At 59.5% G+C, this 57,671-nt stretch carries 39 protein-coding genes and 1 pseudogene; 18 read left to right on the top strand and 22 right to left on the bottom strand.

Annotated elements, in window-relative coordinates:
- Window positions 1-143 precede the first annotated feature (143 nt).
- Complete coding sequence (locus AC1ATL_RS09785) at window positions 144-1,868, bottom strand: acetolactate synthase large subunit (protein WP_476570073.1); 1,725 nt, start codon at window positions 1,866-1,868, stop codon at window positions 144-146.
- A 308-nt stretch (window positions 1,869-2,176) separates the two neighbouring features.
- Between AC1ATL_RS09785 and AC1ATL_RS09790 the strand changes: the two genes are divergently transcribed.
- The 5 genes from AC1ATL_RS09790 (at window position 2,177) to AC1ATL_RS09810 (ending at window position 10,285) form a co-directional block, all read left to right on the top strand.
- Window positions 2,177-2,506 (top strand): hypothetical protein, encoded by a 330-nt coding sequence (locus tag AC1ATL_RS09790; RefSeq protein WP_476570074.1) that lies wholly within the window; start codon window positions 2,177-2,179, stop codon window positions 2,504-2,506.
- A gap of 209 nt (window positions 2,507-2,715) precedes the next feature.
- Window positions 2,716-3,393, top strand: coding sequence for a phosphatase PAP2 family protein (locus AC1ATL_RS09795; protein ID WP_476570075.1), 678 nt, complete (start codon window positions 2,716-2,718; stop codon window positions 3,391-3,393).
- Window positions 3,394-4,017: 624 nt separating this feature from the next.
- A complete protein-coding gene (locus AC1ATL_RS09800; RefSeq protein WP_476570076.1) occupies window positions 4,018-6,909 on the top strand; it encodes a glycoside hydrolase family 3 N-terminal domain-containing protein in 2,892 nt (963 codons plus the stop codon).
- 357 nt (window positions 6,910-7,266) lie between these two features.
- Window positions 7,267-9,702, top strand: a complete 2,436-nt coding sequence (gene gluB / locus AC1ATL_RS09805) for a beta-glucosidase GluB (protein WP_476570077.1) — start codon at window positions 7,267-7,269, stop codon at window positions 9,700-9,702.
- Complete coding sequence (locus AC1ATL_RS09810) at window positions 9,695-10,285, top strand: GtrA family protein (protein WP_476570078.1); 591 nt, start codon at window positions 9,695-9,697, stop codon at window positions 10,283-10,285. The genes gluB and AC1ATL_RS09810 overlap by 8 nt, the downstream gene beginning before the upstream one ends.
- Before the next feature lie 829 nt (window positions 10,286-11,114).
- Here the strand turns inward: AC1ATL_RS09810 and AC1ATL_RS09815 are convergent.
- Window positions 11,115-11,840 (bottom strand): FadR/GntR family transcriptional regulator, encoded by a 726-nt coding sequence (locus AC1ATL_RS09815; RefSeq protein WP_476570079.1) that lies wholly within the window; start codon window positions 11,838-11,840, stop codon window positions 11,115-11,117.
- 264 nt (window positions 11,841-12,104) lie between these two features.
- Here AC1ATL_RS09815 and AC1ATL_RS09820 point away from each other — a divergent pair, with 264 nt between their 5' ends.
- On the top strand, window positions 12,105-13,289 hold the full coding sequence (locus AC1ATL_RS09820) for an acetamidase/formamidase family protein (RefSeq protein WP_476570080.1): 1,185 nt from the start codon (window positions 12,105-12,107) through the stop codon (window positions 13,287-13,289).
- Window positions 13,290-13,425: 136 nt separating this feature from the next.
- A complete protein-coding gene (locus AC1ATL_RS09825; RefSeq protein ID WP_476570081.1) occupies window positions 13,426-14,736 on the top strand; it encodes a chloride channel protein in 1,311 nt (436 codons plus the stop codon).
- Window positions 14,737-14,758: 22 nt separating this feature from the next.
- Here AC1ATL_RS09825 and AC1ATL_RS09830 read toward each other — a convergent pair whose 3' ends face one another.
- Window positions 14,759-16,105, bottom strand: a complete 1,347-nt coding sequence (locus AC1ATL_RS09830; protein ID WP_476570109.1) for a GHKL domain-containing protein — start codon at window positions 16,103-16,105, stop codon at window positions 14,759-14,761.
- 53 nt (window positions 16,106-16,158) lie between these two features.
- The gene (locus tag AC1ATL_RS09835) at window positions 16,159-16,878 is read right to left on the bottom strand and encodes a LytR/AlgR family response regulator transcription factor (RefSeq protein WP_476570082.1); all 720 of its coding nucleotides are present in this window, start codon (window positions 16,876-16,878) and stop codon (window positions 16,159-16,161) included.
- 410 nt (window positions 16,879-17,288) lie between these two features.
- On the opposite strand from AC1ATL_RS09835, the gene AC1ATL_RS09840 reads away from it, so the two are divergent.
- Window positions 17,289-18,416 (top strand): ABC transporter ATP-binding protein, encoded by a 1,128-nt coding sequence (locus tag AC1ATL_RS09840; RefSeq protein WP_432624208.1) that lies wholly within the window; start codon window positions 17,289-17,291, stop codon window positions 18,414-18,416.
- 287 nt (window positions 18,417-18,703) lie between these two features.
- Window positions 18,704-20,116, top strand: coding sequence for a DUF4032 domain-containing protein (locus AC1ATL_RS09845; protein ID WP_476570083.1), 1,413 nt, complete (start codon window positions 18,704-18,706; stop codon window positions 20,114-20,116).
- 207 nt (window positions 20,117-20,323) lie between these two features.
- Here the strand turns inward: AC1ATL_RS09845 and rlmB are convergent, their stop codons facing one another.
- A complete protein-coding gene (rlmB, locus tag AC1ATL_RS09850; protein ID WP_026646773.1) occupies window positions 20,324-21,319 on the bottom strand; it encodes a 23S rRNA (guanosine(2251)-2'-O)-methyltransferase RlmB in 996 nt (331 codons plus the stop codon).
- A 78-nt stretch (window positions 21,320-21,397) separates the two neighbouring features.
- Between rlmB and AC1ATL_RS09855 the strand changes: the two genes are divergently transcribed.
- The gene (locus AC1ATL_RS09855) at window positions 21,398-22,684 is read left to right on the top strand and encodes an MDR family MFS transporter (protein ID WP_476570084.1); all 1,287 of its coding nucleotides are present in this window, start codon (window positions 21,398-21,400) and stop codon (window positions 22,682-22,684) included.
- A 384-nt stretch (window positions 22,685-23,068) separates the two neighbouring features.
- Here the strand turns inward: AC1ATL_RS09855 and AC1ATL_RS09860 are convergent, their stop codons facing one another.
- The 8 genes and pseudogenes from AC1ATL_RS09860 to AC1ATL_RS09895 all read right to left on the bottom strand — a co-directional run bounded on the left by AC1ATL_RS09860 (window position 23,069) and on the right by AC1ATL_RS09895 (window position 31,614).
- Window positions 23,069-23,194 (bottom strand): hypothetical protein, encoded by a 126-nt coding sequence (locus AC1ATL_RS09860; RefSeq protein ID WP_256134736.1) that lies wholly within the window; start codon window positions 23,192-23,194, stop codon window positions 23,069-23,071.
- A gap of 333 nt (window positions 23,195-23,527) precedes the next feature.
- Window positions 23,528-24,658 carry a glycoside hydrolase family 172 protein gene (locus AC1ATL_RS09865; RefSeq protein WP_117565701.1) on the bottom strand — a complete coding sequence of 377 codons (1,131 nt, stop codon included), beginning with the start codon at window positions 24,656-24,658 and terminating at the stop codon, window positions 23,528-23,530.
- A gap of 186 nt (window positions 24,659-24,844) precedes the next feature.
- Window positions 24,845-25,723, bottom strand: coding sequence for a carbohydrate ABC transporter permease (locus AC1ATL_RS09870; protein ID WP_003806530.1), 879 nt, complete (start codon window positions 25,721-25,723; stop codon window positions 24,845-24,847).
- Between the two features lie 62 nt (window positions 25,724-25,785).
- Complete coding sequence (locus tag AC1ATL_RS09875; RefSeq protein ID WP_117565699.1) at window positions 25,786-26,721, bottom strand: carbohydrate ABC transporter permease; 936 nt, start codon at window positions 26,719-26,721, stop codon at window positions 25,786-25,788.
- Window positions 26,722-26,901: 180 nt separating this feature from the next.
- The gene (locus tag AC1ATL_RS09880; protein WP_476570085.1) at window positions 26,902-28,209 is read right to left on the bottom strand and encodes an ABC transporter substrate-binding protein; all 1,308 of its coding nucleotides are present in this window, start codon (window positions 28,207-28,209) and stop codon (window positions 26,902-26,904) included.
- 254 nt (window positions 28,210-28,463) lie between these two features.
- Complete coding sequence (locus tag AC1ATL_RS09885; protein WP_476570086.1) at window positions 28,464-29,495, bottom strand: LacI family DNA-binding transcriptional regulator; 1,032 nt, start codon at window positions 29,493-29,495, stop codon at window positions 28,464-28,466.
- Between the two features lie 160 nt (window positions 29,496-29,655).
- Window positions 29,656-30,015: pseudogene (locus tag AC1ATL_RS09890) on the bottom strand (DUF308 domain-containing protein); the annotation flags it as partial.
- Between the two features lie 120 nt (window positions 30,016-30,135).
- A complete protein-coding gene (locus AC1ATL_RS09895; protein WP_432624211.1) occupies window positions 30,136-31,614 on the bottom strand; it encodes an ATP-binding protein in 1,479 nt (492 codons plus the stop codon).
- Window positions 31,615-32,131: 517 nt separating this feature from the next.
- On the opposite strand from AC1ATL_RS09895, the gene AC1ATL_RS09900 reads away from it, so the two are divergent.
- Entirely contained in the window at window positions 32,132-33,463 is a 1,332-nt protein-coding gene (locus AC1ATL_RS09900; RefSeq protein ID WP_476570087.1) for an ABC transporter substrate-binding protein, read from the top strand.
- A 272-nt stretch (window positions 33,464-33,735) separates the two neighbouring features.
- Here the strand turns inward: AC1ATL_RS09900 and AC1ATL_RS09905 are convergent, their stop codons facing one another.
- The 4 genes from AC1ATL_RS09905 to lacZ all read right to left on the bottom strand — a co-directional run bounded on the left by AC1ATL_RS09905 (window position 33,736) and on the right by lacZ (window position 39,575).
- Window positions 33,736-33,858 carry a hypothetical protein gene (locus AC1ATL_RS09905; protein WP_432624213.1) on the bottom strand — a complete coding sequence of 41 codons (123 nt, stop codon included), beginning with the start codon at window positions 33,856-33,858 and terminating at the stop codon, window positions 33,736-33,738.
- A 334-nt stretch (window positions 33,859-34,192) separates the two neighbouring features.
- Window positions 34,193-34,816 carry a DivIVA domain-containing protein gene (locus tag AC1ATL_RS09910; RefSeq protein WP_476570088.1) on the bottom strand — a complete coding sequence of 208 codons (624 nt, stop codon included), beginning with the start codon at window positions 34,814-34,816 and terminating at the stop codon, window positions 34,193-34,195.
- A 118-nt stretch (window positions 34,817-34,934) separates the two neighbouring features.
- Window positions 34,935-35,747, bottom strand: coding sequence for an HdeD family acid-resistance protein (locus tag AC1ATL_RS09915; protein ID WP_476570089.1), 813 nt, complete (start codon window positions 35,745-35,747; stop codon window positions 34,935-34,937).
- A 630-nt stretch (window positions 35,748-36,377) separates the two neighbouring features.
- Window positions 36,378-39,575, bottom strand: coding sequence for a beta-galactosidase, LacZ type (lacZ, locus tag AC1ATL_RS09920; protein ID WP_476570090.1), 3,198 nt, complete (start codon window positions 39,573-39,575; stop codon window positions 36,378-36,380).
- Between the two features lie 344 nt (window positions 39,576-39,919).
- On the opposite strand from lacZ, the gene AC1ATL_RS09925 reads away from it, so the two are divergent.
- Both AC1ATL_RS09925 and dcd read left to right on the top strand, forming a co-directional pair.
- The gene (locus tag AC1ATL_RS09925; protein WP_476570091.1) at window positions 39,920-43,009 is read left to right on the top strand and encodes a cation-translocating P-type ATPase; all 3,090 of its coding nucleotides are present in this window, start codon (window positions 39,920-39,922) and stop codon (window positions 43,007-43,009) included.
- Window positions 43,010-43,122: 113 nt separating this feature from the next.
- Window positions 43,123-43,704, top strand: a complete 582-nt coding sequence (dcd, locus tag AC1ATL_RS09930; protein ID WP_432624597.1) for a dCTP deaminase — start codon at window positions 43,123-43,125, stop codon at window positions 43,702-43,704.
- A gap of 24 nt (window positions 43,705-43,728) precedes the next feature.
- Here the strand turns inward: dcd and AC1ATL_RS09935 are convergent, their stop codons facing one another.
- The gene (locus AC1ATL_RS09935; RefSeq protein WP_476570092.1) at window positions 43,729-44,520 is read right to left on the bottom strand and encodes an alpha/beta hydrolase; all 792 of its coding nucleotides are present in this window, start codon (window positions 44,518-44,520) and stop codon (window positions 43,729-43,731) included.
- 307 nt (window positions 44,521-44,827) lie between these two features.
- On the bottom strand, window positions 44,828-46,912 hold the full coding sequence (locus tag AC1ATL_RS09940) for a cation:proton antiporter (RefSeq protein WP_476570094.1): 2,085 nt from the start codon (window positions 46,910-46,912) through the stop codon (window positions 44,828-44,830).
- Window positions 46,913-47,071: 159 nt separating this feature from the next.
- Here AC1ATL_RS09940 and AC1ATL_RS09945 point away from each other — a divergent pair, with 159 nt between their 5' ends.
- Both AC1ATL_RS09945 and AC1ATL_RS09950 read left to right on the top strand, forming a co-directional pair.
- Entirely contained in the window at window positions 47,072-47,521 is a 450-nt protein-coding gene (locus AC1ATL_RS09945; protein ID WP_476570095.1) for a nucleoside deaminase, read from the top strand.
- A gap of 103 nt (window positions 47,522-47,624) precedes the next feature.
- Entirely contained in the window at window positions 47,625-49,919 is a 2,295-nt protein-coding gene (locus AC1ATL_RS09950; RefSeq protein ID WP_476570096.1) for an alpha-galactosidase, read from the top strand.
- A gap of 321 nt (window positions 49,920-50,240) precedes the next feature.
- On the opposite strand, the gene AC1ATL_RS09955 is transcribed toward AC1ATL_RS09950, so the two are convergent.
- A complete protein-coding gene (locus AC1ATL_RS09955; protein ID WP_476570097.1) occupies window positions 50,241-51,464 on the bottom strand; it encodes an ROK family protein in 1,224 nt (407 codons plus the stop codon).
- Window positions 51,465-51,661: 197 nt separating this feature from the next.
- Between AC1ATL_RS09955 and AC1ATL_RS09960 the strand changes: the two genes are divergently transcribed.
- Genes AC1ATL_RS09960 through AC1ATL_RS09970 form a run of 3 tightly spaced genes read left to right on the top strand, consistent with a single transcriptional unit; the run spans window position 51,662 to window position 54,820 of the window.
- Window positions 51,662-52,954, top strand: coding sequence for an ABC transporter substrate-binding protein (locus tag AC1ATL_RS09960; RefSeq protein WP_476570098.1), 1,293 nt, complete (start codon window positions 51,662-51,664; stop codon window positions 52,952-52,954).
- A gap of 14 nt (window positions 52,955-52,968) precedes the next feature.
- Window positions 52,969-53,892, top strand: coding sequence for a carbohydrate ABC transporter permease (locus AC1ATL_RS09965; RefSeq protein ID WP_476570099.1), 924 nt, complete (start codon window positions 52,969-52,971; stop codon window positions 53,890-53,892).
- 40 nt (window positions 53,893-53,932) lie between these two features.
- Window positions 53,933-54,820: a carbohydrate ABC transporter permease gene (locus AC1ATL_RS09970; RefSeq protein WP_476570100.1), complete on the top strand. Its 888-nt coding sequence runs from the start codon at window positions 53,933-53,935 to the stop codon at window positions 54,818-54,820.
- A gap of 408 nt (window positions 54,821-55,228) precedes the next feature.
- Here the strand turns inward: AC1ATL_RS09970 and AC1ATL_RS09975 are convergent, their stop codons facing one another.
- The gene (locus tag AC1ATL_RS09975; protein ID WP_476570101.1) at window positions 55,229-56,176 is read right to left on the bottom strand and encodes an Abi family protein; all 948 of its coding nucleotides are present in this window, start codon (window positions 56,174-56,176) and stop codon (window positions 55,229-55,231) included.
- 147 nt (window positions 56,177-56,323) lie between these two features.
- Window positions 56,324-57,343, bottom strand: a complete 1,020-nt coding sequence (locus tag AC1ATL_RS09980) for a LacI family DNA-binding transcriptional regulator (protein WP_476570102.1) — start codon at window positions 57,341-57,343, stop codon at window positions 56,324-56,326.
- Between the last annotated feature and the right edge of the window lie 328 nt (window positions 57,344-57,671).

The following is a 57,671-nucleotide window of genomic DNA, read 5'->3' on the forward strand; positions in this document are numbered from 1 at the left end:
CGCCAGATACGACTCGAGGGACGCACCCCGGAGGAGTTCCGGGGCATGTCCCTCGCGGTCTAGGGCTGTATCCTAATTAACAGCGTCCAACAATCGGGGCGCAGTTCAAAATGAGTCATGCCCCTCATTTATGCATAAGCTCATCAGTCGCTGAAATCGACCTCGCCAAGCTTTTCGATGAGCTTCATATTCTCGCCGTAATCGACCGGGCAGGCGATGATGTCCACGCCGCTGCCAGCGTGCAGCGCCTCGCACAGCGTCGGATACAACTCGTCCGCGGATTCGATCATATGGCCGCGCGCGCCGAAACTGCGCGCCAGCTCGCACACGTCGGGATTGTCGAAATCGACGTTCTCGTACGAGCCGTTGTGTATGTTCATCTTCCATTTGATCAGGCCATACGCCTTGTCGACCCAGACAAGCGCGACCATGCGTGCGCCGACGCGCACCGCGGTCTCGATCTCCTGCACGTTCATCAGGAAGCTGCCGTCGCCCATCGCGGCCAATACCGGTCGTCCGGGATTCTCCAGGGACGCGGCGACGGCGCCCGGCAGCGTCCACGCCATCGTCGACAGGGAATTGTCGATTACGCACGTGTTGGAATAGTACGTGGGGTACAGTCGCGCCATCCACATCTTCAGCGCTCCGGTGTCCACGAGCGTGATGTCGCCGTCGGCCATGGCCCTTCGGGTGTCGTAGACGATGCGCTGCGGTTTCATCGGGAAGGAGTCGTCTTCAGCGTACGAACGGAATTCGCCGTCGAGCAGCTCGTGGATCATCGGATGCGATTCGTCGAACCGGATGCCCTTCACGCGCAGCCGGTCGATCAGCGCTTCCAGCGTCTGGTCAATGTCGCCCATGATGTTGAGCGCGGTCGAATAATGCGCGTCGGTGTCCTCCACGAACGTGTTGATGTGGATAATCGTCTTGTCGTCGTTCGGGTTGATTTTCTTCGGGTCGAACTGCTGGATCGAGAAGCCGACGGCGATGATCAGGTCGGCCTCGTCGAACGCGAAGTTCTCATAATCGTGCTTCATGAAGCCGACCACGCCGAGCGCGTTGGGAATATGGTCCGAGATCACGCCCTTGCCTTCGAATGTGGTGGCGACCGGCACGTTGAGCTGCTCGGCCAATGCCAGCAGCCGGTTTTCGGCGTGCGCGCGGGCCACGCCGTTGCCTGCGAGGATGATTGGATGGCGTGCCCTGCCGATGATGTCGGCCGCACGGGCGATGGTGTCGTCGGTCGGGCGGATGTGCATGGTGTGGGGGAGCGGCAACGGTCCGATTCCGGCCGGCACGGGCATTTCCGCAACGTCTTCGGGGAGGATGAGGCAGGTCGCTCCGGGACGTTTGCGTTGCGCTATGGAGAAGGCTTTGCGCACGATTTCCGGCACGGCGCTGGGGATGGTTATCATGCTGGTCCATTGCGTGAGCGGGCGGAACACGGAGACCAGGTCCACGATCTGATGCGATTCCTTGTACAGGCGGGTCACGTTGCCTTGGGCGCAGATGGCCACCATGGGCGTGGTGCTTGCGTTGGCCTGCGCGACCGGCAGGGTGAGGTTCAGCGCGCCGGGGCCGAGCGTGGCGAGGCACACGCCCGGTTCGCCGGTCAGATGGCCTTGCGTGGATGCCATGAATCCGGCGCCCTGCTCATGCCGGGTCAGGACGAAGCGGATGCGTCCGTCGCGCTCCAAAGCTTCCATAAGGGGGATGTTTTCCTCGCCGGGAATGCCGTAGATGACGTGCACGCCTTCGTTGACGAGGCATTCGACGAACAGGTCGGCGACGTTGCGCTCATGCGTGGCGGAAACCGTTTCGACAGGTTTCTCGGTGGTTGTTTCGCTTGCTGTTTCGGTGCTGCTCATGGGGTCACATGCTAACGATTGATTTGTAACGTTTCCGATAACGTTTCGCACGGTTATGTAAACGACGGGACATGGTCCGAGTGCCGGAACGTCGATGGAAAGTGGTTCGAATCGGCTGAAAACCGCGGTTTTACGTATGTTTGTCGTGGCATCTCATATTTCCGATGCATGAAACGGGTTCGACACCTTTCGGCGGTAGGGTTGCCGCGTACATGGGGTATGGCGGATTTTTGCGCTGCTCCGCGACGCGGATACGGACCTGTTCGGCATGCAACGTGCGATACGTAGGCCAATACGGAAGAAGAAATATGATGGGCGAAAACGACAAGGCAGACGAGACAGTGGAACGGGCCATCGAATCGTCCGCCGACAAGGCTGCGGAAGCGGAGATCCGCGAGCTGACGGACTTTGAAAACGCCATCGACGAGACACTGGCCACCGGTTATCTGGATGACACCCTGACCGTCACCGATTCCGACGGGGTCGCCCAGGTGCTGCCGGTATTGGATTCCGAGCCGATTTCCCATCTTGTCGAAGGGTTGGAGGACATCGGCGGCAAGGCGAACGTGTACGTGCACACCGCGGATGGCGTGGTCGCGCTCAGCGTGGTGGAATACGATCCGGATGCCGTGGAATAGCCTTCGCCTGGTATCGGATGTTCACTGCGGTTGATGAGTGGAATGGCTGCATCGTATTTATTTATATTTAAATATATTTAGCCATTTAGCCATCGTTTCGAGAATCGGCATGTGTGTGACGGACGATGGTCGTATGAAACGTGCGGATATTGGCAAAAGCCGTCTCAGGCGGTGAACTGGCGGTGAATGCGCGGCTACGATATCGTGCCATGCATACGAAAAACGGGAACATCGCAAAAACCGTCGCTGTCGTCACCGCGACCGCCATATTGTGCTGCATCGTGCCGATGGTCGGTGTCGCACTGCGCGATTCGACGGTCGCGACCACGCGCGAGACCAACGTATTGCAGGCGCTTGCCGCATGGCCGGAATATCTGCACGACTGCTCGGCGGTGCTGGCGTACCTGTTCTCCACGGTCGGCTGCATTGCGTTGGTCGCGGTTTTGGCCGCGATCGACCTGCGCATCACCGGCAGCAGACGGACGGTTTTCCGTGACGTCGTCGTTTCGGCGGCGCCGATTGTGTATGTGACCGGCGTGAAATGGCTGGTGGAAAGGCCACGGCCGATCACCGCCCTCGGCAGCGGCCTGCTGCCGGGCGATCCCAGTTTTCCCAGCGGACACACGGCGGCCGCGGTGATCGTATCGGTCATGATGATCCTCACCGTGCGCAACCTGGCGCGCAAACGCTTTCCCGACGGCGAGACCAGCCAAAGGCGGGTGCTTCTCCGCAGGGCGGTGCTCGGTGCCGTCGCGCTCGTGTTCGCGGTCGCCTGCTCGCGTCTGCTGCTCGGCCTGCACTATCCGACCGACGTGATGGTCTCGGCCACCATCTGCCCGCTGATCTCCTACGCCGTATGGTGCGTCTGGCAGCTCAACGCACGCTGAAATGCGTGCCGAGCGTTCGTTGAATTTGGCGTAAAATGTAAGATGGAACCGGCGTAAAATGTAAGATGACGGTTCCTAATCGTTGAAAATAGGCGGAAACATGGCATTGCAACCACAGGGTTACATTCCAAGGCTCATTGAACCGCGAATCCTTATGCCCGGCAGCGGGATCCATCGTTCCTTATGGTATTAGTAGGCAACGGCGCGTATTCCTATACCACTCCCGAGGGCATCCATGTGGTGCCGCTGACCTTGCTCGGAGCGTGAGCGTCCGAAAAGGTAGGCAAACGGATACTGGTGTTTTCGTATGGCCGGGATATGTGCGCACTATTCGACACACCTGAATGTGTAGGGGGTGGATGGGCGGACAGGTTATGCTCCGATGGTGACAGGTTGTCCGGGGTTTCCTTGGGCAACCGGCTTTGATTCCGATTGGATGAACTGCAGTAAACCCTTGTCAATATTGGTATTTCAAGTTTAGTCATGCAATATATGCATAAAATGCATATTAATAGGTATTGCTTTTCAATTAGATAATCGATTTCCTTTTCCCGACAATGATGCCGTCAAGCGTTCCGCGTTGAGGCGGAGACGAATAGCAGAGAAACCGAGGAAGGAATCGTCATGCTTGAGATCAACATGGATGACGTCATCGCGGTAATCCAATCGATACGGCCGCAGCTGATCGCCATCGTCGTGGCATTGCTGCTGGGCATCATCGTGACCATCGCGGTCAATAAGAAAACGGTGGCCAACCAGGCCACACGCAAGCTTGTGCATTCGACCAGCTGGGTGGTTGTGGCAATCGCCGCGATCGTGTCGATCTCCCTGGCGCTCACCGGCCCGCTGAGCAGCATGCTGACCATGGCCACCGCCACCAAGCATGAGCTGACGCAGAAGACCATCGACAAAACCAACAAGCTTGCGGTGGACATCGAGCGCGAAGGCATCACGCTGCTGCAGAACAACGACGATACGTTGCCGATGCAGAGCGCCGGCAACATCAACGTGTTCGGCTGGGCCTCCACCAACCCGATCTACGGTGGCACCGGTTCCGGCGCGCTGTCCGACGCATACGACACCACGTCCCTGCTGGACGGTCTGCACGATGCCGGTTTCAAAACCAACGAGGAGCTCACCAAGTTCTACACCGACTACTCCACGTCACGCGGCGAAATCGGCGTGACCTCCGCTGACTGGACCTTGCCGGAACCCGCTGCGAACACTTACGGCGACAAGCTCATCGATGACGCCAAGGACTTCTCCGACACCGCGATGGTCGTGATTGGCCGCCTCGGCGGCGAAGGTCTCGACCTGCCCACCGACATGCAGGCCAAGGACGTCACCTACCATGACAATTCCAAGTCGTACAAGGATTTCCCGAAGGGAACCCACTATCTTGAGCTGAGCCAGTCCGAGAAGAACATGATCGACCTGGTGGCGAAGAACTTCAAGAAGATCGTGCTGGTCTACAACGGCGCCAACGCGTTCGAACTGAACTTCGTGAAGGACTATCCGCAAATCAAGTCCGTGCTGTGGGCACCGCATCCCGGCCAGGCCGGCTTCGAAGCGCTCGGCGAAGTGCTTACCGGCAAGACCGACCCGTCCGGCAAGACCTCCGACACCTTCCTCACCGATCTGACCAAGAACCCGACCTGGAACAACTTCGGCAATTTCGAATACGACAATGTCAAGGAATTCGAAGTGAACTCCGCCCGTGGCGTCCGCTTCCCGCATTTCGTGAACTATAACGAGGGCATTTATGTCGGCTACCGTTACTATGAGACGGCTTCGGATGAGGGTCTGATCGATTACGATTCGACCGTGCAGTATCCGTTCGGCTATGGCCTGTCCTACACGTCGTTCGACCAGAAGATGGGCGATGTGAAGTACGATGCGAAGTCCGGCAAGGTCAGCTTCGACGTGACCGTGACCAACACTGGCAGCAAGTCCGGCAAGGACGTGGTCGAGGTCTACTACAACCCGCCGTACACCAATGGCGGCATCGAGAAGGCCACGGCGAACCTGGTCGATTTCGAGAAGACCAAGGAGCTGAAGCCGGGCGAGTCCCAGACCGTGAAGGTCGAGTTCGATGACGACGACATGGCGTCCTACGACTATAAGAACGCGAAGGCGTACGTGCTGGAGAAGGGCGACTATGCGGTCTCCATCCGTTCCGACTCGCATCATGTGATCGATTCGAAGGATGTGACGGTGAAGGACACCATCACGTACGACTCCAAGAGCAACACCCACAACGGCGACAAGACCGTGGCCACGAACGTCTTCGACGACGCCAACGGCGGACTCAACTACCTGAGCCGCAAGGACCACTTCGCCAACGCGAAGGCCGCGCTCGCCGGCCCGACCGACTATTCCATGTCCGATAAGGACAAGTCCACGTTCTACAACACCGGCAATTACGATCCGACCAAGTTCGACAAAGCTTCCGACAAGATGCCGACCACCGGTGCCAAGAACGGCCTGCGTCTGGCGGACCTGCGCGGCGTCGACTACAACGATGCCAAGTGGAGCAAGCTGCTCGACGAGCTCACCTTCGACGACATGGACAACCTCATCGCCAATGCCGGCTACCAGAACGCGGCCATCAAATCGATCGGCAAAGTGCGTCTGTCCGACGTGGACGGTCCCGCCGCGCTGAAGGACAACTTCACCGGCGTCAGCTCCATCGGCCTGCCGTCGAACATCGTGCTCGCCTGCTCCTGGAACAAGGACCTGGCACGCGAATACGGCGAAACCATCGGCGAAATGGCTCACGAAATGCAGGTGTCCGGCTGGTATGCGCCGTCCGTGAACCTGCACCGGTCCCCGTTCGCCGGACGTAACTTCGAGTACTTCTCCGAAGATCCGGTCCTGACCGGCGACCTGTCCAGCCAGCAGGTGCTCGGCGCTGCGGAACACGGCGTGTACGCGTTCATCAAGCACTTCGCCTTGAACGAGCAGGAGACCCAGCGCAACGGCCAGCTGTGCACCTGGGCCAACGAGCAGTCCATCCGCGAACTGTACCTAAAGCCGTTCGAAACCGTGATCAAGGCCGACGGCGACGCGCAGGCCGTGATGGGATCGTTCAACTACATCGGCAACACGTACTCCAGCGCCCACACCGGGCTCAACCAGACCGTGCTGCGCGGCGAATGGGGATTCAAGGGCTTCGTGGAAACGGACTACTTCTCCGGCACCAACTACGCCTACCAGACCGCCGATCAAGCCATCCGCGGCGGCACCGACGCGATGCTCGCCACCACCGAAACCACCAACCATGTGACCGACCACAGCGCCACCTCGGTGAAGGCCATGCGCGAAGCCGCCCACCATATCCTGTACACCGCGGCGAACAGCTGGCGTTACGCGGATGGTGAGCCGGCCGATCCGATGCCGGTGTGGAAGGTCGCCATGATCGCGGCCGACGCGGTGCTGGGCGTGCTGCTGGCGGTCCTCGAAATCATCGCCATCAAGCGATTCATCGATCGGCGGAAGAAGGTGTTCGCCAAGTAACTGAATATGCGAAACCAATCGCAATATCTTTGATTCCATAATCAAACACTGCCCCGGACGGCGCTCGCAATAACAGCGGGCGCCGTCCTTTTTTTCTGCAGTTTGCCGACAGCGGTGTCTGTTTTCCGATGCGTTTCCCTGCCGTGTGCCGATTGTGTCCACAAAACGACAGGTTGTGTAACGCGGCGGCGATGGCGACGCAAAAGCTGGTTCAATCAAACTAGCGGCGAAATCCCACGTGCGTGGCGGCGCGATGCGGCGCGGTGCGACAGCGGGAAATCGCAGGAAAAACAGCGCAGGCCAGGCAGGGCAGGCTTGGTGAAGCGGGTTGCGAAAATCTAGTGCGAGGGAGAACCAATGGAACTTGAAGACCTTTCGATCGTTGAGAAGGCGGCGATGCTGTCCGGCGGATCCGAATGGGATTCGCGTGGCAACGATCGCGCCGACATCCCCAGCTTCGTCATGAGCGATGGCCCGCACGGCGTGCGTCGCCAGCTCGGCGAGGGCGACCATCTCGGCCTCGGCGCATCCAAGCCGGCCACCTGCTTCCCGACCGCGGGAACCGTGGCCAACTCCTGGGATCCGGCGCTCGCCGAGGAAATGGGCAAGGCGCTGGGCAAGGAAGCGCACGACCTCGACGTGAACGTGCTGCTCGGCCCGGGCATGAACATCAAGCGCAACCCGCTGTGCGGACGCAACTTCGAGTACTACTCGGAAGATCCGATCGTCGCCGGCCGCATGGCCGCCGGCCTGATCCGTGGCATCCAAAGCAACGGCATCTCCGCATGTCCGAAGCATTTCGCGGTCAACAGCCAGGAGCTGCGCCGCCAGGCCAGCAACTCCGTCGTGGACGAACGCACCATGCGCGAACTGTACCTGACCGGCTTCGAAATCGCCGTGCGCGAAGCCAAGCCGATGACCATCATGACCTCCTACAACGAGATCAACGGCGTCTACGCCCACGAAAACAAGCATCTGCTGCAGGAAATCCTGCGCGACGAATGGGGCTTCGACGGCATGGTCGTCTCCGATTGGGGCGGCTCCAACTCCGCCGTCGCGGCCGTCAAGGCGGGCGGCTCGCTGGAAATGCCGTCGCCGGGCTTCACCTCCGTGCGCGAGCTGGAAGGCGCCGTCAAGGCGGGAACGCTGTCCGAAGCGGACATCAACAAGCGCGCCGCCGAAGTCGCCAAAATCGCCGCCGCAACCAAACTCGTCGGCGTCGGACGCGATGACCTGCTCAAGGACGACATCGCGAAATCGCACCACAATATCGCCAGAACGGTCGCCGAACATTCCAGCGTGCTGCTGAAGAACGACGCCTCCACGCTGCCGCTCAAGCCGGGCACCCGTGTGGCCGTCATCGGCGACATGGCCGCGACCGCGCGTTACCAGGGCTCCGGCTCGTCCAAGGTGAACGCCACCAAGGAGGAGAACATCCTCGACGAGGTCAAGCACACCGAAGGCCTCGTGCTGGCTGGCTACGAGCAGGGCTACGACCGCCAGGGCCAGCCGGACCAGGTGCTGTTGAACGACGCCGTGGCGCTCGCCAAGAAGGACACCGTGGACGTGGTGCTGGCCGTTGTCGGCCTCGACGAGCGCAGCGAATCCGAGGGTCTCGACCGCTCCACCATGGCGATTCCGCAGGTGCAGAACGAGCTTGTCAAGGCATTGGCGAAGACCGGCAAGCCGGTGGTGATCGTGCTCGTCGCGGGCTCCCCGGTGGAATTGCCGTGGTTCGACGACGTTGCCGCCATGCTGTACGTGGGACTGTCCGGCCAGGCCGGCGCCTCCGCCACCGTGCGCGCGCTGACCGGCGAGGTCAACCCGTCCGGCCATCTGGCCGAAACCTGGCCGATGCGGTACGAGGATTGCCCGAGCTCCGGCTGGTATCCGGCCATCGGACGCGATGCGATCTACCGTGAAGGCCCGTTCGTCGGCTACCGCTACTACGAGACCGCCGGCGTGCCCGTGCGCTTCCCGTTCGGATACGGCCTGAGCTACTCCACGTTCACGTACAGCGCGATCACCGCCACCGCGACCGGCGTCGATTTCGTCGTCACCAACGATTCCGACGTCGCCGGCGCCACCGTGGCCCAGCTGTATGTGCGCGCGCCGCAGGGCGGTGTGCTGCACCCCGACCGCGAGCTGAAGGGCTTCGCCAAGATTGAGCTGGCCGCGCACGAAAGCAAGAGCGTGCATATCGATTTCGACCGTTACACCTTCCGTCACTTCGATGTCGCCGCCAATGCGTGGAAGACGGAAAGCGGCGAATGGACGCTGCTGGTCGGCGACAGCGCCGAGCATCTGCCGCTGGAGATCCCGCACACCGTCGCCGGCGATTGCGCGGCCGCCGACTGCGCCGCCGATCCGGCGCTCGGCCACTACCTGACCGGACGGGTCAAGGACGTGACCGATGCCGAAATGGCCGTGCTGTTCGGCCATGAAGTGATCGCCCCCGGCAAGCCGACGACGTTCGGCGTCAACGATCCGATCATGTCGTGGGTGGATTCCAAGGGATTCGCGGCGCGCACCGTCGCCAAGACGCTGACCAAGCGAGAAGCGAAGATCCTTGAGAAGACCGGCTCTCCGGATCTGAACACCCTGTTCATCCTCAACATGCCGCCTCGCGCCATGAGCAAGATGACCCAAGGCATGGTCGATTCGGCGATGGTCGATGCCATCGTGAAGATCGCCAATGGCCATACCTTCCGCGGATTGGGCGGCGTGATCGCCGGCTTCTTCCGCAACCAATCCGCAAACAAGCGCACCGCAAAGGAGCTGAACCATGACTGACAACAACGCTGCGAAGCCGGCTGGAACCGCCGGCGAGAAGAAGGTCGGGCCGATCCGCCAGTGGATCAAGGACCATCCGAACATCTGGGAGTTCATCCTGTTCAACGTGCTGTCGAACATCTCCACCATCACCCGCTTCGTGGTGACGTGGATCGGCACCGCCATCTTCATTTCCGGCATGGGCCTCACCCAGCCGTTCCACTTCCTGATCTTCAACTACGACACCAAGGGCAACGGTCTGGGCGGATTCCTCACCTTCCTGCTGGCCGAGGTGCTCGCGCAGGTGGTGAACTTCTTCGTGCAGATGAAGTGGGTGTTCAAGTCCGACTCCAGCTTCAAGGACGCCGCTTGGAAGTACGTGATCCTCGCCGTGATTATCGTGGTGGTGAACCTCGTGCTGCCGGGCTACGTGACCGGCCTGTGCCAGGGCTGGGGCATGAACGCTGGCATCGCCGGCACGATCGCCTCCATCGTCAACACTCTGCTCGCCGTGGTCGTCAGCTATCCGCTGCTCAAGTTCTGGGTCATGCCGAAGAACGGCGACAAGTCCGCTGACGGCAAGAAGAAGGAGGCCGCCAAGTAAGTCTTTTTTGAATCCTTCTCTTCCTTTCCAGCCCACCCGGGTTCCCTTTTCCCCGGGTGGGTTTTTTCATGCTTTCCTTCGCGTCTTTCCGTGCCTTTTGTGCTTTCCGTCTTCCTGTCTTCTCGGCGGCTGTGGCAGGCGGTGGAAGCTGCAAAATACGGCAACGAAATCGTCTGTTTTGTGCAAAAACCCCATTTTGAAATTGTCCGTTTTGTGCATCGCATGTCTGTAATGCTTGATTTTCCAGAGATTTGCCCATGCTCATCGATGAAGTGAGGCGCCGTACATTACGCCGATGGACGGATTTCTCACGCCGAAAGGTGCGGCGAACCGTCGATAGTGCGTCGGGGACGGAGGAAAATGCGTCGTGCATGCAAAAACAGGTTGCGACCTGTCGTCGATCGCCGCTGATCGTCGCAATTCGACGCAATTTGTGTCACGATCCCAAATTTCGGCTGTTTTTTCGAATCGTGACACATCTGGCATTCCTTCTTTACCCCCTAACCATATTTTTTGGTGCGATTTGTCCAGAAAAAGCCATTTCGGGGGTATCTGTCCGCTGAGATTTGTGTCACGATTCCAATTTTTGCCCGTTTTTTCGGATCGTGACACAAAATCGTTCACAACACGATACCGAAATCGCTTTTCGGGGGAGTGCGGAAGCGTTGCGGGGAAAGTTTGGAAACGTTCGAGAGTTTTTGGAAGTACTCCGGAAGCTTTTCGCAGCCAATTCGAATAGCGGATGTCATACGGCGGTTTGCAAAGAGGAGGGAATGCGAGTCTGCCGTTTTTTAGGATAGGGGAGAGGACATAGGGAGAGACGCACGGCCTAACCCACCAGTGCGCTGACGTCATGGACGTCGGCGAGGTGCTGTTTCATCGCTTGTTCTGCGGCCTGCGCGTCGCCGGAACTGACGGCCTCGAAAATGGCCTGATGCCCCATGTGCGAGATTCTGCGGCCGGTAGGGGTCTGATGGGACAGTTCCCTCACATGCTCGGTGCATTTGAACGTGAACTGCAGAATGGTGAGCAGCAGCTTGTTGCCGGTGGCGTGCGCGAGCAGCAGATGGAATTGGATGTCGAGTTTCATCGATTGCGCTTGGCTGAGGTTTTCGTCCGCTTCCTTGTTGAGGATGCCCTGCAATGCGGCGATATGGGTCGGAAGGGCCCGTTGCGCCGCGAAGGCCGCGATTCGAGGTTCGAGTGATTCGCGCAATTCCGTGGCGTTCTGTAGCTCGACGTCGGTCGATTCGAGCATGGCCGCCAGTTTTCGGGTGTTCGACATGGGGTCGAGCACGGTGCTGCCCCGTCCTTGGACCCGTTCGATGAGTTGTTTGGATTCCAGTTCGGACAGCGCCTCGCGTATGGAGGTCCGCGAGACCTTGAACCGTTCAGCCAGAACGCGTTCCGCAGGAAGACGTTCACTGGGCTTGAGCACGCCCGTCATGATGAGTTTTTCGAGATGGTCGGTGATCTGTCCGCTGATATTGCGATTGACGAATTCGATTGGTGGTATGACGGTCTCGTCATGGGATGGGTTCGTCGTGGAAGCCATGCTGATCCTCACTTTGCCGATGTTTTCGCCGTCGCCTTGCCTGCGATGCGGATTGGTCTAATGGTCATACCAATTCAGCATAAAACAACATGATTGGTCTGCTCGCCGTTTCCGTTCTGTAACAAGTGCGTGACCGCCTATTTCAGTGCTGGAAACTGAAGTATGAAGACCATACCATTGGTCTCATTGTTGGCTTCAACGCAAATTGGATGTACGGAAAAAGACGTCATGCAAAAAGACGTCATACCAAAAAGGCGGAGATCGATGAAGGATTCAAGGGCATTCGGACCGGTGCTGCAAAGGCTCACTCCGGAAGAGGCGCGGGACATGGGCGGCCGATACGTGCCCGCCAGCGTGCGGAACACGTTCTGGGGCGTGCTTCCGTCCCGGGCGGACGGCCCGATCGCATCCGTCTCATCCGGCCAGCGGATAACGATCGACACCATCAGCCATGAAGGACTCATGCCGGATCAGGGCTCCGACCCCGTCAGATATTTCGGTTCCAGGGGAATCGGCCGCGGCGAGCTTCTGGAGGACGCCATCGCGATTCCCGCATGCAAGTCCCGCGGCGAGCACGACGGCTCCCACGTCGTCACCGGGCCGATCGAAGTCAAGGGAGCCAAGCCCGGCGATGTGCTGATGGTGTCCATCGACAGGCTTGAGCGCCGCGCCCCATACGGCGTGATCTCCACGCGTCACGGCCGTGGCGTCATGGTTGATTCCGGGCTTGAGGGCGATTACGGCGCGCTGTGCAAGGTCATTTCCGTGGACGGCGCGGCTTTCGGACAGATCGTTCCCGACGGAACGCAGTTCCACGACCAGGCGTTGGACAAGACGGACTATCCGTCCTTTCCTTTGCGTCCGTTCCTGGGAATCATGGGCGTGACGCCCGATTCCGACGAACGGAAGTGCTCCATTCCACCCTATGCGTTCGGTGGGAATATCGACGTGAACGACATGACGGAAGGCAGCACGCTGTTCCTGCCGGTGCAGATCGATGGCGCCGGTTTCTACATCGGCGACCCCCATTACGCGCAGGGCGACGGGGAAGTGGCGTTGACCGCTTTGGAGGCTCCGCTTCGCGCGACGGTCACGTTGACCGTCATTCCCGGCAAGGTCGCCGACGGGCTTTTCGGCGTCCACGACAGGCCGTTCGCATACGCGGACGGAAAGCTGCTGGCGCTGGGTCTTCATGAGGATCTGAACGAGGCGTTGCGCCAAAGCGTGGCGTATTCCATAAGTCTGCTGTCATCGCTGTTCCACCTTCCGAAGAAGGCCATCTACCTGTATCTGTCCGCCGCGGCGGATTTCGATGTGTCACAGGCCGTCGATCTGGTCCGTGGCATCCATTCGCGGATACCGCTGTCCCATTTCGAAGGGCCGGCCGCCGACAATCTTATCGGCTATATCATGCAGGCCGTGGAACAAGCCGTGAAACAGGGCGATTGAAACAAGCCAGGCAACGCCGAAGCGATGCCGAAGTAATGCCGATTGGTGCCATCGGCGGACAAATCCGCCATCGGTGGAACGATGGTGATGCGACGAAACGAACGACAAGACGAACCGAAGACGAGGTGGACACAGCGTGAAGGAAGCAAGGAAAGCGACGCAATCGCAGCTGAAGATCGGCAGAATACCGGCGCTGATCGCGGCGGTGGCCGTCGTTGGCATCGCGATCGGAGCAGCCGCGGGCCTGCTTACGCTCATGCTGTACCAGATCGAACGTTTCGCGCTCGGCTATATCGAGAACGCGCATGAATCCGGCCCGTTCAACGTGCCCGCCATCCGCCGCGTGGTTTCCGTGACGCTCGGTGCCACCATCGCCGCCGTGATCTGGTGGCTGCTGCGCACCCGCACCACCAAAGTGCCATCCGTCAAAAAGGCCGTGGGCGGCGCGCTGATGCCAGTCTGGCAGACCATCGTGCACGTGCTGCTGCAGATCTTCATCGTCGGCACTGGCATGTCAATCGGCCGCGAGGTGGCTCCTCGCGAGCTCGGCGCGATGTTCGGCCAGCGTTTCGCCCGTTGGGTGCGTCTCGACGCGAAGGATACGCGCATGCTGGTGGCCATCACCGCCGCGGCCGGCCTTGCGGGCGTCTACAACGCGCCGCTTGCGGGCACGTTCTTCGCGGTGGAGATTCTGCTCGCCGACGTGACGCTGGAAACGGTCACGCTCGCGTTCGCCTGCTCCGCGCTCGCCTCCTGGGTGGCAAGTCTGGTCAAAGGCACGCACACGTTCTATCTGATCGGCAAGGCGGACGGCCTGTTCACGCCGGATTACATGCTGTTCGCTCTCATCGCCGGTCTGGTTCTCGGCGCGGCCGGCGCGCTATTCCGTCGCGGTTCCCAGTGGGCGGAGAAGAGCAAGCCGTCCGGAACTGGCATTCTGTGGATGATGCCGCTTGCCGGCCTGCTGACGGGCGTTGTGGCGATCGTCGTGCCGCAGGTGATGGGCAACGGCCGCGCCACCGCGCAGCTGAGTTTCTCATCGAAGGCCGATTTGGCCGTCATTCCGGTGTTGCTGCTGTCTTTCGTGGCCAAGGCGATCGTCACATTGCTGACGATTCGTTCCGGCGCTTCCGGCGGTGTGCTGCAGCCGGGCATTGCGTTGGGTGCTTCCGGCGGCGCGGTATTGGGTGTTCTGTGGATGCAGATGTTCCATACGAATTCGATCGGCATGTACGCTCTGCTGGGCGCGTGCGCGCTGCTCGCCGCCTCGCAGCAGGCGCCGTTGATGGCAATCTGCCTGGTGATGGAGCTGGCCGACGCCCCAATCAACCTGTTCGTGCCGATCGGCCTCGCGGTGGCCGTCAGCTCCTTCACCGCCTCCCGTCTGGCCAAGCCGCTCGCCGGCTTCCATCTGCCGATTCCGCAATCCGCGCAACCGGAGAAATAGCCAGCGTCCAACCGCCCGTCCGTCACATGGCCATCAGGCCGGTTTGGCGGGGGATGAGCACGGTCAGCACGAACCAGTGGTCGTCGGTGCGGATCGTCACCTCGCCGCCGTATTGCTGCGCGATGTGCCGTATCGATTTCACGCCGAAGCCATGCCGATGCTGGTCGTCGCGCTTCGTGGTACGCAGGTTGCCGTCGGCGTCTTTCTTCAGCCGGGAATCGAAATAATTCTCGACACGAATCACAATAAAACGATTTTGTTCGAACAAGGCCAGTTTTATAAGGCGTTGTTCCCGATTCGGCAATTTTGATGTCGCTTCAATCGCATTGTCGAGCGCGTTGCCGAACAGCGACGCGATGTCCATCGACGACATGTTGGCCAGCAGCGAGCCGTCGGCCACGGCGGTGAACGTGATGCCATGGTCGTTGCAGGCACGCTCCTTTGTGGTGAGGATGACGTCGAGCACGGGATTGCCGGTGTGCTGCTGCGCGCTGTAACGCTGCACCGACTTCTCCAACTGTTCGAAGCCCGCCGCCGCATGCTCGGGATCGACCTCGGCGCGCAACGCCGCGATCTGATGCTTCAGATCATGCGCGAGCCGGCCAAGCGATTCGATGTTCTCCTTCGACTGCAGGTACTCCTGATGCTGGCTTTCCAGCTGCGCGTTGATGGAAGCGAGTTCGGTGCTCGCCTCAAGACGGCGCATCTGCTCCTGCTGCGCGAACAGAATCGCGAATCCGCAGAAATCCACCAAAGTGCGGATGTAGAAGACCTCCTGGCCCACCGTTCCGGAGAACGGCGTGTTCGTGGAGATGAAGCTCAGATTGCTCATGGCGAAGGTGACGATTGTGATGGCCACCGTCGCCGTCGCTGCGGAAGCCGTCGGCAACGTGGGGGAGGTCTGGCTGAAATTGCCGCGTTCCACCAGCCAGGACAGCCCGAAACACAGCGCGTAGGTGACGATGAGCAGCAGGACGGCGCGCCAATCGTAATCGGAGAAGCGGCCGTTGCGCATGCCGATGAACGTGACGATCTGCCAATGCAGCGACGCCACCAATTCGGCCAGCACGAACGCGCGGGCCGTGATGTACAGCCCTTCGCGTTTGCCGGTTCCGGCGCCGAACAGGATCATCAGGTACATGCAGCTGAAGGCGAGCATCATGCCGACGATCCAAAACCAGATCGGCATGACGCCGTCGAAATACTGCACGGCGATCAACACGACCAAGCCGATCACGCCCACGATGGCTGAACGGCGGAACGGCACGCGGCGGAACAGCACCGCCATATACACCACGCACGCCAGCCATTCGCAGATGGCGGTATACGAGCGGGGAATGTCGGGCAGCGCGTTGGTGATCGGCGTCATCGACGGCACCGACACCACCATGACGCGCGTCGCGAAATCGGAAATCGCGCCGATCATCCCATACCACCCCCCATGTAGTCCGTCAACGCCGTCAGAAACGCCTTCTTGCGTGGACGGCTCACGCGCAGACGCTCGTCGTTCGACATGATGCAATCCTGATCGGCCATGCCCGTCACATGCCTGAGATTGACCAGATAGCAGGAATTCGAGCGGAAGAAGTGATAGTCGGCAAGCTTGGCCTCCATATCCTTCAACGTGCCGTTGATGGACAGCTTGCCGTCAAGCGTGTGGATGACGATGGTGTGGCGGATCGATTCGAGGTAGAGGATGTCCGCAAGATTCAGGCGCATCTGCCCCTTGCCGGTGTCGATGAGCATGGAATCGTCGACGTTGCTGCGCACCATGCCGATCGATTTCTTCATTTCCTGGGAAAACGCGAACCATGGCAGCGGCTTGAGCAGGTACGACAGCGCGCGCACCTCATATCCGCTGATGGCGTATTGCGGCGCGGCGGTGATGAAGATGATCACCACCTTGTCGTCGCGCTCGCGGATGCGGCGGGCGGCTTCCATGCCGTCCATTTCCTTCATTTCGATGTCGAGCAGCAGAATGTCGTAGACGGGGCTGTATTTTTCCACGATTCGGGCGCCGTCGTCGAATACGGATACGGTGAACTGCTCGTCGTTCTCCTTCTGGTAGCGGTTGAGATAGTCAAGTACCAGCTGGCAGCTTGCCGGGTCGTCCTCGACGACTCCGATCCGTATGTTGCGCATCAATCGACCTCCCTGTCCTGCCGTCGCGTCGCTGTGCGTTTCCCGTGCGTCCGTCCATGCGATATTCATTTTTCATGCGATATCGCGTTCTCTAGTAGGAAACTGTAATAGCCGGAGTGCGATTTACGGATCCATCCACCTGATTTTTTCTCTTCTTTTTTGCCACGATTATGCGGCGATTCGTACGGTAATTGGACCGTATTTGCGCGCGACACGCGTTGCCGGGTCGGAAGAAAGGTTGTGTATAGTTGTTGGTGGCTCAACGAAGAGATCTTCGCTAAACCAAAAATAATTAAACGCTTTGAATCGTGGTTTTGTCGAAGTAGTAAGCCGCGACGATGGGCACCGAACAAAAATCCCTTTACAACGGATCGTGAGGCACGTACCTGCCTCTGAAAGGATGAAAAATCATGGCAGAAGTCGTATTCGACCATGTTACTCGTATCTACCCGGGCAATGACAAGCCGTCTGTGGATGACCTGAACCTCGACATCAAGGATGGCGAATTCCTGGTGCTGGTTGGCCCGTCTGGTTGCGGTAAGTCTACGACCCTGCGTATGCTCGCCGGCCTCGAAGAGGTCAACAAGGGCCGCATCCTCATCGGTGGCAAGGACGTCACCACGATGCAGCCGAAGGACCGCGACATCGCAATGGTGTTCCAGAACTACGCTCTGTACCCGCATATGACCGTCGCCGACAACATGGGCTTCGCTCTGAAGATCGCCGGTACTCCGAAGGATGAGATTCGCAAGCGCGTCGAGAAGGCCGCTGAGATCCTCGACCTGACCGAATACCTCGACCGTAAGCCGAAGGCTCTGTCTGGTGGTCAGCGTCAGCGCGTGGCCATGGGCCGTGCAATCGTCCGTGAGCCGAAGGTCTTCCTCATGGATGAGCCGCTGTCCAACCTCGACGCCAAGCTCCGTGTCCAGACCCGTACCCAGATCGCCGCTCTGCAGCGTCAGCTGGGTGTCACCACCCTGTACGTGACCCACGATCAGACCGAGGCTCTGACCATGGGCGACCGCATCGCCGTCATCAAGCTTGGCGTTCTGCAGCAGGTCGGCGCTCCGACCGAGCTGTACGATCGTCCGGCCAACGTCTTCGTCGCTGGCTTCATCGGCTCCCCGTCGATGAACATCAACACCCACCCGGTGGTCAACGGCAAGGCGAAGATCGGCGAGGACACCGTGGATCTGCCGGCCGAGGCTGTCAACAAGCTGACCGCTGAGGACAATGGCCAGATCGTGGTCGGCTTCCGTCCGGAAGATGCCTCCCTGGCTGCTCCGGATGAGGCCAACGCCTTCTCCCTCAAGGTCATGAACGTTGAGGATCTGGGCTCCGACGGCTACATCTACGGCAACATCCTCACTGATGGCTCCGCCGCTGAGGCATCCACCATGATGTCCGATCAGAACAAGCTCACCACGATCCGCGTGAACCCGCGTGCTCTTCCGAAGGTCGGCGATACCGTCAAGATCAAGATCGACCCGTCCAAGATGCACCTGTTCGCTCCGTCCACCGAGCTGCGTCTGAACTGAGACGATAACGAGTAACCAACCGCTGGGCGTTTTTTTCGAACTGCCTGGCGGGTGGTTGAACCAAGACTTGGCGGACGCGCAAACGTCCGTCAACCATTAAACGAGACATTCTCTTTCCTCTCTTATTGTCTCGTTGGGGAAGCCCCGCGTTGGCGCGGGGCTTCCCTTTTTTTTATCTTCCTCCCACTCCTTGTCACGACTTGGGCCAACTTGGGTTCGACTTGGGCCAACTTGGGTTCGACTTGGGCCGCCTGTTGTGGGTAGGTCAGCGGGTAGATTGGAACAATATGGAATCACTTGAATTGCCGCAGATGGATCCTCGTGTGCTCAAAGCCACTTCCGTGAAGGCCGAAGATCCCGCAGCGCAGAGCCCGGAACCGCAGTCGTTGAAGATCACCGCGGCGAGTTCGAATCCGAAGATGTTCACACTACCGTGGGAAAAGCCGCTGGCGACTTGGCCCGAGGACCTGTTGGTCAATCTGCCGCGAGGTATTTCCAGGCACGTGGTGCGTTTCGTGCACGTGGGCGACGAAGTGTACGCCATGAAGGAGATCACGCGCAACGTGGCGGAGCGCGAATACGAGTTGCTGCGCCGACTGCAGAAGCTGGAACTGCCGACCGTGCAGCCGATCGCCGTGGTCACCGGTCGCCATAGCGCGGAAGGCGAGCCGCTGGAAGCCATCCTCGTCACCAAGCATCTGAAATTCTCATTGCCGTATCGCGCGCTGTTCGCACGCAACCTACGTCCCGACACCGCCGAAAGGCTTATCGACGCCTTGGCTGTGCTGATGGTGCGTCTGCACTTGGCCGGCTTCTATTGGGGCGATGTGTCCCTGTCGAACGTGCTGTTTCTGCGCGACGCCGACGCCTTCTCCGCGTTCCTGGTGGACGCCGAAACCGGCGACCTGCAGATCAATCTGACCGAAGGCCAGCGCGAATACGATGTGGATTTGGCCCGTACGAATATCATCGGCGAATTGATGGATCTGGCTTCCGGCGCGCTGCTGCCGAGCAACACGGATGAGATCGAAATCGGCAACCGTCTGGTGGAGCGTTACCACTCGCTGTGGAGCGCGCTGACGGACACCGACAAGTTCAGCCCGGACGAGATGTGGAAGATCGAGAAGCGCGTCAATAAGCTCAACGATCTCGGTTTCGACGTGGACGAGCTGGAAATGAAGACCGCCGAGGACGGCAAACGCGTGCTGGTGCGTCCGCGCGTGGTGGATGCCGGCTATGCCAACCGCAAGCTGCTGCGGTTGACGGGTCTTGACGTGCAGGAGAACCAGGCACGTCGACTGCTCAACGATTTGGACGCCTACCGCACGTCCACCTGGCGTGACGGTGAGGATCTTGAAATCGTCGCGACCGATTGGATGCGTGAGGTGTTCGAGCCGACCGTACGTATGATTCCGCGCGAGTATCGTTCGCAGATCGAGCCGGCGCAGTTCTTCCACGAAGTGCTCGACCATCGTTGGTTCCTGGCCGAGAAGGCCGGACATGACGTTCCGATGGCCGAGGCCGTGAAGAGTTACGTGGAGAACGTGCTTCCGCAGTACAAGCTTGATCAGAAGGACCTGGACGCGTTGAACGCCGAAGCTGATTCCGGTGTGATTGATGACGAGTACACGTACAACGACACCGATGAGGACGGCTACAACCCTGACGACGATCCTGACGCGGCGGTGTGGAGCCACTGATTTGATGGGCGAGCCGTTAAGCAAAGGCTCTGGTGGAGCCTTTGTAGGCGAGCCTCGAGCGAGGCGGCAGCCGTAGCGAGGGCAGTGTTGAGTCCGCGCGTAGCGCGGCCCGAAATTGCAGGACCCACTGAGATTCAGCGACATAAGCATACGAAAAAGCTCAAGCCGATAAGGCTTGAGCTTTTTCATAAGCAGCGTAATCGACGATTACTTGGCTGCCGCGGCCGCTTCACGACGTGCCCGTGCCACGGCGTACAGCGTAATGCCGGCCGCCACGGAAGCGTTCAGCGATTCGACCATATTCGACATCGGAATGCCGGCGATGGAATCGCAGGCCTCGCGTACGAGACGGCTCAGACCATTGCCTTCCGAACCAAGTACCACGACCAGCGGATCGGTTTCGAATCCGGTTTCGCCGACAAGCGCGTCGCCGCCACCGTCAAGACCGACGCTGTAGTATCCGCGTTCCTTCAGGCTTTCGATCGCCTTCGTCAGGTTCACCACGCGTGCCACAGGCATGTGCGCGGCCGCACCCGCCGATACCTTCCAAGCGGCTGCCGTGACCGAAGCGGAACGGCGTTCCGGCAGGATCACGCCGTTCGCGCCGAACGCGGCAGCGGAACGGATGACCGCACCGAGGTTCTGCGGATCGGTGACACCGTCCAATGCGATGAACAGCGGTCGCGCCGCGATACGCGCGCTTTCCGAATTGGCGGCTTCCATGGCGCGTGCCTTCTTGTCCGCGCGATCCACGAGCTCCGCCAGCGAGGAATACTGGAACGGCTGGGCCTTCAGCACCACGCCCTGATGGTTGGACGAGCGTGCGATGCGGTCCATTTCAAGCCTGTCCGCTTCCAGCAGGTTCAGGCCGTGAATGCCCGCAAGGCGTACGATTTCGCGCGTGCGGTCGTCATGTTCGATGCGTGCCGCCACGTACAGCGTGGTTGCCGGCACGCCGCAGCGCAGCGCCTCGAGCACGGCGTTGCGGCCGATGACGAGGTCGTCGGATTCCGAAGTGAACTTTGCCGCGCGACGGCGTGCGGCCAGTCGCGGATCGGCCATTTTGCGGCGGTCCGCCGCCTGCTTGGCCTTGTATGCCTTGTGATATACGCGATTTTCGGCCTTGGGGGTCGGCCCCTTGCCCTTCAGCGCGTTACGATGCTTTCCGCCCGACCCCTTGGTCGGTCCTTTTTTCATTGCCATAGTTGTCCATTGTCCCAGCACCCCGGGAAAAGGCGGCGGCTTCGCGTCTGCTCGATATTGCTCGATATGATGGCAAGAATGGAGAAGAACAAAGAGATTTTCGGATTGCCCCTCATGTTCTGGGGTCTGTGGGTCACGCTGCTCATCCTGTGGATGGGCCGCTTCGTCACGTCGTTCCTCTCCATGTACCTCGTTTCCGACATGCATGTGAGCGCGGGCGTGGCTGGCACTATCGTCTCCATGTACGGTTTCGGCGGTATTTTCGGCTGCCTGTACGGTGGTGCGCTGTCTGACCGATTCGGGCGCCCCGCGATGATTGTTATCGGCAATCTCGGTTCCGCGGTGATGCTGGTGCTGCTGGCGTTCATCGGCAATCCGTGGATCATGGCGATCGCACTGCTCGTCTACGGTGCCATTTCATCCGTACCGACGCCCGTGGTCGCGGCCTACGTTTCCGATGTGGTGCCGTTCCGCAAGCAGAAGCGCGCGTATTCGCTGCAAACATGGGCTGCGAATTTCGGCTTCGCTATCGGCCCGATCATCGCCAACCAGCTTGTCAAAATCTCCTATTCGCTGATGTTCTATGCGGAAGCGGCTGTGTTGGTATTCGCTACGTTGCTGATGATGGCATTCTTCAAAGAGGCCGGGCTGGGCGTGCACGGTGTCGGACGGTCTGTGGAACGTTCCGTGGAACAACCTGTGGAACGTTCTGGCACTGCGCAAACGGCTCAATCGCAGCAATCGAAATTCTCCATTTGGCGTGGCTATCGTCGTGCCTGCACCGACAAAGCGCTCATGTCGATGGTGGTGCTGATGTTCCTGTACACGCTGGCGTATTACCAGATCGTCAGCGGCTTGCCGATTTCCATGACGCAGATTGGGCTTGGTACGGATGAGTATTCCAGCCTGCTGACCATTAACGGCGGGTTGCTGTGCCTGCTGCAGATTCCCGCGATCGGGCTGTTTCAGCGGATGAGCAACACCCGTGTGCTGGTGCTGGGCATGTCCATTACGGCGGTCGGCTACGCGTTCCAGATTGGTGCGAATTCGTGGGTGACGTTCGCGATTGCGACCGTGCTATGGACACTCGGCGAGCTGGGTACGTTCCCGATCGCCGCCACAACGGTGGCGAACATCGCGCCGAAGGACGTGCGTGGTACTTACCAAGGGTTGTACAACCTGGTGTGGTCGCTGTCGAATGCGTTTTCGCCGTTGGTTGGAGGCTGGATTCTCAACGCGTTCGGCAGTCACGTGCTGTGGACCTGCTGCACGGTGATGTTCGTAATTGTGGCGATTGGTTTCTACGTGACGCGCGGCCCCCGCGAACGCGCCGCAGCCCGCAATCTTGCGATGGAGGAACTGTAGCGGTTGCGCTGCGCAGGTGGCGTGCGGTAGATACGCCACCGAACTTGCCAGATAACTTAACATAACTTAACGGCAACTTCGCATCTGTTAAGTTCGCTGGTAAGTTGCTGTTAAGTTCGTGCGAAGTTGACGGAAAGCGATGTATTGGCGTGATTGTGTGGCACAAATAATGGACATTGCCGGCAAGACAGGGGTGCATGTGCGCGTATGAAAAAGCGGGAGGCCGCGATTCGGTTGGAATCGCGGCCTCCCGCTATGCGATTTAAAAAATCGGAAAGAAGAGAATCGGTGCCGCAGCGTTCGCTGCGGCGGTGCCTTGCCTCACGCGGTCTGTTTCAAAGAGATGGCCTGACGCGGTTCGGCTTGCCTTCCTGCTTGAAGGTCTTACTTGTTGAGGACCTTCTTCATCAGATCAGCGGAAGCCTTGGCAAGTGCGAACTGGCCGAAGCCCGGATCGATGGAAGCGAGGTTGGAGTTGAGGATCTGGTTGAAAGTGTCGTTGTTCTTCATGATGTTTCCTTTCGGACGACCGCCTGGTTTCTTGCTTCTTTTTTTCTTCTCTACATCGTGCGGTGCGTCGCTATTGTGTTGTTTTTCTTGTTCTTCGTTCTTCTGTTGTTTTTCTGTTGTGCCTTTACTATACGCACGTCGGTATGCGTCTGGCATGCCGCAATCGTCATTTCTATTGTAAAATCATCGGGTTATCTTGAAGAAAATGTGATTACTGTGCCCGCATAACAACACAATCGCCGTATCGTACGCTGACACGAGACGGAACATATCCATTCCCATGTCAACGCACGATACGGCGATATCGGCGCAAATCAGCGGAATAATCGTAAATCAGCGGGGCTGACGGAAGTGACGGTCACCGATTGGATCGAACGGCGTGTGCGGTTCAAGCTGGTACCAGTATGCCACCGACGCGACGTCATCCTGCCGCTCGAAATTGCCGGCTTCCTCGGTGCCGATCTGCTGCCAGGTGACGCGCAGGTCAGAATCGAAATAAATCGGATCCGGAATGTGCCAGCGGTACAGGCCGCGCATGACGGGTGTGGCCACATCCCAGTAGTCGCTTTCACGATGTGCGGCGAGGCGTTGCGAATAGAACGGGAATCCCAGGTACGGTCCGGTGAACGTGTTCTCGTGCATGCGGCCGTGCTCGTCGAAGTCGGCGAAGCTCCACGCGCCGCCGAAATAGTCCTCCGCTCCGGTGCTGCACCACGTCGGGTACTGTTTGTCGCCGTCGATGTACATTTTGACTTCGCCTTCGCCCCACCAGCGGCTTTCCAGCGCGGTCAGCGCAAGGTAGGTGCCGATGTACGCGCCATGGCCGTGCACATTGTCGAGAATCGTGTAGTCACGGGCAATTTCGGTGACGCGTTCGCGGCGCCACTGCGCATGGAAGCGCATCGCATCGGCTGGCAGCGCGTCGTATTCCGTGTAGTCGATTTGGTAGAAGAAGGCCGGCACGTCCTCGTTGTGATCGTTGCGCAGCACAATGCGCGCGTGCTCGAACGGCATGGCGAAATAGCAGTTGAAACCTCGATTTGGCACCACCATGATCGGGATGGAATTGATACGGCAGGCCTGTGCGTGACCGCAGCAGAAGAAATCGCCGATCGGGCACTGCACGGACGGCGTCTCCTCGCCATCCCAATAGAATTCGAGGATGAGATTGCGCAGTACGTTCGGACCGGTCGGGGAAGTGCGGTCGGTGACCGTCATCCAAATGTGGCGAATCACGCCCGGGCCATCGACGTCCATCAGCGTGACCGAATCGCCTGCCTTGATCGTCTGGATGCAAGGGCTGCCCTTGCGTGACGGGCCGAGCGCGCTGGCGGCGGTGGCTGCAGTGCCCTTGCCGCCGGTCGGGTTTTCGGCGTTGACGCAACGTGTACGGCCGTGGTCCGTCGCGATTGCTAGCGAATCGAGGGCACCGTTGCCGAAACCGGAAGTCGCCATAGTATTCATTGTTCTCTCCTTTGTTAAACAGCTTGGGAAACGCGGAAATGGGTGCGCCGCCTACCACTGCCGACTATCGTAGATCCCCCTTGCAGTGGGCGCGTCGATAATGCCGGCCACGGTGCTGAAAGCCGCCGCGGCCGGTTGTGTCTGTTTTTGCGTTATTTCACAACATCCCAGCGTTGTTGGGTCGCGTTACTTCACTGCACCGGCAGTGATACCCTGCGACAGCTTGCGCTGGAAGATGATGAAGAAGATGATGGTCGGGATGATGCTCAGCAGCGAAGCCGATGCCAGCGTGGTCGCTTCCATGGTGCGCTGGCCCTGCAGGGTGGCGAGTGCCAGCGGAATGGTCTGTACGTCATCGCTCATGAGGAACGCCATCGGAATCATGTATTCGTTCCACGTCCACACGAAGAAGAACACGAACAGCACGCTGATGGTCGGCCAAGAAATTGGCAGCACCACCTTGCGCAGGATTTGCCAGCGAGAGGCGCCGTCGATGGCCGCGGCCTCAAGGATGGCCTGCGGGAACGTGCCGTATACGGAGGACAGCAGATAGGTGCCGTAGGCGCTTTGGATGATGGTGAAGATGATGATGATCGCGAGTTTGGTGTTGTACAGACCGACCTGCTTGAACATGGTGTACAGCGGGTAGAGCAGCGCTTCCTGCGGCATCATGTTGGCGAGCATGATGCCGAGCACGATCCAGGTGTTGCCCTTGACCTTGCCGATGCCGAGCGCAAAGGAGTTGAGCACCGACAGCACGACCGCCGCGACAGCCACCACTAGGGAGATGATGAAGCTGTTCCAGAACTTCAGCGGGAAGTTGGTGGTAGTCCAGAAGGAGATGATGCCCTCCATGGTGAAGTGCTTCGGCAGGGAGAGCGGGCCGGTGGCGTTGTAATCGGCGGAGGTCTTGAACGCGTTGACGGTCAGGACGAGCAGCGGGAACAGGACGAGCAGAGCTCCGGCGACGAGCAGGATCAGGGTGATCCAGTCACCTGCGGAACGCACGTGCTGCGTTTTCTTCGAGGCCTTGCGCGCGGCGGCCGTGGACATGGAATAAGTCATGATGGCACCTTTGCTTTTCGGATTTTTAGTATGTTCTTGCGATTGTTTTTTCGGGTTTTCTCTCAGACGAGTTCCTTCTCGACGTGCTTCTGCACGAGGGTGAACACGATGGAGAAGACGATGATTACCACAGTCAGCGCTGTGGAGATTGCGGCGCCGTAGCCCACCTGCTGCACCTGGAAGAACTGGTTGTAGGAATAGTACGACGGAACCGTGGTGGAGGTGCCCGGACCGCCCTTGGTGAGCAGGTAGACCGGAGCGAAGGTCTTCAGTGCGCCGATGGTTGCGGTGAGGATGACCACCAGCAGTTCAGGGATGATGGACGGCAGGGTGACCACGCGGAACTTCTGCCACCAGTTGGCGCCGTCAAGACCTGCGGCCTCGTAGAGTTCCGGATCGACGCGCTGCAGGCCCGACATGAAGATGACGATCGGGTAGCCGAGCTGGATCCACGCCAGGATGAACATGAGGATCGGCAGTGCGCTGTCAGGGCTGCCCAGCCAGTTGTGCTGCAATGCACCCAAGCCGATCTTGGCGAGCAGTGCGTTGACGGCACCGTCCTCCGGGCGGAAGATCCAGCCCATGATGATTGCGGCGACGGCCACCGGAAGCAGCTGCGGCAAATAGAACAGCGCGCGCAGGAAGGAAGCGGTTTTGCCGCCGAACTTCTTTTGGATCACGTCGGTGAGCAGAGACGAGATGAACAGGCCGAGGATGGTAGGGATGACCACGATAGCCACGATGATCCAGAACGAGTTGGCGAAGGAAATCCAGAACGTCGAATCGGAGAACAGGCGTTTCCAGTTTTTCAGGCCGACCCACTTGACGGGACCGACGCCACGCCAGCGGGTGAAGCTCAGGTAGATGTTCCAGATGAACGGAACAACAACTACCGCGAACAGACCGATGAGGCCGGGGATGAGGTATGGAACGAATTTCGCGGAGCGGTTGCCGGGAAGTCTCGACATGGAGGCTTCGTGCTTGGTCTTTTGAGACATTGCAAGTCCTTTGAAATATTGATGATCCGAGGGATTTCCGATGGATTGTTCTGTGATGACGCACGATTTGGCGCGATGCGACGTGCGGAATGTATGGGGGAGGAAAGGGTTGGTGCGGTCCGCCCGAAGACGGGCCGCACCATTATTGGAGTTGGAATGGAAAGGAAGGATCGGTTGTTTTTAGTTGTTCTTGACGCCCATGTCCTCGACGCCGGTGTCGTACTTCTCGTGGATGTTCTTGAGCACGTCTGCCGGCTTCTTGGTGCCGTTGACCAGCTCCTGGAACTCCGCTGGAACCGCGTCGGTGAGGTTGGAGGCCGCGTAATCCGGGTAGTAGCTGAGCTTGCCGTCCTTGGCGTAGGAATCGTATTCCTCGATCATGGCCTTGCTCTTCGCGTCGGTGATCTTGCTGGTGTCTGCCGCTACCGGAATGCCGCCTGCGTTGCCGAGGAAGTTCTGCACATTATCGGAGAGGACGTAGTCGATGAACTTGGCGGACAGATCCTTGTGGTGCGACTTCTCAGGAATCACCAGCAGGTTGCCTGCGCAGCCGACTGCGTAGTTGGATTCCGGCATGACGGCCGCGTCCCAATCGAACGACTTGATCTGCTTGACGAAACGGCCCTGGTTCCAAGTACCAGTCTGGTAGATCGGATATTCGCCCTTGATGAAGGCCTGCGTGGTGTCCTCGGCCTTCATGCCAGTGGCGTTGCGGGAGATGAAGCCCTTGTCAAGCCACTCGTTGATGGTCTTGACGGAGTTGGTCAGCACTTTGGAATTCCAGTCGACGTCACCCCTGTACAGCTGCCAGTTGTCGATGAACTTGGAGTTGGCATTCTTGGAAACGAGCTGCCACCACAGCCACATCACGCCGTATTCCTGCGCGTCGGCTGCAATCGGGGTCACGCCGGCGTCCACGAACTTCTGGCAGGCGTCCACGAACTCGTCGTAGGTGGTCGGAATCTTGATGTTGTACTTGGCGAACAGGTCCTTGTTGTAGTAGACGCGCTGGAATTCAGCGTAGCTGGTCATACCGTACCAGGTATCGCCGTCCATGATGCCGTTCTCGTCGTACTTGGCGACTGCTGCGTTTGCGCCGGTCACCTTCTTGTCCCAGCCGTACTGCTTGACATAGTCGCCGAGGTCGGTGAGCAGGCCCATGGTGGAGAGCACGCCGGCGGAGCCGTTGCCGCGGTTGGATTCCATGAGGTCCGGGGCTTCGTCGGAGTTCAGGAATTGGCTGCCGTTCTGCGCGATCTGGGTGAAGGACTTGCGCTCGAAGTTGATCTTGACGCCGGTCTCTTTTTCGAAGGCCTTGGCCGCGCGACGCCAAGCCTGAGTCTGGCCTGCGTCGTCCTCTTCGTAATACCAGAACGACAGGCTGTCCGGCTTTTCCTCGTCCTGTGCGGTATCGCTACCACATGCGGCGAGGGAGGTCAGCGACAGTGCTGCGATGGCCAGCGTGGCCAGTCCTCGTTTGATGTTCATTGCTATTCTCCTTGTTTCCTTCTTGAGGCGCGCCCTGCGGCACGGCTCACATCTGGTTGTATTGAAACGTTTCGATGACGTGCGTGCGATTCCGCGGTCCGTTTGGATTCGCCGGATTTCGCCCGGCTTGTTCGTTTGTTCGGTTTCTTCGGAGACCGTTATATCGTCATTGAAACGCTTCGATTATCCGTATGAAATTATGTTGCCTTGTGATTCCGTCCGGCCGCTCTGCCTTCCGGTAATCGCAGGAAAATCTATATTGTTCCGCCGGACCCCGCTTCCGCAACGGATCCGCGGCGCTTCATCGCGGGTTCGATGAGTTCCACGGAACCTTTGATGTCGGTGTGCTCCTCGATGGCGGAGACCAACAGGTTCATGGCTTCGGCGCACAGCTCCTCCGGCATGACCGGCATTTCGGTGATGGGGAAGCGCGTCGGCTCGCCTTCGAAATACGTGCCGCACGACAGGACCGAAACGTCCTGCGGAATCGACATGCCCGCGTCGTGCAACGCCATCAGCACCTGGCTGAGGACGCTTGCGTTCGCCTGGTTGATGATGGCGGTCGGGCGGTCGGGGTGCGCGAAGACGGTGCTGACGAAGTGCTGCGCGTCGAAGCTGTCCGCTTCGTAATGCTCGGATTCGATGACCGTCATGCCGAGCTCCTTCGCGTGCGCCAGCAGGCTTTCGCGGAAGATGACGACGTAACCGGAATGGCGGTTGTAGTCGGATTCGTTGTTGCGCAGGAACACGACGGTGCGGTGTCCCTTCTCGTACAGGAAGTCGACGGCCTTGCGGCCCATCAGCGCGAAATCGATGTCCACGCAGGCGCAGCCGGCGTGCGACGACGGATAGCCGATAGCCACGCACGGCTTGGAAAAAGTGCCGGATTGAGTGGCGCGCTCGTCATCCTGCTCCACGTCGAGCAGCACGATGCCATCCGCAAGATTGCTTTGCGTCACGCGGCGGATATCCTTCACTGCATCCGGACCGGTCAGCAACATCACGTCATACCCTGCATTCCTTGCGGCCCATGCGGTGCGCAGGAAGTAGGCGTTGTACCTGGCCTGGTTGATGTCGCCTCGAATCGGGGCGCTCAACGCGATGATCTGGTTGCGCATGCCGCGCATCTTACGGGCGCTGGCGTCCGGAGTGTAACCGAGCTTCTCTACGGCGGCCATGACTTTGTCGGTGGTTTTCGCAGAGATTGAACGCTTGCCGGATAGTACATAGGAGACGGTGCTGGCGGAAACTCCCGCTTCGCGGGCCACGTCTTTGATGCCTGCCATGCGTCTCGCCTCCCTTTTGTGCCGTTCTATCCGCTATCTATCGAATCGTTTCGTCGAAACGTTTCACTTAGCATAGCGCAACTATAAAATCATGTCAATCGTACGGCACGTCGCGTTCTCCCGTATGGGTTTATCGCCTATACGGGAGAACTACGCGTAGTTAGCGCTTCTTGCCGGACTTGCCGACCTTGCCAAACGTGAACGCGCGGACGATCGCCACAATGCCAAGTGCAACCAACGCGCATCCGCCAAACAGAATCAGCCAGCCGGTGGAGGCCAGCGGGCTGAACAGCATCACGCAGCCGGCCACAATCGAAATCAGCGCGTATATCACAGCCCATGCGGAACTCGGCATGCGCCACGATTCGACAAGCGCCATCACGCCTTCCATCATCCAACCGAGGCCCACCACCATGGTGACGAGCACTGCCAGCATGGCGCCGGACAGGGTCGAATTCTTCAGCATGACCACGCCGCCGATCGTCAACAACAGACCGACCAGAATGTCAAGCACGCGCCAGCAAGCTTAACATAACTTAACAGCAACTTCGCAGCGGTTAAGTTATCTGTTAAGTTCGCTGTTAAGTTGCTGGCAAGTTCGTTAAGTTCGTGCGAAGCTGGCGAGATCTCCGAAAACGGGCTATTTTCTGACCAGACGATACCGTTGCTTCGGGCTGCGTGCCGGCTCCGTCGGCTCCACGACATCGTTGGCGATCATAGTTCGCAGATGACTGGTGATGGTCGAGCGGGACAGCCCGGACAGTTCGGACAGTTCCTTCGAAGTCGCGGAGCTTCGCCTGCCCAGCAATTCGGTGATCGCCTCCTCCACGGATAACGGATTGGTGTCCGTCTTCTCGCTTTTCGTCATTCTTCGCTTATCGAAGGTCAGGGAGAAGAACGTCAAGGTATTGAGCGGCTTCGGCGGATTCATAAGCGCGGCCTGCAGCTGCTCTTCGATGACCTGGTAGCCCGTTCCCCGGTTCTCCACCACATATCCGCCATCGGGGTATGGTGTGGTTTCCAGAATGTTGGATAGGAACTGATTCCTCGAAGAGGAGATGCCCACGGTGCCCAACGTGTCGACCGTCACATTGCCGAAAAGTCCTCCTGGGTTGAGGATTTCCAAACGGTCGGCATACAGGTTCACCTGCACCTGCGAGCCGCGGGCGTCCGGTGAATAGTCGCGATGCATGAGCGCGTTGGCGATCGCCTCGCGGACCGCTTTGCGTGGATAGTCGGGCACGTCCTGTCGGAATGCGCCTTCGATCACGGCTCCGGTACGCATGTTCTTGGTGACGGCGTTCAGGGCATCCTCGATCATGAAAGGAATCGGACCGATGATGGTCTGCGCGTCGAGGAATCTGCGGTCCTCGTCCACCGTTTCGGCTTTGGTGACGCCTGGAAAAGCGGTGAAGGTGATATTGAGCCTCGGAAAGAACTGTTGGGGGAACGAGCCGAGAGCCAGCAAACCTCCGAGCGTTGGTCGGATGGTTTCCGCGTCGTCCTTTTTCGCGACGTGCATGCTGATGGCGATGTTCTCATCGTCGCGCGTGCCGAAAATGCGTGGATGCAGCTCCCGTTGGCGTGCGATGAATTGGGAAAGCAGATTGGGATCCAAGTCATCCAAGGTGGCCTGCGGAACGATTTCGTCGTCGAATGTGGGCTGACCGTGTTCTTCCATAAGACGGTCGATCTCGTATTGGGTGAGTTTGCGATCACCATCGCCGGTGCGGATGTATGAGCCTTGGTATCGTCCTTTGGATGTGATGAAGCACGGTTTGTCCTTGAGCGGCATCGCGGGCACGTGCGCCACGAGGACATTGGTTCCCTCAAAGGGGATTATTTCCAGAAACGGCCGCACCCGGGGAGTCATCTGCTCGCATTTCGCGTTGAAGGCCTCCTGCATGGCTCGTGCGTTGAAGGATTTCACCGGCGTGAATCCTTCCTTTTCGGATACGCCGAGGATGATGATGCCGCCGTCGCCGTTGGAGAAGGCGGAAAGCGTGTCGGGAATGCTTTCGGAGATTTTGTTGCGCGATTCCTTGACTTCGCATGCCTGCGTATCGTTCCCGATTTGGCGCATCTGCAGGATGAGATGCTCAAGCTCGTTTGCGTTCATGGTCGCTTCCTGATATGAATCCAACTACTTGCCAGCAAGCTTAACATAACTTAACAGCAACTTCGCAGCTGTTAAGTTCGCTGTTAAGTTGCTGGCAAGTTCGTTAAGTTCGCGCGAAGCCGGTCGGTGCAATCGTGTTCCGTGCCGTTCGTCGTGCGGTCGCAACGTATCGAAACGAATGTGCACAATAATATGCAAACGATTGCAAAAGAACCGGTTCAAGAAAAGGCGCAACGATGGCGATTCGGTACGTCGAACGGGTTCGTTGTGCGTCGGGGGAATGGTGTGTCGAAAACGATTTCAATGCATTTGAAATCGCAAAATCGCAATAAATCAACAATATTAACCCGTTTTATTTGGAAGTCGTTTTTTCTTCGGGGGTGAGAAAAATGTAAGCGTTTGCAAAAATTTGTTTCTGAGCGCACAATATTTGAAGTCGGCAATTGCAAGGACGTGGCTCAATGGAGGAGCTTGCGCATGCCGACAGGGTAATAATCAAGGAGAGAAAGGTGCGGTCATGAAGCGCACAGTAAAAGCGGCAATCGGTATGGTGGCCATCGCGGCGATGTCCATCGGCACTCTGGCGGCGTGCGGCGGTTCCGATTCGGGATCCGACAACGGCAAAGGCAAGGTCTACTACCTGAACTACAAGCCGGAGACCAACGACGCATGGCAGGCGCTGGCCAAGAAGTACACGAAGCAGACCGGCGTCGAGGTCAAAGTGCAGACCGCCGCGTCGGAAACGTATCCGCAGACGCTGAAATCCGAGCTGGCCAAGTCCAATGCGCCGACCCTGTTCCAGATCAACGGCGTGGTCGACTATCAGACATGGAAGGCCTACACCACGGATATGTCCGACACCGAACCGTACAAGCAGCTCAAGGATCAGTCCATGGCGCTGAAGGATGGCGACAAGGTGGCCGGCGTCCCGTATGTGGTGGAAAGCTACGGCCTGATCTACAACAAGGATCTGCTGGCCAAGTACATCGCTACCGACGGAGCCAAGATCAAAAGCGTCGATGACATTGACAATTTCGATACCCTGAAGGCCGTCGCTGATGACATCCAGGCCAAGAGGGACCAGCTCGGCGTCAAGGGTGCGTTCACCTCCGCCGGCTTCGATTCCAGCTCCGATTGGCGCTTCAAGGGGCATCTGGCGAACAATCCGCTGTATTTCGAATTCCGCGACGACAACATCACCGAGCAGCCGGCCGCCATCAAAGGCACCTATCTTCCGCAGTTCAAGCAGATCTTCGACCTGTATCTGAAGGACTCCACCTGCCCGAGAACCCAGGTCAGTTCCAAGACCGGTGATGACGCCAATTCGGAATTCGCGCTCGGCCAGGCTGTGTTCTATCAGAACGGCACCTGGGCGTGGCCGGATATGCAGAAGGCTGGCGTCAAGGCTGATTCCGTGGGCATGATGCCGATTTATATGGGCGTCAAGGGTGAGGAGAACCAAGGTCTTGATGTGAATTCCGACGCGTACTGGAGCATCAACGACAAGGCGTCCGATGCTGATAAGAAGGCCACCAAGGACTTCCTCAAGTGGGTCGTCACCGATCAGGCCGGCATCGATGCGATTTCCAAGGACATGGGATTGACCACGCCGTTCAAGTCCTTCGAGAAGGTCAAGTCCGACAATCCTCTGGTCCAGGCCGAAATCGCCTACCAGGATTCCGGCAAGGAGGCTGTGTCCACACGTCCGACCGCCATGATTCCGTCCGAGGAGTGGAAGAACCAGCTCGGTTCCGCCATGCTGGAATACGCGCAGGGCACCGGCGATTGGAATGCCGTCAAGAAGGCCTTCGTCGACAATTGGAAGACGGAGTACGACGCGGCCCACTGATGACGGATGACGCGGCCGCTGACGGCGGCCGTGTGTGAAGCCGTGAAGCCGCGTCGACGGCAGTCGACGGCATAAGAGGAATAGAAAAAGCGGGAGGATGCGATTCGATTGGGAATTGCATCCTCCCGCTTTGTGATTTCAGTAATCGAAAGGAAGGAAAGTGGGGGCGTGCACGCCGCGATGTCCACGGCGGCCGGTCCTGCCTTACGCGGCCTGCCTTGAAAAGGCTGCCTTACGCGGCCTGACCCACACCGCCTTTCGACTGAAAGGCCTTATTTGTTGAGGACCTTCTTGAAAAGGTCGGCGGAGACTTTGGCGAACGCGAACTGGCCGAAGCCCGGGTCGACGGAAGCGAGGTTGGAATTGATGATCTGATCGAAAGTGTTGTTCTTCATGATGGTTCCTTTCGGACGGCCGCTTGTCTCTTTGTTTCTCTGTCTTCTCCACATCGTGCGGCGCGTCGCTTTTATGGTTTTTCTTGTTTTGCTTTTCTGTTGTTCTTCGGTTGTGCCTTCACTATAGGCAGGCTGGCATGGGGCCGTCATGCCGCAATCGTCTTTTTTATTGTAAAATCATCTGGTCATCTTGAAGAAAATGCAAATGTGCGACGGCATGCTTCGCCTTCATGAAGCGCGCCTTCATGAAGCGTATAGGCGTGATTCGCCGGAAAACGGCGGATGCGGTGCGACAGGGAGTGACTCGACGGGGACGACGTGGATTGCCTGCAGCCTACTGCAGAATGAAGCCGGCTATATCGGTCGGGCCGATTTCGAGAACTTCCCCTTTGGTGGTGATCAGCACGTGCTGATGGCCGTTCCACTGGAATTTTCCGTAGAACAGATTGCCCTCATGCAGTACCGCGCCGATTGCGCCCTTGCCTGCCGCCGCGGAAGACGCGGAAGGGGGTTGCGCCTGCGACTGAACCTGTTGCTCGGGCTGGGCCGGCTGCGTCATTGGAATCGGCTGCTGCGCCGGCTGTTGCGCGGTGACGATGGGTTGCTGGGCTGGTTGCTGCGCGGCGAAAATGGGCTGTTGCGCAGCCTGGATGGGCTGGGCGGTCGGCCGTTCCGGCTGGGTCGGTTGCTCAGGTTCTTCCACGGGAGGATGGCGCAGGGTCTCCGCGATGCGATCAAGCAGGTCGTCGATTTGGCCGATGTCGTATCCGTCGGTGAACCGGACGGTCGTGAACATCTGCCGTTCGACTTCTTCGGGGGACATTTCGGCCTTGCCATCAAGCGCGTCCGCGCAGCGTCCGAAGAACTCGTTCACCTCGACGATGTTGTATCCCTCGGAGAGGTACGTCGTGGTAAGCCGGACGTTTCGTAGTTCGCGTGACGTGATTGTGGATACCATGTTCTTCATTATCCCACGAATGTGATGATTTTGCGCATAAAACGAGGAACGGTCGCAAAACATGCGGAAATCATGTCGTGCGGCCGTTTGTCTTAATGCTGATTAAAGGTAAAGGATATTATCCGCGCTTCGACTTGCCGACCCTGCCGAATGTGAATGCGCGGACAATCGCCACGATGCCGAGCACCACCAGAGCGCACCCGCCGAACAGAATCAGCCAACCGGTGGAGGCCAACGGGCTGAACAGCATCACGAAGCCGGCCACAATCGAAATCAGCGCGTATATCACGGCCCACGCGGAACTTGGCATGCGCCATGATTCGACGAGCGCCATCACGCCTTCCATCATCCAGCCAAGACCCACCACCATGGTGATGAGCACAGCCAGCATGGCGCCGGACAAGGTCGAATTCTTCAGCATGACCACGCCGCCGACCGTCAGCAACAGTCCGACCAGAATGTCAAGCACGCGCCAGCCGCCTGGCAGACCAAGCTCCACAATCGCGGTGACGATGCGGATCACGCCGGAAACGACGAAATATGCGCCGAGTGCAATCGCGGCGATCTTGAGCGTCGCTCCCGGCCAGATGAGCAGCGCCAGACCAAGGACGATCGCCACGATGCCGAGCACGCCGTACACGCCGCGAATGGCGTTCTTCGCGCGCTGCGGCAGCCACGATTCCACCAGTTTGAAGGGGCTTATCGGCTTCCATTCGCCGTTGCCGTTCGCGTCGGCCGGATTTGGCCCGTATCCGTAGGGGTTGCCGTACGGATAGCCATAAGGATTGTCGAAGTAGCGGGGAGTCTGCGCGTCATCCGCTCCGTTGTTCTGCGGATTTTGCTGTGATTGCTGGTTCGGCGCATAGGCTCCGTATTCCGGCTGGTTCGGCCTCTGTCCGGGATCGCCGGGGTTCATATTTGGATAGCTCATGATGGCCTCCTCCTCGAAAGCGCCTCAAAGCCTTGTTCGCTTCGAAGCCGTTCCCTTATTTTAGGCATGCTGTCTGTTTTTAGCCATCGACAGAATCGCCCCGCTTGTCCATCGGGAATTGAGGTCGTCGTGGTTGCCGTTGTGTCTGGGTGATTGCGATTGTTGTGGCTGACGCGGTGTCGGCGATTGTCGCGATTGTTGCTGTTGCGATGGCCGCAAACGGTTGCGCCGGCCGATTGTGACAGCATTGGCAGCCGCAATATGTGTCACGATTCCGATTTTTGGCCGTTTTTTCGAATCGTGACACATTGGCAACGAAAGAAATACCCCCGAATTGCCAATTTCAGTGTGCGGAAACCGAAAATAGGCGGTTCGGGGGTATTGGAAACGTGACGGATGTGTCACGATTCGAAATTTGGCCCAAAAAATCGAATCGTGACACATTTGGGATGAGTAGGGGGTATGCGGCTCGTGCGGGGCGCAGTTTACGTGCAAAGCTGCGTAGGGTGCATGCGAAATGCGGCTCGCGCGCAAGGCATTCCGCACGAATTGACGGGCCGGTTCCGTGGGCTGGCCCGTCGGAGTTAGCCCACGGAACCGGTTTGGACGTGAAAGCGGCCCGCCTCGGAATCAGAACAGCTCGAGCTGGACGTTGAGGCTGAGCGGCTGGTCAGCGGGCAGCTGGTACTGCGCGTGCACCGGCGACATCCACGAATCGTCGCCGCCGACGCCCATCTGCGCGGCCAGTAGGCGCAGGAACATGTGCCTCGGCTTCGGCAGTTCGTCCTGATGCAGCGCCTCCTCCAGCATCGCGCTCGAACAAGGCAGCAAGCTCATCGTGAAAGGTTTCACAGTGCGTTTCACGCGCAGGCCATGACCCGAATCGTCCGTGATCTCCGCCCAACGCACTTCCTCATGGTTGCCGGTCTCCTGTGGCAGCAGGTACGGTGCATGGTCGCGGTACGCATCGGTGCTCCACACGCCCAACTTCGCGTGCTTGCGGTCGGCGTACGTTTCCTCCGGGCCGACACCGTAGAATCGCAGATTCGAATATTCCGCGGGCAGTGCCCATTCGATGCCGAACGCCGGAATCGTAGGCAAATCGCCGTTCTTCTCGCCCGGATACTCGACGTCGAGCGAGACATGGCCGTCCGTATCGGCGATGTAGCGTACCGTTACCTTCGTGCGCTGTGGAATCGCCAATTCGTATGTATATGTGGCTTCCACGGCGTCCTCTCCACGGGGCGCGATCTCGCAGCCGACGCAACGGGCGTACTTACCCGCGACAGCCCAAGCGGCGCGTTCGAAAGCGTGCCCGGCGCCACGATCGTTGTCCGTCAACGGACGGAACGTGGTGATCGAAGGACGACGTAGCACGAATTCGCGTTCGCCAAGCGTGTACGAGACCATGCCTCCCTGTGCGCGGGAGAAGAGTGCTTCGCGGCCCTGCCCGCGCACACCCACGTTCCAGCGTCCGAAGGTGATGGCGTCGTCGGACGAAGCCGTGCCGGTCGTGTGTGCCGTGGTCGCTTCGGCAGTCGCGTTGTCCGTGCCGGCCGCTTTATCGGCCGTACCAGCCGCATCAACGCCCTTCGCGACTGCCACCACGCACTGGCCGAACGCCAGCTCATAGCCGGCCGGACCCCAATCGCACGCCTCGCCCAATTGCTGTGAGACCTCCAAAACCAGCTCCTCGGCATTGTCGCGATAATCGTCGATCGGCCAATCGACGTCGAACAGGACGCTTTCGCCGGCCGGCACGTCGAAGCGGCGCGTGGCGCTCCACGCCGGCTTGCCGTCGGCAAGCACGCGCAAGACGAACACGTACGCGCCCGTCGACACGAACAGGTTGTCGTTCGTGACGCGCACGCTGTCCTGCGTAACCGCGATTTTCACGTTTGCATACAGCTGCTTGACTTCCTGCGCCTTCGGCGAGGGGGTGCGGTCGGAGAACAGCAGGCCGTCGCCGGAGAATTCGTAGTCGCTTGGACGGTCGCCGAAATCGCCGCCGTAGCACATGCGCGTCGTGCCGTCAGGCAGTTTGGCTTCGATTGCTTGGTCGATGAAATCCCAGATGAAGCCGCCCTGGTACATCGGATAGCGTTCCAGTGCCGTATATTCGTCCATGTTGCCGCACGAATTGCCCATCGCGTGCATGTATTCGCAGGAGATGTACGGCTTTCTCGGGCCGTCCGTATGCACCGGGCTGCCGTCCTGCAGGTAGCGTTCGATTTCGTCGGCATGCGCGTACATGCGGCTTTCGATATCCGTCACGTCCTCGAATTCGCGCATGTGCACGGATCCTTCGTAATGCACCGGACGGTTCGGGTCGATCGCATGCGCGTGGCGGTACATCGCGCGGAACACCTCACCAGCGCTCGACTCGTTGCCGAGCGACCAGATCAGCACGCTCGGATGGTTGTAGTCGCGGCGCATCATGCTGTTGATGCGGTCCACGCACGCGCCCTCCCATTCGGGACGGCTGCCGGGGATGCCGTCCTCGGGGCGTTCGACGTTGTTGGCCACCCAGGTGCCGTGCGTCTCCATGTTGGTTTCGTCGATCAGATACAGGCCGTATTCGTCGCACAGGTCGTACCAGTATTCCTGGTTCGGATAGTGGGAGGTGCGGATGGCGTTGATGTTATGCCGCTTGCAGAAGACCACGTCGGAGAGCATGTCCTCGCGGGTGATCGCGCGGCCGCGCTTCGCGTCGAATTCGTGGCGGTCCACGCCCTTGAACACGATGCGCTTGCCGTTGAGCGTCATGATGCCGTTTTCGATGCGGAACGTACGGAAGCCGACGCGTTGCGTCACGGTTTCGATGGTTGCGCCGTCATGTCCGACGACGCGCACGGTCAGCGTATACAACGTCGGCGATTCGGCGCTCCACGGCGCGATGTTGGACAATTTGCCGGAATCAAGCGTGACCTCGCCGTTGCAGGCCTGCGTCGATTCCCACACGACGTTTCCATGGCCGTCGCGCAGCGTGCTTTCGATGGTCGCCGCGTCGGCGGGGTTGCGCAGTGCGAGCGTCGCGTCAAGTTCGGCGGTGTCGGCTATGCCGGTCGTGTCATAGTCGGCTTCGACCTGCATGGTCTCGACGTGCGTGCGCGGTTGGGCGGCGAGTTCCACGGAACGGAACAGGCCGTGCAGCCGCCAGAAATCCTGGTCCTCCAGCCATGAGGCGCTCGAATATTCGTAGCAGGCGACGGTGAGCGTGTGCTCGGTCGATGTGGCTTCGGCGGCGGCCTCGCCGTCGGTCGTTCCTTGCAGAGCCTCCGTCACATCGAATTCGCTCGGCGTGAACCCGTCCTCGCCGTAGCCCACGAATGTGCCGTCGATCCACACGTAGATCGCGGTGGCCGCACCATGGAACGTCAGGCTCACCGTACCCCTGTCCTTCAGTGTGCGCGCGAGCGGCGCATCCAACGAGAACCGACGGCGGTAGATCGCCACATGGTTGTTTTCGGGGATGTCCGGCGCCTGCGGATCCTCATGGCCGTCCCATGGATACTGGACGTTGACGTACTTGTTGTTGAGGTATCCGGCCATCTGCAGGTGGCTCGGCACTTCGATTGAGCCGAAATCGCCATCCTCGAAATCGACGGCCGCGAACGGCGCGTCCGCCACATCCACGTCACGCGCCTGTTCGATGCGCACCTTCCATTCGCCGTCAAGGCTTTGTTTCGGCTCTGCCGTTTCACCGATGACGTAACGGTGGTTGGAATGCGCCGGCTTCCGATTCACTGCGAACACCGTCGGATCGGTGAGCCAGTCCGCGCTCGCCGCGGTTGCGTGGAGTATCGCGTTTTCGATTGCATCTGCCATATTTGAATCCCCTTGCGTTGCTGCGTTGTCTACTGCGTCGTTGCGGTTGCGCCGCATGATGCCGTGCGGCTGTGGATTGTGGTAATAAAATTTACCAACAAACGATAATGTATCACACTTCATGATGCCGCACGCCGTACATCGGTTCCTTTCATGTCCGTTTTCCACATGCTATGGATGTGCGATAATGACAGGAATGCACCGACGGCGTCCGCCCGGTGCCCGCAACCGCGCAGCGTTGCCCTGCCCGCCGAAATGATCGCGATGCACGGATTTCCGCGATTCGCCAGCATACGTGGGTGGGGGAGAGCTGACTACTCCGCGGCGCTCCCAAGGAGATCACCATGGTTGATCGCAAGGAAGATCAATCCATCCAGTCCCATGCCGGTTCCGACGAAAATTCCGCTGTCGGCGATGACGTGAGGAAGCAACACGGCCCGCAACCGCCCCAACTCGATCCGTCGCTCGCCGGCGCGCAGGCGGTGGCCGCATCCCTCGGCGTCGATCCGAACACCGGCCTGAGTCAGACGGAGGCGCAACGCAGGCTCGGACAATACGGTCCGAACGAACTCGCGTCCGCCCCACCGGTGCCGAAATGGAAGAAATTCTTGGCACAGTTCAAAGATCCCCTCGTCTATCTGCTGCTCGCCGCCACCGGCATCTCGCTCATCGCATGGTTCGTTGAGCGGGCCAATGCCGTGCCGGGCGCGGAAGGCGGTGAAGCACTGCCGTTCGACGCCATCGTCATCGTGCTTATCCTCATCGTCAACGCGGTGCTCGGCTACATCCAGGAATCGAAAGCGGAGGAAGCCGTCGAAGCACTCTCCCAAATGACCGCGCCGCAGACCAACGTGCTGCGCGACGGCGCCGTCACGCGCATCAACACCGTGGACGTGGTGCCGGGAGACGTGATCGTGCTCGGCGAAGGCGATTCCGTGCCCGCCGACGGCCGTTTGCTTGCCGCCGCAAGCCTGCGCGTGGCCGAGGCGAGCCTCACCGGCGAAAGCGTGCCGGTCGGCAAGAACGTCGATACGCTCGCCGAGGCCAAGGCCTTGGGCGACCGGTCCAACATGGTGTTCAACGGCACGTCCGTGACGCAGGGCACCGGCCGCGCCATCGTGACCAGTACCGGCATGCGCACGCAGGTCGGCAAGATCGCGGATCTGCTGCAGGCCACGGATGACGATGACAGCCCGCTGCAGAAGGAGATGAACTACGTCTCCAAGATCCTCGGCATCGCGGTGTGCATTATCGCGGTCGTGGTGCTGGTGGCGCTTGCGCTGACCGAAGGTTTCAACGACATCCACGACGTGATCGATTCGCTGCTTCTGGCCGTTTCGTTGGCCGTTGCGGCCGTGCCGGAAGGTCTTGCCGCGATTCTGACGGTGGTGCTCGCGCTCGGCGTGCGCCGCATGGCTGAGCATCACGCGATCGTCAAGAAACTGCATTCCGTGGAGACGCTTGGCTCCGCGTCGGTGATTTGCTCCGACAAGACCGGCACGCTCACCCGCAACGAGATGACGGTGGAACGCGTGGTTACGCCGAGCGGCGAAGTGCAGTTGACCGGCACCGGCTATGCGCCGGAAGGCAGGATGATTGCGATTGGCGCCGCGCCTGCCACGGACATCACGGGAACCACCGAAGCCGCTCAGGCCGAGGCCGTCGCCACACTGGCCGTGGGCGCGATTGCGAACGATGGCGAGCTTCGTGAAACCGCCGTCGAAGCCGCGCAGAACGGTGCGGATTCCGCTTCCGCCGCCAATCCGGTATGGGAGGCTGTGGGCGACCCGACCGAAGTGTCGCTTATCGTCGCCGCGCGCAAGGTGAAGGCCGATCGCAAATTCGCCAACTACACGCGCGTCGGCGAGATTCCGTTCACCTCCGATCGCAAGCGCATGTCCGTCGTCGCACGGGACAATGCCGACGCGGGCCGGCTCACCGTCTTCGCTAAAGGCGCGCCGGACGTGCTGCTCGGCTATTGCGGCAGAATCGCCGTAAACGGCGCCGTGCGGCCGATGACGCAGGGTGATCGGCAGCAGATTCTGGCCACCGTCGAACGGCTGTCCTCCGAAGCGTACCGCACGCTTGGCCAGGCGTACCGCCCGCTCGGCACCGCGTCCCTCGCCGACGTGCCGGGAGTGGCGCTCAACGCCGCCGGTCACGTGGTCGACATCGCGGAACAGAGCGATGTGTTGGAAAACGACCTGATCTGGGTTGGCATGGTCGGCATCATCGATCCGCCGCGCACCGAAGTGCGTGACGCCGTCGCCGAAGCCCACCGCGCCGGCATCCGCACCGTCATGATCACCGGCGACCATCCGCTGACTGCTGCGCGCATCGCCAGCGACCTGGGCATCATCGACGCGACTGCCGATGCCGCCGATGGCAACGGGAAAAGCGTCGACCTGTCCGACAAAGTGCTTACCGGCAGCCAACTTGACGAACTGTCGGACGACGCCGCGCTCGACAAGGCGACCGGCAGAATCTCCGTATACGCGCGCGTCGCGCCGGAACACAAGCTGCGCATCGTCGAATCGCTGCAAAGGCAGGGCAATATCGTGGCCATGACGGGCGATGGCGTGAACGACGCCCCCGCCGTCAAAACCGCGGACATCGGCGTGGCCATGGGCATCACCGGCACCGAAGTGACCAAGCAGAGCGCCAAGATGATCCTCGCGGACGACAACTTCAGCACCATCGTGGAGGCGGTGCGCGAAGGACGTGGCATCTTCGACAACATCCGCAAATTCCTGCGGTACCTGCTCAGCTCCAACGTCGGCGAGGTCTTCACCGTGTTCGGCGGCGTGATGCTCGCCGGCTTCCTCGGCATCACCCAGCCGGGCAGCCAGGGCGTGACCGTGCCGCTGCTCGCCACGCAGCTGCTGTGGATTAACCTGCTCACCGACGCGGCCCCGGCCCTGGCGATGGGCGTCGACCCGTCCACCGACGACGTGATGTCGCGCAAGCCGCGCCGGCTCACCGATCGCGTGATCGACGGACAGATGTGGGGCGACATCATCTTCATCGGCATCATCATGGCGGCAGTCACGCTGATCGGCATGGACATGCACCTCGCCGGAGGTCTGTTCACCGACCGTTCCGTGGACGCCATCGGACATGACGCGCAGATGACGGAGGCGCGCACCATGGGCTTCACCATCCTCGTGTTCGCGCAGATGCTCAACGCGTTGTGCTCGCGTTCGCACGACCAGTCGGTGTTCGTGGGACTGTTCGCCAACAAGTGGCTGTGGGGCGCGATCGCGCTGTCCGCGCTGCTGCAGGTGGCGGTGATCTACGTGCCGTTCCTCAACACCGCGTTCGGCACCGTGCCCCTGTCCGCGGGCGCGTGGATCGAATGCCTCGGCCTGGCGATGATCGTGCTCGTCGCGTCCGAGCTGCGCAAATGCGTGCTTCGCGCGATGCGGCGGCGGTGAAGCCGCTTATAGCGTCGCCGCGTTAGACTGGACAGCGGTTGGCGGGCGTGCGTCGGACTGTCGCGCGCCCGCCGTCATGACGATTGTTTTTGGCGATGTTTGGAGGAATTTCGATGCTGCTGTCCGATCGCGACATTCTCGCCGCACAGGCCGACGGTCACATCTCACTCGATCCGTGGACCCCGGAAATGGTGCAGCCGGCGTCGATCGACGTGCGATTGGACCGTTTCTTCCGCCTGTTCAACAACCATGCGTATACGTACGTGGATCCCGCCGAAAATCAGGGCGAGCTGACCGAGCAGTTCGAAGTCAAGTCGGACGAACCTTGGATCCTGCACCCGGGCGAGTTCGCGCTCGGCTCCACGTGGGAATACGTGAAGCTCGACGCGACGATCGCCGCGCGGCTCGAGGGCAAAAGCTCGCTCGGCCGCCTCGGCATCCTCACCCATTCCACCGCCGGCTTCATCGACCCGGGCTTCGAAGGGCACATCACGTTGGAGCTGTCCAACGTATCGACGTTGCCGGTGAAGCTGTGGCCGGGCATGAAGATCGGCCAGATGTGCTTCTTCCAGCTGAGCTCGCCCGCCGAGCATCCGTACGGCTCCGCCGGCACCGGCTCGCACTATCAGGGCCAGCGCGGACCGACCCCGAGCCGCTCCTACGTGAACTTCTACAAGGCCGACGTCACCGACTGATTCGATTGCCGCTCCGCGCGGGATTCACAGAATCCCCGGCGCGATGTCATGCGCGGCGAGCCATCCGCGCAGGTCGCTGAACTCGTCGAGGCTGACGGAATGGTCGAGTCCGCGGTAGCTTTTCGCGGTGAGGAACGTGTGCTCGTCCAACCAGGCGCTCATGGCGAAAAGCTCCGGCTTGGCGATCACCGTATCGCTGTTGCCGTAGCCGAAGAACGTGGGAATGGCGAGCGGCGCGATGCGGTCATCGGCCGGAGCAGTGCCGCGGACGATTCCCGGCGCGAGGAAACCGGACAGCGAAATCGACGCACGGTAGCGTTCCGGATGCACGCGCAGCAGGTGGATTGCCAGCAAACCGCCCTGGGAAAAGCCGATTGGCACGACGGCACGGTTTTCGGGAACGTTCTGCGACACCCAAGTGTCGATCGCCGTGGCCGCTGCGAACGCGTCACGGTCGAGGTCCTCGCCGGTCGGCACGCAATCATGGAACCAGGAATACGCGCCCGGAGCGAACGTGCCGGCCGCCTGCAAGGTCAACGGCGCGCGCAGCGACGCGTAATCGTTGTATGGCGCGATGTACCGCATCATATCGGCCAGATCGGCCTCGTTCGACCCCCAGCCGTGCAGGCACAGGAACAGCGGGCGATTCGGCGCCGCGTTGCCTCCGCCGCGAGAATACTGGACGCGCGTCACCTGCAACGGTTCGCCGAAACGTCCCGGCACCACGTCCGATTCGCGTCCGACCAGCTCCGTCCCATTGCCATCCGTGTCATTGCCTGCGTTTTGCGGAATTTCGTTTTCGATTGCGTCGCTCATACCTTCCCAATATAGCGTGCGTCGATTGCGTGGAAGGACTGCCCCGTGCATGGAAAGATTGTCCGGAAAAAAGAAGACCCCGGTGGGATTGGCCACCGGGGGAGAGAAAGGAGAGAGAAGAAGAAAGGGTTCAATTGTCGGGAACTGTTGTGTTCCTGGTCGGCTCGTTGTGCTGACAATTCATATATAAACACCCGATGCTGGGCACATGTCTGGTGTTTTCTGAAAACTTCCTGAAAATCCGACAATAGCTTTGGTCAGGTGTGATTTCGGCTGGGTGCGATCCAAACTCCGGAAATCGAAAACGTCAGATCTGCGCGTCGGCGTCCACGCTCATCACATACACGTTGCGTCGCAGCTGCTTGCTTTGCGCGCGCGTGATGTCGCCCGCCTCGTACATGTCCTGGATCACGCCCAGCTCGATGCCGTAGCTTTCACGCTTGACCTCCTCGGCCTGCTCCTGTGCTTCGGCGCTGATGCCCATATTCGGCCGCGCCCGCAACGCGGACTCGCTGCGCCGGTAGTCCAGCAGCAGCCCGGAGCAGTGCTCGGTGTTGTACGTGCTGCGTCCCATCTCCTCATACAGCCGGTCGATCACATGCTCGATCGCGTCCACCTGGACCGCCCGCGTATGCGCGAACAACTCATCGTCGCTAAACAGAGGCGTCGTGCGCCTGATACGGCTGTTCACACGCTTCACCAACGTGCCCATGCGCCGCTGCAGCGCCTTGTACCGGCCTTTGACGCGCCAAATCATGCGGCCGGAATTATGCGCGGTCTCGATGTGGCGCAGCGAGCTCATGATCTGGTCGAGCAGGCGCTCGCAGGCCTCGGCCTCCAGATCGTTCGTGGCGCGGTTCTCGGTCGGATTCGCCTTGATCGCCGCGCGCACGCCCGCCAGACGGTTCTTGACGTATTCCTTCTCCCAATTGAGCGCGTCAATCTGCAGCTGCATGTATCCCTGCGGATCGATTTCACCGGTGCGCTGCTTCAGCCGTGTGATGCGCTTCGTGTACGAATCGATGACCATGAGCACCGCACGGCGGTTGTCCGACGTGACGCGTCCCGACAGTTCCTCCACGGTCCGCCGAAGCACTTCGATAGTGATTTCCATCATTTCCGTCGACGTGTCCTTGTTGCGGTTCGGCGCGAGCAGCGGCAGCAGGAAATTCGCCAGCAGCAGCGTCACCACAATCACGCCGGCGGCTATGAAGATCAGTTCGTCGCGCATCGGGAAGTCCGCGCCGGCCGCCAGCGTGTATGGGATCGTGAACATCAACGACAGAGTGATGGTGCCCTTCGGGCCGCCGAACGTCATGACCGCGGCGGACCGCCAACGCTTCGCCGTCATCCTGCGCCGCTTGCCGGTGGTGGTGTCCCTCGCGAGCCGCAGCATCAGTGAGATCCACAGGAACCGCATGACGATGACTACGGCGGAGACGGTGAGGATCGCGACCATCAGCAGTCCGTTGCTGATGTGCGGATCGTCCCAGCTTGCGGACATTGCGTTCGGCAGCAGCATGCCGAGCAGGATGAACACCGCGCCGTTGAGCGAGAACGACAGCACGCCCCATACGCTCGACGAGACGATGTTTGTGCGCGCCACGTTCGGTCCGATACCGGTGCGGTCGAAACGGATGATGAGGCCCGCGGCCACGACCGACAGAATGCCGGAGACGTGGACCGCCTCCGCGCCCAGATACAGGATGAACGGCAGGAACAGCTCCATGAGGATACGGCTGGTGGTCGTCTCCCAACCGAGGGAGCGGAGCGTTTCGAACAGCAGGTCGGCCACGGTGCCCACTACGAGGCCGAAGATCGCGCCGCCGAAGAACGACAGCACGAATTGCGTGGCCGATTCTCCCACTTCGAACACGCCGCTGACCGCCGCCGCTATGGCGAATTGGAAGCCGACGATGCCGGAAGCGTCGTTGAACAGTGATTCGCCCTTCAGCACGCTTGTCTGACGTTCGGTCAGCGCGGCCTCCTTGCCAAGCGACGACACCGCGACCGCGTCGGTCGGACCAAGTGCCGCGCCGAGCGCGAGTGCCGCGGCAAGCGGAACCGCCGGCCAGACGGCATGCAGCGCGAAGCCGACCGCCGCCATGGTCGCAATCGCCAGACCGATCGCCAAAGACAATGACAGTTTGACGGATTTCAGCAGCTCGGTCTTGTCGATCTCATGCGCCTCCAGATACAGCAATGGCGCGATGAACAGCACCATGAACAGTTCCGGATCGAGCGTCACGCTTGGGAAGAACGGCAGCTGCGAGGCCAGTGCGCCCAATGCGATCTGCACGAGCGGCGTGGACACTTTGGGTATGAAACGACTTAGGAACGAGGACAGCACTACGGCGGCGATGATGCATAGAATCAACTCGAATACCGCCAACGTGCCTCCTTCGCGCGTGTTTTCAACCTTTTTCAGCCTATCAAGAGGCGGTTATGAGCGTGTTTCGCAAGGGCCGCCATTACGCTGACCGCTACACTGTGGCGTATGCGGTGAGAGTGGCGTATGTGACGAGAGCGGCGTATGTGAGGGGAGTGGCGTATGCGATGGGATGATGAAATGGAACTGGCGATTGCGCTGGCCCGCGAAGCCGCAGCGGATGGCGAGGTGCCGGTCGGCGCCGTCGTGCTTGATGCGGATGGACAGGTGGTCGGCCGCGGCCGCAACCTGCGTGAGACCCATGCCGATCCGCTCGCCCACGCCGAAGTGCAGGCCATGCGCGCGGCCGCCGCACGGCTTGGCTCCTGGAATCTCGCCGATTGCACGCTGGTCGTCACGTTGGAGCCATGCCCCATGTGCGCCGGCGCCTGCCTGCAGACGCACGTCGGACGCATCGTTTTCGGCGCGTGGGACGCCAAATTGGGCGCATGCGGTTCGGTGTGGGACATTCCGCGCGACCCGCACGTCGGCCATGTGCCGGAAGTCGTCGGCGGTGTGCGCGAGGAGGAATGCGGACGATTGATGACCCGTTTCTTCGAAAATCGCCGATAATTACTTTCCGAAAGAAAGAAACACGCTGGGCGACGTCAACAAATAACGATTGCCGTACCATCTATGCTGTCGGTAAAAATATTAACTACGTAAGGATGTTGCAATGACGCTCATTCAGGTCTTCCACGGCACTGCCTCCAACGGCACTCCGCTCACCGCCGTCTATGCCGAACAGCCGGCGGCGGACGTCGCTTTCGCTCTGGTGTTCCCCGGCAACGACCTGCCGAGGTTCGTGCATTGGGGTCGTCCGCTCGCCGCTCCGGAAACCGTGATCGACACCTTCGACGCGCTCGCCCCGCAACGCGTCTCCGGCGCTCTCGACTTCACCGCGTGGCCGAGCGTGCTGCCCACGCAGTCCGAAGCGTGGACCGGCGCCGACCGCTTCGACGTGCGCCGTGACGGCGTGGAGCTCTTCTGCAAGTTCCAGGTCACCGACATCAAAGCCGAAACCGTCGCCGCCGGCAAAACCTACACCATGGCCGAAAAAGACGGATACCCCGACTGGCACGTGGCCACCGAACCCAAGCAGACGCCCACCGTCACCGTCACCGCCGAAGACGTGGAACAGCGTGTGAAACTCACGTGGACATGCGAGCTCGACGAAACCGGCCTCATCCGCCAGCACGCCGAAGTGACGAACACCGGCGAAGGGCGGCTTGAGATCGGCAAGGTCGAACTCGCCTTCACCGTGCCCGCCGATGCCAACGAAATCCTCACCACCACCGGACACCACCTGCGCGAACGTTCGCCGCAGCGCCAGGACTTCACCGTCGGACGCTTCGCCAAAGCCTCCATGGTCGGCCGTCCGGACTTCGACGCCACCCTGCTGCTCAGTGTCGGCGAACGCGGCTTCGGCTTCACCCACGGCAACGTCTACTCCGCGCACGTGGCATGGAGCGGCAACAGCGTGCTGTCCGCGGAACGACTGCCCTACACCACCGGCGTGATCGGCGGCGGCGAAGTGCTGTTCGGCGGCGAAGTCGGCCTGGAGCACGGCGAAAGCTACACCACGCCATGGCTCGTCGGCTCCTACGGCGAAGGACTCAACGAAGTCGCCTCCCGCTTCCACGGCTACATCCGCCGCGTGCACCGCGACTGGCTCGTGGACCACAGCATCGCGCCCAAGCCGCGCCCGGTCATCCTCAACACGTGGGAAGCCGTCTACTTCGACCACGATTACGACACCCTCACCGCGCTCGCCGACAAGGCCGTGGAAAGCGGCGTGGAACGCTTCGTCGTGGACGACGGCTGGTTCGGCGCCCGCCGTGACGACACCGCCGGTCTGGGCGACTGGCAGATCTCCCAGGACGTCTGGCCTGACGGAGACAAGTCCCTCAAGGCGCTCGCCGACTACGTGCACGGCAAGGGCATGGAATTCGGTCTGTGGTTCGAGCCGGAAATGGTCAACCCGGACTCCGACATGTTCCGCGCCCACCCGGACTGGGTGCTGAAGCCCACCGCCAACCGCATGCCGATGCAGGGGCGCACCCAGCAGGTCGTCGATCTGACCAATCCGGACGCCTACGCGTACATCTACGGCGCCATGGACAAGCTCGTCAGCGAACTCGGCATCGACTACATCAAATGGGATCACAACAAATACGTCACCGAAGCGGTGTCTCCGCGCACCGGACGCCCGGCCGTGCACAGCCAGACGCTTGCCGTGTACCGGATCTTCACTGACCTGAAAGCCGCCCACCCCGGCCTGGAAATCGAAAGCTGCTCTTCCGGCGGCGGACGCGTCGACCTCGGCATCCTCGAAGTCGCCGACCGCATCTGGGGCTCCGACTGCGTCGACCCGGTGGAACGCGCCGACATCCAGCGCTACACGTCGCTGCTCGTGCCGCCGGAGATGATCGGCGAGCACGTGGGCGCCTCCCCGGCGCACTCCACACACCGCGCCACCTCCCAGGAGATGCGCATGGCCATGGCTTTCTTCGGCCACATGGGCATCGAATGGAACCTGCTCAAGGAACCGCAGGAGGACATCGACAAGCTCGCCGAATGGACGGCGGAATTCAAGAAGCATCGCGAATGGTTCGCCGTCGACACTGCAGTGCATTCCGACGCAGCCGATCCGGCCGTGCGCGTGGACGGCGTGGTCATGCCGAACAAGGCCGCCGCGATCTACCGCTTCACGCAGCTGACCACCTCGGCCACCTACCCGGCCGCACCGATCCGTCTGCCCGGCCTCGACCCGGACGCCGTGTACGTGGTGTCTCCGCTCGACGTGAGCCTCGACTTGGCCAAGCAGGACATCGGCAACGGGCAAACCCCGCTTGGCTGGTGGACCGCCGATGGCGTAAGGATGACCGGCCGCGCGCTCGCCACCTACGGCATCCGTCCGCCGGCGCTGCATCCTGCACAGGCCGTCCTTTTCAAGGTCGTCCGTGCATGATGCCTTCGCGCGAAGCGCTTTTTGAGATCTAGAAACCCCGGATTCCAATACGAGAATCCGGGTTTTCATGTACGGGGGTATTGTGCATGTGTCACGATTCCATTTTTCGGCGATTATTTTCGATCGTGACACATTCCAATCGATACAAATACCCCCTAACCATGGTTTCCACCCAAGAAAAAGTACTTTGGGGGTATTGAGAATCTGAAAAATGTGTCACGATTCTATTTTTTGCCTCGAAATTGGAATCGTGACACATTTTTCCGCATAAGCACATGCCAATACGCACGAGCTCACGCGCATAAGCTGTCCCCAGCCGCATCACCCCACGTACTGCCGGATCGCCTGCGCGGCGGCGGCTTTGCCCCACAACGCCCAGTCGTGGTCGGCGATTTCGAAATCTACCGGCGCCGCCTGGCTGTGCCGATACATGGTGATGCCGTTGCGCAGGTCGTCCACGCCGAGCCTCGCAATGAACGACGATTCGCCCGCGATCATGATTTTGTCGGGCATGGCGATGTTCGCCACCGTCGCGATGAGCGTGCCGAGACGGAAGCAGGTGCGGTTCACCAGATTCGTGGCTTGCGGTTTGCTGGCTCGCGCGTCGGCCGCGAATTCCTCGAAAGTCGCGGGATGCCCGATCATTTCCGAATATTCCGTCGCAATCGAATTGTCAGACAGGCATTGCGCGCATCCCTTGTGCCCGGATACGCAACGCGGCCCGTCGGGGTCGACCAGGATATGACCGACCAAACCGTAGCTTTTGTCCGGGCAATTCGCCAGATCGCCGTTCACCGACAGCGAATAGCCGACGCCCGCGCCGAAGGTGATCACCGCGAAACTGTCCAGACCGACGCCGGAGCCGAACCAGCACGCATCTACCAGTAGGGAGTCGATATCGTTGTAAATGCCGGTCGGCAGGCCCGTCGCCTCGTGCACCATCTTCGAAAGTTCAACCGGCCGCGCCCAATGCAGGAACGGTGCGAAGGTGACGGTCGCATCGTTGGAGATATGCCCGCCAAGTGAGATTCCTACGGCGCATGGGCGCGGCAGACCGGTCATCACCGTCTCGTCGGAGCAGTCGGTCGTCAGCTGTTTGATGACGGCGACCACGTTTTCCGGCGATGTTTCCTCAAGTGGCAGATCATGGCATCCGGTCACGATTTGTCCGATGGCGTTCACGGCGACCGCGGAGATGTGCGTCGAGTTGATTTTCATGCCGACGAACGTGCGGGCGTCCTTGATGATGCGCAGCCCGGTCTGCGGCCGTCCGCGCCGTTCCGGATTTTCTTTCCGTATGAAGCCTTTGGGCAGTTTGCCGTCCTGTCCCGATTCCATCGGAGTCTCCTCGATCACGCCGGCGTAGATCAGATCGCTGGTGATGCGCGACACCGCGCCCTGCGAAAGACCGAGGATCTGCGCCAATGTGATGCGCGAAATTGGACCGTATTTCATGATGCTCGCCGCTACTTTGTGGGTGTATTCCGAGCCTTCAAACCATTGCGGGATTGGAGATCCTGCTACCGATTCTGTCACCGTCGTCATAAATCGTTCCCTTTTCAGTGTCGTATTCTCAGAATTACTTTTCCAGAATAATGAAATCTCGGCCTTTTTCTTTTCCGACGGCATGGGGCACGCAGGAAGTGGGAATGAAAACCGTCTCCTCTTACTATCGGAATCACGGCGAACATGGTAAGGAAGCCACGTTTCGTCGCGGACAAGGAAGTTAAAAGGAGTCGAGAATGAAACCTGATTCCACGACCAGTGTAGGCAAGTTTGAAAGGATTGCACACCGTGTGCTCACGGCCGCATGCGCCATCGCGCTGGCGGCCGGCCTCGCGGGCTGCGGCACCAACACCGCAGGGACCGTGACCTTGGATTTCTTCCAGTTCAAGGCTGAGGCGGCCGATTGGTTCTCCGCCAAGGCTAAGGAATTCGAGAAAACCCATCCCAATATCAAAGTCAACGTCAACAACTCGTCCGACGCCACCACCGATCTGCGTACGCGCCTGGTGAAGAATCGCGAGCCTGACGTCATCACCATCAACGGCGACATCAACTACGGCATGCTTGCCGAAGCCGGCGTCTTCCACGATTTCACCGACGACAAGATCGCGGACGAGCTCAATCCGGGCATGGTGAAGATCGCCAAGAACCTCGTGCAGACTACCGATCAGTCCAAGAAGCGCCTGTACGCCATTCCGTACGCGGGCAACGCGAGCGGCTACATCATCAACGCCGACGTGTGGAAGCAGGCCGGCGAGGATCCCGAGAATCCGCCGCAGACCTGGAGCGAATTCATCTCGCTGCTCAAGCGTTTCAAGGCCAAGGGCATCACGCCGATTGAGGCGAGCACCGGTGATCCTTGGACGCTGCAGGCCCCGCTGTCGTCACTCAACTCCACGTTGGTGCCGGAAAGCGAATACACGAATCTGAAGAAGGGAACCAAGACATTCGCCGACCTGTGGACCCCGGTCAGCAAGAAACTCATCGAGATCTACCAGAACTACACGCAGAAGAATCCCGCCGTCACCTACCAGCAGGCCACGCAGGATCTGGCCGCGGGCAAGGCCGCTATTCTGCCGCTCGGCACGTATGCCATTCCGCAGGTGCGCCTGATCAACAAGGATGCCAACCTGCGGTTCGCGCAGATGCCGGCCACCGACAACGCCAAGGAGCAGCAGCTCACCGCCGGCGATGATGTGATGCTGACGATCGGTGCGCATACGAAGCATTACAACGAGGCCCGCCAGTTCGTGGACTTCCTCATGAGCGAGGAGAACGTGAAGGACTATTCCAAGCAGCAGTCGGCGTTCACCCCGTACAAGGACACCTATGTGGGCGATGAGGCGCTGAACGGCGTACTGAGCTTCTACAAGGCAGGCAAGTTGACCGATTTCTGCGATCATTACGTGCCGGGCAGCATCAACACTGCAGGCTTCCTGCAGACGCTGGTCCAGTCGGGCAATGTGAGCAATTTCGTCAACGGCATGCAGGCTGAATACGACAAGATTGAAGCCAGGAACTTCAGGTGAGGGGAGGAGCGACAATGACTGGCAATACTGCTGCAAAGCTTGACAAGAAGCCGAAGAAGAAGGTTTCGCAGTTCTCCAAGCGCAAGGTCGATCCGGCGTTCTATTGGATGACCGTTCCGGCCGCGATTCTCGTGGGCATCTTCCTGTATCTCCCGTTCATCCAGGGCGCGATGTACTCGTTCACGAATTCGCAGGGCTATGGCGATTACAAGTTCATCGGGTTCAAGAACTACATTGCGATGTTCCAGGATTCGCGTGTGGGCCACGCCTACCTGTTCACGATCTTCATCGCCGTACTGATTACCATCGGCACGAACTTCCTCGGCATGTTCCTGGCGGTGCTGCTCAACTCCAGAATCGCCTTCAAGAACGGCTTCCGAGCCATCTTCTTCATCCCGTACACCCTGTCGGTGCTGGTCATCGGCTACGTGTTCAAGTACATCTTCATGACGCCGCTGCCGGCCCTCGGCCAGGCTCTGCATATCGACTGGCTGTCCACGTCGATGCTTTCCGACCCCAAGCTGGCGTGGTTCCCGATCGTTTTCCTGTCGATCTGGCAGGGTGTGGCTTACTCCACCTTGCTGTATCTGGCTGGTCTGCAGACCATCGACAACGAGATCTACGAGGCCGCGGCCATCGACGGCGTGAACGCCTGGCAGAACTTCTGGCAGATCACCTTCCCGCTGATTGGCCCGTTCTTCACCATCAACATGGTGCTGAGCCTCAAGAACTCGCTTGGCGCGTTCGATCAGATCATGGCATTGACCAAGGGCGGTCCGGATTCCAAGACCGAAACCGTCTCCTACCTGATTTTCCAGAACGGCCTGGGCAACGGCGAATACTCCTATCAGATGGCCAACGCGGTCACGTTCTTCATCGTGCTGGCGATTCTCGCTTTCGTGCAGCTGAAGTTCTTCAGCGGCAAGGAAAAGGTCTGAGGAACGTGCAAGGCAGAATCGAAGGCAAAGGGGAAATATCATGACTAGCGCAACTGTTGCAACGAAGCCGGCCGACGCGCGGAACCAATCGCAGGCCAAGCCGGAGAAGATCCATAAGGATCACAAGATCAATTGGTGGCTCACCGCGGCCGTCGCGGTGCTGAGCCTTACCGTGCTCGTGCCGCTGTACTTCACCGTGGTCACCGCGTTGAAGACCCCGGGCGAGGCGGGCACGTTCAGCCTGCCGACGAGCTGGCAGTGGCATAATTTCGCCGACGCGTGGAACAAGGTGAACTATCCGAAGGCCGCGCTCAACTCGGCCATCATCACCGTGTGCGCGGTGGTGCTGACGCTGCTGACCAACACGTTCGTCGCGTACGCCGTGGCAAGGAACATGGATAAGCGGTTCTTCCGCTTCCTGTATTACTTCTTCCTTGCGATGATGTTCGTGCCGTTCACCGTGGTGATGCTGCCGATCGCCAAGGAAATGGGCACGCTGCATCTCGACAACCAGCTCGGACTGATCGTGCTGTATACGATTCTCGGCATCGGCACGAACCTGTTCATCGCGATTGGTTTCATTCGGTCGATTCCGATTTCGCTGGAAGAGGCCGCGCGCATCGACGGCGCCTCGACCTGGCGCATCTTCTGGAAGATCATCTTCCCGCTGATGGGACCGATCAACGCCACGATCGCCATCCTGACCGCCCTGTGGGCGTGGAACGACTTCCTGCTGCCGTTGATCACGCTGACCGACCAGAGCAACCAGACGATTCCGCTGGCGCAGTACGTGTTCCAGAGCCAGTTCACCTCGAACTATCCGATGGCCTTTGCCTCCTACCTGATGGCCATGGCTCCGGTGCTCATCGTCTACGTCTTCGCCCAAAAGTGGGTCGTCGGTGGTGTGATGAGGGGCGCTGTGAAGTAAAACTTCACAGCGCCGAGCGGGACGAGCCGTGAAGCGGAGAGCTCAGTGAGCTCTCCGTAGGCGAGCCGAGCAGCTGTGCTGCGAGGTGCAATCCCGTGAGGTAAACATTGAGCCCGCGCGTAGCGCGGTCCGTAATTGCAGGACGCCGTTAAGTGAACAGTCCTGTGGACTGTTCATAGGCTCCTCCTGAGCGAGCCGATAGGCGAGTGAAGGCAGGAACAATGCGGCCGTAGGTCGTCTGCTTGTGAAGTAAAACTTCACAGCGCCGAGCGGGAATCCTCGTTTCCCCTTTTTCGAGGATTCCCGCTTTTTCGTATTTTTGACGTATAACGTTTATCTGCGGTTTTATCGGAAGCGTTTCCGCATCAAGCGGTGAGTGGTCACTGGGTTTTTATGCCTTCGCTAATCTTATAGCCGTCGACTTTCTTGCGCCCAAGAATGCAATTCGTCTAAATTCTGAAGACCCATTTCAGAGCACACGTAATCGATATGCTCCGGGATATCTTGTTTTAGATCCATGAGTAGGGATTCAAGTTGTTGCAAAAATTCCAAGTAACGTTTCTTATCTGTGACCAACTGCAAATCCTTGACAAGCTGGAATACGGTGATATTCCTATCGTGCGGATGCGCGCAATATAGTCGCTCGTCGTGAGCGCAGATATTTCGAAAATCCTTTATCCTTCGATAGATTTTATCGAGTTGCATAGAGGTTATTTCGATTTCTTTGCCATGACGATGGGAATCCCTATACAACATGGTGAAACTACGTGCGATATTTCCGCGAATGGTACTACCCTGGGATTGGAAAAACCAGTAGACCTGTCCAAGGGTTAAATCGTTGCAAAGCACCCAGAGTGGGACTTCTCCTTCATGTGCCTTAAGGCAATGCGCAAGGTAGTCTTTTTTATCTGCATAGTTGGGACTTTCATTCAGGCTGATAATTTTTTCCAACTTCTTAATAAGCAGTACGGCCTTATCGTGCGCTTTGCCGGTTTCTGCGTAATTTGCGATGTTTAGATAGGGATTTTTCTCTTCTGCGTTTTCCTTGGTGAATTCGTATGAGCATATGGTTTTTAGGACAGCTTCCGAAAGCGTAGTCATACGGAATAGCAAAAATCGCAGATTCCTATCGAAAAGGAAAAGAGAATACAAGTCATTGAATGAGGTTTCGGGAAGATACCGGTCGTCATGTTGTTGTTTGCTGGCTTCTTTGTCGAGAAAAGGATCTTTATATCCGTTGACGACGGAATAGTAGCCCTCGCGTTCCAAAATCCACGGAGTTCGCGTGTCCGTCTGCATGCCGCGGGCGTTGAGCCGTTGTACTTGGTCATCCACACTCATAAAAGGCTTATACATAGCGCAACCCCTTAGATGCACGAAAACCGCTTCCAAATTAGGAAACGGTTTTCGCGAACTGGACACTGCCCAGCTTTATCGCATATGCGATAATAACAAGGAAATTCCCCCATGTCAATCATGTACGTTTTTATACGGTCTTGCGTGCTATTCGTGGGCGATCGGCCGCGTTGTATCGCCGGGCGTCAGCACGGTCTGGATGATCGTGCGCGGCTCGTCCAGTGTTTTCTTTGCGGCGAGATCCAATGTTTTGCGGGCCGCGATTCGTCCGATTTCACGTGCGGGCTGCGCCATGGTGGTCAGTTTGATGCTGGCCGCCACATCCGATCCGTCGTGCCCGGCCACGGATATATCTTCCGGCACGCGCACGCCGTTGCTGCGTAGTTCGTGGATGACGGCCAGCGCGTAATGGTCGGACCATACGCACAGTGCGGTCGGCCGTTCCGGTAGCGAAAGAATCGTGGCGACGGTCTGTTTAACAGACAACGGATCGGCGAGGTCAATGTAGTACATACCGCAGTCGGTGAGATTAAGATCGACGATGGTATTGCGGTATCCGACCGCTCGGGTGTCATGCCCCCATTGGCTGCCCGGCAGTGGCTCCTTGCGTCCGATATAGCAGAATTTGCGGTGTCCGATGGCGGCTAGGTAGCGTACCAGCGTCGTCTCAGATTCCTCGTCGTTGATGGCCACCGATCCTTGGCAGCAATCGGTGTCGGGCGAGTTGACCAAGATGATCGGCATGCCCATGCTGGTCAATGCCTGTTCCTCCTGTTCGGTGGCGGGGAACCCGGTCATGATCAGCGCGTCGGCATTGCGGTTGGCCGGCAGGTTGGTGAAGAACGTGGAGCGTTCCTTTATGTTGCCCGCGCGGTAGACGAGCAGGTCGTATCGTGCGGGGTTGAGCACGTCGTACAGGCCGTCCATGAGCTCTCCCATGAACCATCCGGCGATGCGATCCCTGGATAGCAGCGCGATGCGGTTGGTTTGGCCGCTGGCCAGCGATGATGCCGCTTTCGAGACGGTGTAGTTGAGGTCCTTCGCCGCTTCCAGCACTTTCTCCCGTGTGCTCGGCGCCACATGGTCCATGCCGCGCAGCGCACGCGAGACGGTGAACGTGGAGACTCCCGCCGCTTTCGCCACGTCTTCGATGGTCGTTCGCGCCATGGTCCCTCCCTATTGGCGATGAATAGTTGCTTTGCAATACCTGCCTTGCAATGCATGCCTAATATACTAAACGATTATATGGTAACCCCCTGAATTTGGTCTGATTTCGCTACTAAACGTTGAGATTACATATCATTTCTCTGTGATTGGTGATGGCGATTACCGGTCTTGAAAAAACGCTGGAATTTCAAGAATAAAACCGGTTCGACACGCCGATATAAACGATACCTAAGAAAATTTGACAACTTGCACAACGTTCTTCTATTCTTTAGCTAAGCGCTTAGCAAAGAGAGCAAGCGTTAGGTAATCGCATCGCAAGAATGCGCGT

The sequence above is a fragment of the Bifidobacterium sp. LH_743 genome, from assembly GCF_056355775.1.

Excerpts from the sequence above, each read along its gene's own strand:
- AC1ATL_RS09980 (WP_476570102.1), bottom strand. The coding sequence starts at position 57,343 with ATGGCGCGAACGACCATCGAAGACGTGGCGAAAGCGGCGGGAGTCTCC.
- AC1ATL_RS09875 (WP_117565699.1), bottom strand. The coding sequence starts at position 26,721 with ATGTCTCAAAAGACCAAGCACGAAGCCTCCATGTCGAGACTTCCCGGC.
- AC1ATL_RS09830 (WP_476570109.1), bottom strand. The coding sequence starts at position 16,105 with ATGACGCCGATCACCAACGCGCTGCCCGACATTCCCCGCTCGTATACC.
- AC1ATL_RS09795 (WP_476570075.1), top strand. The coding sequence starts at position 2,716 with ATGCATACGAAAAACGGGAACATCGCAAAAACCGTCGCTGTCGTCACC.
- AC1ATL_RS09885 (WP_476570086.1), bottom strand. The coding sequence starts at position 29,495 with ATGGCAGGCATCAAAGACGTGGCCCGCGAAGCGGGAGTTTCCGCCAGC.
- AC1ATL_RS09860 (WP_256134736.1), bottom strand. The coding sequence starts at position 23,194 with ATGAAGAACAACGACACTTTCAACCAGATCCTCAACTCCAACCTCGCT.
- rlmB (WP_026646773.1), bottom strand. The coding sequence starts at position 21,319 with ATGGCAATGAAAAAAGGACCGACCAAGGGGTCGGGCGGAAAGCATCGT.
- AC1ATL_RS09900 (WP_476570087.1), top strand. The coding sequence starts at position 32,132 with ATGAAGCGCACAGTAAAAGCGGCAATCGGTATGGTGGCCATCGCGGCG.
- AC1ATL_RS09845 (WP_476570083.1), top strand. The coding sequence starts at position 18,704 with ATGGAATCACTTGAATTGCCGCAGATGGATCCTCGTGTGCTCAAAGCC.
- AC1ATL_RS09895 (WP_432624211.1), bottom strand. The coding sequence starts at position 31,614 with ATGAACGCAAACGAGCTTGAGCATCTCATCCTGCAGATGCGCCAAATC.
- AC1ATL_RS09880 (WP_476570085.1), bottom strand. The coding sequence starts at position 28,209 with ATGAACATCAAACGAGGACTGGCCACGCTGGCCATCGCAGCACTGTCG.
- gluB (WP_476570077.1), top strand. The coding sequence starts at position 7,267 with ATGGAACTTGAAGACCTTTCGATCGTTGAGAAGGCGGCGATGCTGTCC.
- AC1ATL_RS09840 (WP_432624208.1), top strand. The coding sequence starts at position 17,289 with ATGGCAGAAGTCGTATTCGACCATGTTACTCGTATCTACCCGGGCAAT.
- AC1ATL_RS09910 (WP_476570088.1), bottom strand. The coding sequence starts at position 34,816 with ATGGTATCCACAATCACGTCACGCGAACTACGAAACGTCCGGCTTACC.
- AC1ATL_RS09950 (WP_476570096.1), top strand. The coding sequence starts at position 47,625 with ATGACGCTCATTCAGGTCTTCCACGGCACTGCCTCCAACGGCACTCCG.
- AC1ATL_RS09935 (WP_476570092.1), bottom strand. The coding sequence starts at position 44,520 with ATGAGCGACGCAATCGAAAACGAAATTCCGCAAAACGCAGGCAATGAC.
- AC1ATL_RS09965 (WP_476570099.1), top strand. The coding sequence starts at position 52,969 with ATGACTGGCAATACTGCTGCAAAGCTTGACAAGAAGCCGAAGAAGAAG.
- dcd (WP_432624597.1), top strand. The coding sequence starts at position 43,123 with ATGCTGCTGTCCGATCGCGACATTCTCGCCGCACAGGCCGACGGTCAC.
- AC1ATL_RS09785 (WP_476570073.1), bottom strand. The coding sequence starts at position 1,868 with ATGAGCAGCACCGAAACAGCAAGCGAAACAACCACCGAGAAACCTGTC.
- AC1ATL_RS09925 (WP_476570091.1), top strand. The coding sequence starts at position 39,920 with ATGGTTGATCGCAAGGAAGATCAATCCATCCAGTCCCATGCCGGTTCC.
- AC1ATL_RS09835 (WP_476570082.1), bottom strand. The coding sequence starts at position 16,878 with ATGCGCAACATACGGATCGGAGTCGTCGAGGACGACCCGGCAAGCTGC.
- AC1ATL_RS09855 (WP_476570084.1), top strand. The coding sequence starts at position 21,398 with ATGGAGAAGAACAAAGAGATTTTCGGATTGCCCCTCATGTTCTGGGGT.
- AC1ATL_RS09790 (WP_476570074.1), top strand. The coding sequence starts at position 2,177 with ATGATGGGCGAAAACGACAAGGCAGACGAGACAGTGGAACGGGCCATC.
- AC1ATL_RS09945 (WP_476570095.1), top strand. The coding sequence starts at position 47,072 with ATGCGATGGGATGATGAAATGGAACTGGCGATTGCGCTGGCCCGCGAA.
- AC1ATL_RS09960 (WP_476570098.1), top strand. The coding sequence starts at position 51,662 with ATGAAACCTGATTCCACGACCAGTGTAGGCAAGTTTGAAAGGATTGCA.
- AC1ATL_RS09915 (WP_476570089.1), bottom strand. The coding sequence starts at position 35,747 with ATGAGCTATCCAAATATGAACCCCGGCGATCCCGGACAGAGGCCGAAC.
- AC1ATL_RS09975 (WP_476570101.1), bottom strand. The coding sequence starts at position 56,176 with ATGTATAAGCCTTTTATGAGTGTGGATGACCAAGTACAACGGCTCAAC.
- AC1ATL_RS09810 (WP_476570078.1), top strand. The coding sequence starts at position 9,695 with ATGACTGACAACAACGCTGCGAAGCCGGCTGGAACCGCCGGCGAGAAG.
- AC1ATL_RS09820 (WP_476570080.1), top strand. The coding sequence starts at position 12,105 with ATGAAGGATTCAAGGGCATTCGGACCGGTGCTGCAAAGGCTCACTCCG.
- AC1ATL_RS09865 (WP_117565701.1), bottom strand. The coding sequence starts at position 24,658 with ATGAATACTATGGCGACTTCCGGTTTCGGCAACGGTGCCCTCGATTCG.
- AC1ATL_RS09815 (WP_476570079.1), bottom strand. The coding sequence starts at position 11,840 with ATGGCTTCCACGACGAACCCATCCCATGACGAGACCGTCATACCACCA.
- AC1ATL_RS09970 (WP_476570100.1), top strand. The coding sequence starts at position 53,933 with ATGACTAGCGCAACTGTTGCAACGAAGCCGGCCGACGCGCGGAACCAA.
- AC1ATL_RS09870 (WP_003806530.1), bottom strand. The coding sequence starts at position 25,723 with ATGACTTATTCCATGTCCACGGCCGCCGCGCGCAAGGCCTCGAAGAAA.
- AC1ATL_RS09955 (WP_476570097.1), bottom strand. The coding sequence starts at position 51,464 with ATGACGACGGTGACAGAATCGGTAGCAGGATCTCCAATCCCGCAATGG.
- lacZ (WP_476570090.1), bottom strand. The coding sequence starts at position 39,575 with ATGGCAGATGCAATCGAAAACGCGATACTCCACGCAACCGCGGCGAGC.
- AC1ATL_RS09800 (WP_476570076.1), top strand. The coding sequence starts at position 4,018 with ATGCTTGAGATCAACATGGATGACGTCATCGCGGTAATCCAATCGATA.
- AC1ATL_RS09905 (WP_432624213.1), bottom strand. The coding sequence starts at position 33,858 with ATGAAGAACAACACTTTCGATCAGATCATCAATTCCAACCTCGCTTCC.